We start from the raw sequence: 56,612 nt of genomic DNA on the forward strand, positions 1-56,612 counted from the left end.
TTTCGACTTTTCCAGCCTCGATGCGCTGAAACGCTCGATCGAGGCCAATGCGCCGGTCGAAGGGCTGACCCGCGCGCTGCCGGCCGTGGACGCGCAGGCGCTGGAGCATCTGTCGCGCGATGGCGACATCCGCGCTTTGGCCACCGGCAAGGAGCGCGTGGCGCTGCTGTGGGAAGCCTGCGCCCTGCCGGACTACCGCAAGATCGCGCCGGCCCATCATGCCGACCTCGTCGCCTCGATCTATATGGACCTTGCGCGTCACGGCCATGTCGATGAGAATTACATGGCCGAGCAGGTGCGGCGCGCCGACACGACGGACGGCGATATCGACACGCTCTCGCACCGGATCGCGCAGATCCGCACCTGGACTTTCGTCTCCAACCGCCCCGGCTGGCTGGCCGATCAGCTACACTGGCAGGAAAAGACGCGCGAAATCGAAGACAGATTGTCGGATGCGCTGCATGAGCGGTTGACGAAACGCTTCGTAGACCGCAGGACTTCCGTCCTCATGCGGCGCCTTAGAGAAAATACCATGCCTGAAGCCGAAATCAGCCCTACCGGAACCGTCCTCGTCGAAGGCCATCATGTCGGCGAGCTGCAGGGGTTCCGCTTCACCGCCGACCAGAGCGCCGGCGGCGAGGACGCCAAGGCGGTGCGCACCGCCGCCCAGAAGGCGCTCGCGGCCGAGTTCGAGGCGCGCGCCGAACGCTTTGCCGCTTGCGCCAATGGCGACCTGGCTTTGGGCTCGGACGGCGTCCTGCGCTGGATCGGCGCGCCGATCGGTACGCTGGTCGCCGGCGACGAGGCGCTGAAGCCGCGCCTGGTCCTGCTTGCCGACGAGCAGCTGACCGGGCCTGCCCGCGACAAGGTCGCGGCGCGCGCCGAGCGTTTCGTCAATTTCCAGATCGAGTCGCTTTTGAAGCCGCTGGTCGACTTGAAGAATGCCGACCAACTCACCGGCATCGCGCGCGGCATCGCCTTCCAGCTGGTCGAGCATTTCGGCCTGATCAATCGCCGCGACATCGCGGAGGAGATGAAGTCTCTCGACCAGGAAGGCCGCGCGGCACTTCGCCGCCTCGGCGTGCGCTTCGGCGCCTACCATGTCTTCGTGCCGGCGCTGATCAAGCCGGCGCCTGCCGGCCTGGTGACCTTGCTCTGGGCGCTGAAGAATGACGGCAAGGACAAGCCGGGCTTCGGCGACGTGGTGCATGCGCTGGCCTCCGGCCGCACTTCCGTGGTCATCGACCCGGCCTTCGACAAGACCTTCTACAAGCTCGCCGGCTACCGCAATCTCGGCCGCCGCGCCGTGCGCGTCGACATCCTGGAAAGGCTCGCCGACCTCATCCGCCCGGCGACCAACTGGAAGCCTGGCCTCGGCCAGCGTCCGGACGGCGCCTATGACGGCCACGCCTTCATGGTGACGCCGCCGATGATGTCGATCCTCGGCGCCACCGCCGACGACATGGAGGAGATCCTCAAGGGTCTCGGCTATCGCTCCGAGGCGAAGCCGGCCGCCGAGGTGAAAGCGAAGCTCGACGCGCAGGACGACGCCGCCCGTGAAGCGGCCGCGGCCAAGCTCGCCGCCGAAGAAGCCGCTCGCGCCGCGCAGGCGACGGAGGCGTCCGCCCCCGAGGCCACCACCGTGGCAACGTCCGGCGAGAGCCCGGAGACGGACAGCACCGAAATCCATGCCGCGGAAACCCCGGCCGAGAGCGCGGCGGAGCCTGTCGACGAAACAATCGGACAGGAAACTCTGGCCGCGGAAGCCACGGAAACCGCGGCGGCAAGCGAACCGGCGGCGCAAGGCGATGAGCCGGCCGGCGAGGCCGTGACGGAGGAAGGAGTGCCCTTGGCTGAGGCCGAGTCCTCGCGGACCGAAACCCCGGCCGAGAGCGCGGCGGAGCCTGTCGACGAAACAATCGGACGGGAGACACTGACCGCGGAAGCTACGGAAACCGCAGCGGCAAGCGAACCGGCAGCGCAAAGCGATGAGCCGGCCGGCGAGGCCGTGACGGAGGAAGGCGAGCCTTCGGCTCAGGCCGAGTCCTCGCAGACCGAAACCCCGGCCACGAGCGAGACCCCCGCATCGACTGAAATGACGACGGAAGCCGAGACCGCGGCCGAGGCTGAAGAGCCGAAGCCTGTCCTTCTGTGGCGCCAGGCGCGCTTCGATCATCAGCGTCCGCGCCATCGCCACGACAACCGTCGCGACAATCGTCCGCGTGGTGGCCAGCCCGCGCGCGATGGCCAGCCTGGCGCCGCTGCCGGCCAGCCCGGCGATCGCCCCGCCCAGGAAGGCCGCCGCGAGCAGCGCGACGGCGCCGGCAAGCCGCGCTTCGACCGTTCGAAGTTCAAGCCACGGCCGGAAACCGGCGACAGGCGCGAAGGTGGCGAACGGCGCGAAGGCAGGCCGCAAGGCGAGCGGCCGGATCGCCACGAGGGGGGCCGCCGCGAGGGCCGGCCCGAATGGAAGGGCAACAGGCAGGACGGCAAGGGCAACGCCCAGGGCGGCAAGCCGGCCTTCCAGGGCAAGCCGCGCGAGGAGCGCCCGCAGCGCTTCGATCCGGATTCGCCCTTCGCCAAGCTCGCCGCCTTGCGCGACCAGCTGAAGAAATAGGTTCGAGCATGATCCCGAAAAGTGGGACCCGGTTTTCGGGCGAGATCATGCTCCATCAAAGAGCCAGCATGATCCCGAACCGAAGGACCGCGCCAGCGAAAAGTGGGAACCGGTTTTCGGATAAGATCACGCTCCAACAAAGCTAGCGCCGATGGTTGGAGAGGGCCGCCAGCGCATCGACAAATGGCTGTTCTTTTCGCGCGCGGTGAAATCGCGGTCCCTGGCGGCGAAGATCGTCGTCGCCGGGCGCGTCCGCATCAATCGCGACAAAGCAGCGCAGGCCTCCGATCTGGTCAAGCCCGGCGACGTTCTCACCATCACGCTCGAGGGCCGTATCCTGGTCTGGAAGGTGCTGAATTGCGGCACGCGACGCGGTCCGGCCGACGAGGCGCGGCTGCTTTACGAGGACATGTCGCCGGCGCCGACACCCAAGGGCGAGGCGGTTCCGGATGCCATTCCAGGTCTGCGCGAGGCGGGCAGCGGGCGCCCGACCAAACGCGAGCGGCGGCAGACCGACCGCCTGCTCGGAGAAGATTGAATCGGGCCAGCCGGACCGCCAGCGGCGAGACCGCTGGAATTCTATTCCCCGGGGCCGGCAGTGCCCGAATGCGCTGCCCTTGCAAGCAGCCGGCAAAGGCGTTACCTCAACCTGAAAAAGCCGAGCAAATCGGGACGTTCCGGAGCCTGCAATGACCTATGTCGTGACCGACAATTGCATCAAATGCAAATACATGGACTGCATCGAGGTCTGTCCGGTCGACTGTTTCTACGAGGGCGAGAACATGCTCGTCATCCATCCCGACGAGTGCATCGACTGCGGCGTGTGCGAGCCCGAATGTCCTGCCGACGCGATCAAGCCGGACACCGAGGGCGGCCTCGACAAATGGTTGCAGGTCAATTCCGAATACGCCGAGAAGTGGCCCAATATCACCGCCAAGAAAGAGCCGCCCGCGGACGCCAAAACCTTCGATGGCGAGGCCGGGAAGTTCGAGAAATATTTCTCGCCGGAGCCCGGTGAAGGCGATTGATGCTGGCGCCGGCGACGCCGGCATGACGCGACGTAACGCGACCGATACGATTGCTGTCTTGACAGGCAGCGACCCCGTTTGGCGTTAGCGAACGCAGCAAAACCTTGATTCTTCCGACTTTTTGTGTTACATCAACGAAACATGCCGGTGACACAACGTCGATTTATGGCGCTAACGCCCCAAATCACTGAAAGGTGAGCTTTTAGATCCGGACCAGAGCGATCTGGGGCAGGCGGTCGCATTCGTGCGGTATGCCGGTCCCTGCTTTTCCGGTGGTTCATCCTGTTGCGCGGCTAATGGTCGGCTATCGCCGACCCCATCGGTTCGAGCCGGCATGATGCCGGCTGCACAACTAAGGAGTTCAGGGCGTAATGGCAACGATCACCCCGCAGAAGAAGTCCAACGCGGCCCGCCACGGGTTCAAGACCGGCGAGTTCATCGTCTATCCGGCGCATGGCGTCGGCCAGATCGTGGCGATCGACGAGCAGGAAGTTGCGGGTCACAAGCTGGAACTGTTCGTCATCGATTTCCAGAAGGACAAGATGCGGCTCAAGGTACCGGTCGCCAAGGCGACCTCGATCGGCATGCGCAAGCTGTCGGAAGAGGACTATGTCGACCGCGCGCTGAAGGTCGTGCAGGGCCGCGCCCGCATCAAGCGCACCATGTGGTCGCGCCGCGCCCAAGAATATGATGCCAAGATCAATTCCGGCGACCTGATCTCGATCTCGGAAGTGGTGCGCGATCTCTACCGCGCCGACAACCAGCCGGAGCAATCCTATTCCGAGCGTCAGCTCTATGAAGCCGCGCTCGACCGTATGGCCCGCGAGATCGCCGCGGTGAACCGCATGTCGGAGACCGAGGCGGTTCGCCTCATCGAGGTCAACCTCAACAAGGGTCCGAAGCGCGGCGCCAAGGCCGACAACGAAGAATCCGAACAGGAAGAAGCTGCCTGAGCTTTTTCGCTCATTGAACTACGAAGAACCCGGCCTCGCGTCGGGTTTTTTGTTTGGGCTTAAAGCATGTCTCCCGAAGTGGACCCGGTTTCGGGACAAAGACACGCTTAAAATCAAAACTTAAAGCAGGTCGCGTGAATCCTTTTTCACGCGACCTGCTTTAATGCATGTCGCGCAAAAGTGTGCAGCGGTTTTGCGATAACGACATGCATGAAAACAAAGCCTTGAAGAAGCGGCGGCCCCCGCTCTTTACCTGGACCTCCGGTCCGATCTCCCCACAAAAGGGGAGGTAAAGGACTCAGCCGCCAGACTCCTTCTGCGCTTCTTCCTGCCGCAGCGAAGCGATAAACCGCTTGGTTCGCTCGCGCTCCGGATTGTCGAACACGACCGAGGCCGGGCCTTTCTCGACGATCGAGCCGGCATCGAGAAAGACGACCTCCTGCGCGATCTTGGAGGCGAGCCTCAGATCGTGCGTCGCCATCACCATGGTTGTGCCTTCGCGGGCAAGCTGCCCAAGCACGTCGACCACTTCCTGCGCCAGTTCCGGATCGAGCGCCGAGGTCGGCTCGTCGCAAAGCAGCACGCGCGGCGACGGCGCCAGCGCCCGGGCGATCGCCACGCGCTGCTGCTGGCCGCCGGACAGCGTCGCCGGCCAGGCATCGGCCTTGTGCGCCATGCCGACCTTTTCGAGCAGCGCCATGGCCCGCTCGCGCGCCCTTGGCTCCGGCCATTTCAGCACCGTCACCAGCCCTTCCATGACATTCTCGATCGCGGTGCGATGCGGGAAGAGCTGGAAATTCTGGAACACCATGCCGGTCTGCAGGCGAATGCGCTGGATGTCCTTGGCCGGCACCTTGATGCCCGGATGGAATTCCAGCCTCTCCTCGCCGATGCGCAAAGCGCCGGACGTCGGGATCTCCAACAGGTTGATGCAGCGCAAGAGCGTGCTTTTGCCGCCGCCCGAAGGGCCGACCAGCGCCGTCACGCTGCCCTCGTCCAGGCTGACGGTGACGCCTTTCAGCACCAGATTGTCGCCGAAGCGCTTTTCGATGTTGGTGAGGCCGATCATGCGTTGGCCTCCAGGAACCCGCCATAGCGGTTGAGTCGCACCTCCAGCCGCGCCTGCAGCGCCGACAGCACCGAGCTCAATGCGAGATAGAGCGCCGCGGCCTCGACATAGAGGATCAGCGGCTCATAGGTGGTGGCCACGATGCGCTGCGCCGCCTGGAACATCTCGGGCACCGTGATCGCCGCCGCCAGCGAGGTATCCTTGACCAGCGAGATGAAGGTGTTGGAAAGCGGCGGCACCGCGACGCGGCCGGCTTGCGGCAGGATCGTGCGCCGCATCGCCTGGCTCCAGGTCATGCCGATCGAGTAGGATGCCTCCCATTGGCCTTTCGGCACCGAGCCGATGACGGCGCGGATGATCTCCGACGTATAGGCGCCGATGTTGAGCGTGAAGCCGATAAGCGCGGCGGGAAAGGCATCGAGCAGGATGCCGACCGACGGCAGGCCGTAGAAGATCAGGAACAACTGAACGAGCAGCGGCGTGCCGCGAAAGATCCAGACATAGAAGCGAACCAGCGCAACCAGCGGCTTTGGACCGAACAGCCGGATCAGCGCGGTCGCCAGTCCGGCGATGAGCCCGAGCGCGAAGGACAGGAGCGTCAGCGGCACGGTGAAGATCAGCGCCGCCCACAACAGCGTCGGCAACGATTCCAGCATCAATTGCAGCCAGTGCGGCACGGAGCGCTTCTCCCTTCCAGATACGGCGGCGCGTTCCTCCGTATGGACTGACTATCATGCAAAAGCCGACGGGCCGTCAAAGACGGCGGCGCATGAATATCGTGCAAAGAATAACGGGCCGTCTTTGACGGCCCGCCGGTTTCCGAACAGAGGACGATTGCCTTACTTCGAAACGTCCTGGCCGAAATATTTGTCGGCGATCTTCTGGTAGGTGCCGTCGGCCTTGATGTCGGCCAGCGCCTTGTTGATGGCCGCGACCAGCTCCGGATCGCCCTTGCGCACGATTACGCCGGAATAGTCGGCATTCTCTTCCTGCGCGGCGATCTTCACATTGGCGTCCGGCTTGTGCTTCTTGAAGTCGAGGAAGGACAGGCTGTCGTTGATGGTGGCGTCGGCGCGGCCGGTGAGCAGAAGCTGGATCGACTGGTCGAAACCGTCAGTGCCGACGAGCTCGGCGCCATTGGACTCGGCGAGCTTGCCGAAGTTGGAGGTCAGCGACTGCGCCGACTTCTTGCCCTTGAGGTCGGCGAAGGTCTTGATGTCGGTGTTGTCGCCGCGCACGATCAGCACCGCTTTCGAGGCGATGTAGGGATCGGAGAAGTCGTACTTGGCCTTGCGCGCATCGGTGATGCCGACCTCGTTGATGACGGCGTCGTAGCGATTGGCGTCGAGGCCGGCGATCAGCCCGTCCCACTTGCCTTCGAGGAACTCGACCTTGACGCCGAGCTTGTCGGCGATGGCCTTGGCGATCTCGACATCGAAGCCGACCAGGGCGTTGGATTCGTCATGATAGGTGAAGGGCGCGTAGGTGCCTTCGGTGCCGACCTTGATGACGCCCGCCTGCTTGATCTGGTCGAGATTGGCGCCGGCATGCCCGGCCGTGACCGCCAGAACCTGCAACGTTCCGGCGACAAGGAGCGATTTGAGCCATTTCATTTTTCTGTGATCCCGTTTTGACCGGTGCCCCGGCGCGATTGTAAGAGCCGGAAACTGACAGATAGAAGGCCGCGAAATAAGGAACCAGATTTCAAAAATCGGCTCTGCCAGAAATCTGATTCTCAAAATTGCCTGATAACCGCCAAGCGACTCTTTCGGGCCGATAACAAAACGTTCCCGCTGGCAATATTTGCCCCCTCGGACGGCGGAACCATCGATGCGCCTGACACGTTGCATGGCTGTTGTAGGGCGCGGCGGCATCTTTTCAACCGCTGTAAGCTCACTCACCACCAAAAGGAGCCGGCATGATCGAGGACGCGGCAGGACGGACGCTGGTCCGGGCGGCAATGAAGGCTCCTTATCTCGAGCGCGACGAGGAGCACGTCCTCGCCTTGCGCTGGAAGGAAGAGAACGACCAGCACGCGTTGCACAGGATCACCGTCGCCCATATGCGCCTGGTCATCTCGATGGCCTCGAAATTCCGCCACTACGGCCTGCCGCTCGGCGACCTTATCCAGGAGGGCCATGTCGGCCTGCTCGAGGCTGCCGCCCGTTTCGAGCCCGCGCGCGAAGTGCGCTTCTCGACCTATGCCACCTGGTGGATCCGCGCTTCCATGCAGGATTACATCCTGCGCAACTGGTCGATCGTGCGCGGCGGCACGAGTTCGGCGCAGAAGGCGCTATTCTTCAACCTGCGGCGTCTGCGCGCCCGCCTCGCCAACGGCGCCGAGCCGCTCTCCAATGCCACGCTCTATCGCGAGGTCTCGGCCGCGCTCGGCGTTCCGGAAGCCGACGTGGCGATGATGGATTCACGCCTGTCCTCGCCCGACAGTTCGCTCAACGCGCCTTTGGCCGACGAGAACGGCGCCGCCGAGCGGATGGATTTCCTGGTCTCCGAAGACCCGCTCCCCGACGAGATCGTCGGCGATCGGATCGACATCCAGCGCCGGGCTGTCTGGCTGAAGAGCGCGCTCGGCGCGCTCAACGCCCGCGAGCTTCGCATCATCGAGGAGCGCAGGCTGAGCGACGACGGCGCCACGCTGGAAGCGCTCGGCGAACAACTCGGCATCTCCAAGGAACGCGTCCGCCAGATCGAGGCCCGCGCCATGGAAAAGCTGAAGCTGGCCCTTGTGAAGCAGAATCCGGAATTTTTGGCGGAAGCGGCCTGAAATTAATGTAATTAAAAAATCAAAGATAAGAAATTTATTAAATAAGAATATATTCGCCGTCGAGGCGATTTTTCCTCGATAACGCATATTGATTGTGAGCTCTTTAACAGACCGCTGCGCCGCAATCGGCTTTTTTGACGCCTCCAGATCATAACATATGGGGATCTGCCATGCTGCGATGCTGCGCGCTCCTTGCAGCCCTGTTCCTCGTGGGCCTCACGACATTCGAAGCGCACGCCGATCGAAGGGTTGCGCTTGTCATCGGCAATTCCGGGTATCGCGAAATCCCGGCGCTCAAGAATCCCGACAAGGACGCGGAAGACGTCTCCAATACGTTCCGGCTGGCCGGCTTCGAGGTGTTCGCCGCCAAGGACCTGACCAGGCTTCAGTTCGAAGAGCGGTTCCGCAACTATCTGGCGGCGGCCGACGGCGCCGATCTCGCGGTCGTCTACTATTCGGGACACGGCTTTCAGATCGGCGGCGAGAATTTCCTGATTCCGGTCGATGCGTCGCTGAAAGATGCGGCCGACATGGAGGTCCAGGCCATCAAGGTCGACGACATATTGCGGCAACTGCGCTCGAGATCGAAGATCCAGATGATCATCCTCGACGCCTGCCGCAACAATCCCTTCCCGCGCAAGGACTATTGGCTGCGCGACCAGTTGATCGTCGCCGGCGACAGCGGACTTGCGCAGATAACACGTTCGCAGAACACGCTGATTGCCTATGCAACCGAGCCGGGAGCGGTCGCCTATGACGGTTCCGGCGATCTCAGCCCGTTCTCGTCGTCCTTCTCCCGCCGCGCGCTGGCGCCGGACCAGGAGATACGCTCGGTCATGGCGGCCGTGCGCCGCGACGTGGTCAAGGCCACCAACGGCAAGCAGGTTCCGTGGGAGAATTCCTCGCTGATCGACGATGTCGTGCTGATGCGCGGGGCGGAGCAACCAGCGCCGCCGCCTCCCGACGCGCAGCAGAACGAGCAGGTGGCCGAGCGCGGAATCCAGGTTACCGATGCCGCCGAGGCGATTGGAAGTCGCGATATCCGCGTCCCGGTCGGCGTCGGCCCGGTTCCGCTGAAACTGGATCTTCCGGCCAAGGATGCCTCGATCAGCCTCAAGCTTGCGAGCTACCCGGCGACCGGAACGCTGTCCTTGCCCAGTCGCGTCCTGTCGCCGCAATCGAGCCTGATGGCCGCCGAGATCGACAATCTGCGTTACGAACCGCAGATCGGCTCGGCCGCTTCCGTCGAAGTCGGCTTCGAGATCCGCGTCGGCAACGCCGCGAAGCGGGCGACGATGAAACTGTCGCCGGGCGTCGACCCTTGCGACCAGGCCGCTGGCGAGCCGCTCGACCTGCAGGGCGTCGTCCCGGGACGGTTGCCGAACGAGATCGGCGGCGGGGCTCTCGAGACCTGCGAGGCGGCGGTGAAGTCCTACCCCGACATTGCGCGCTTCCGTTACGAGCTGGGGCGGGCGCTGCTGGCGGCGGGCAGGATCGACGAGGCCAGGCAGGCCATCCAGGAAGCCGCGGACAAGGGACACATCCGCGCCCTGTTCGCGCTCGGCTCCATCGCCTCGTCCGGAACAGGGACGGCTGTCGATGCATCGAAGGCGAACGGCCTCTATTCGAAGGCGTCGGACAACGGAGACCCCTACGCCCTGGCCGCCTGGGGACGCGCTTTGTTCAATGGCATCGGCGTCGAGCGCGACACCGGCAAGGGCCTGGACCTGCTGCTCCAGGCAGCGGCGATGGGGCATGTCGACGCCATGAAGGAGCTTGCCGTGATCTTCACGGAAGGCCGCAACGGCGTGCCCGCCGACCCGGCCCGCGCCCTGGCTTTCCTCAAAGCCGGCATGGAGCGGCAAGACGTCTATTCGATGGGCATTCTCGGTCTTTCCGCGCACCCCGCGCGCACCACCCCCGCGGTCATGGCGTGCAAGGCCCCGAAGGTCATCACGAAGATAAAAGTGGTCCGCGTGCCCGTGTCGAAACCGAAGACCGTCACACCGACAATTCCGGGAGCACCAAAGGTCAAGCCGGTGCCAACGGAAACCGGGAGGTCATCCTGGACTGGTGGCAGTAGCCACGCTGCCCCCACAGGCGGTGGCAATACCGGCGACGGCGAAGGTGACGGCGGCGACACCGGTAGTGACGGCTTGTGAAGGACAACGGCTCCCGGCCGGGGGCGATTGTTCAAATAGCCGACGGCGCCTGGTTGGTGCGAATTCGCGAGTCCCTACCTGTCGGTGACGATCTTGACCTTGTCGCCCGACGACACTGTCGCGCCCGGCGACATGGCGTTGAGCACGCGGAACAGGTCGAGCTTGCGGTCGACACCGACCATCTGCGCGGCGAGCGAGCCCATGGTCTGGCCAGCCTGGACAGTGACGACCCTGATATGCAGCGGCTTCAGCGCCGCCTTCTCGGCCGGACTCAGCACGCGGAAGGAGCCGCTGACCGAGCGCGCCACCGGGTCCAGCGAAGTGCTGGCCGAGGGCGCGGCCGTCAGCAGCCTGTAGACTTGGCCGCCGGCGCGGATCACTGCGATGTCGAACTGCCAGCCTTGCGCGCTGGCATGCGCCGTCGCCGCATCGTTGCCGTTGATCGTCTCCTGGCGCACGCTGGCGTTTTCCAACCCCGCCACCCAGCCGCTGCGGATGTAATCGGTGAGCGAGACCGACTTGTCGATCGCCACGCCGTCGAAGCGGATGGCGATGTCGCCAGGCCCGGTCGCGGTGACGGCGGCCGCCGAATTGTCGATGACGAAACCCTCCGGCACGGTGAAGGACACCCCGAGTTTGGGATGCATGAAGGTCTGGCCGCGCACATAGCCTTCTTCCGGCGTGTCGCCGTAAAGCAGGCCGTCGATGCCGGCCAGAAATGCGTCGCGGTCGCGCGTGCCGACGCCGGGCGGGCCGAAATTGCGGGCGAGGCGCTGCGCCAGCTCGATGCGCTGCGGCGTGTTGGGGTGCGTCGCCAGGAAGTCGAGGCTGGCGTCGGTGGCGCCGCTGACCGAGCGGAAATCCGTATAGGCCGACATCGACTGCAGGAAGCGACCCGCCGCATAGGGATCATAGCCCGCCTCGCCGATCGACTTGATGCCGATGGCGTCGGCCTGCAGTTCCTGGTTGCGCGAGAATTGCGCAAGCCTGAGCTTGCCGCGAATAAGCGCCGCCTTGGCGGTCGGGCTGTCGCCGAGCACATCGGAAACCACCTTGGTCGCCAGGCCTTCCTCGGCTTCGAGCTGCTGCCGCTGCAGGCCGTGATTCGCGGTGACGTGGCCCATCTCATGCGCGATGACGGCGGCAAGCTCGGACGAATCGTTGGCCAGCGCCAGCAAGCCGCGCGTCACATAGAGATAGCCGCCCGGCAACGCGAAGGCGTTGACGTTGGGCGAGTTGAGGATGGTGATGCGATAGGTCTGGGTAGGGTTCGCCGACACCACCGTCAGATTGCCGACGACCTTGGCCACCATGCGTTCGAGCCTGGGGTCGGAATATTCGCCGCCATAGGTGGCGAGAATCCGCGGATGCTGCGCCTTCGCCATTTCGGCGAGCTTGGCGTTGGCGACGACATTGTCGACGGTGATCGGCTTGTCGGAAGGCTGGAAGCCGCTTTCCTGCACGTCCGGCGGCGTGAACATCTGGCAGCTGGCCAGCACGGCAACGCTCGCCAGCGCGAGAAATCGTGCCAGCGGCCTCATCCAAACCTTCTCAGCGCCGGTCGACAGATCGGCTTCCTTTCGAACTCTTTCGGCAAATCGCGGCCCAGCCGGACCAGCATGGCCGGACCTAGCCACACTCCCCCGGACAAGGCAAGCAAACGCCGGATCGCCCGTTGCCGGTTTGGCCGTAAATTATGTCCGCTTCCAGGCAATATGTTGTGATCCGGCAACGGTGCCGCCTCGATCGCCGATATAGCGCCGGAAGGCGTCCGGTCCAGACCGATCGAAGAAATCATCCGCCGGCCCGGTTGCCGCGATCGTGCCTTCGTCGAGAAAAGCCACGTCCTGGCCGATGCGGCGCGCATCTTCCGGCTGATGCGTGACGAACAGCACCGTCATTTCGCGCTCGGCATGGATGCCGGCCATAAGGTCGAGCATGTCGTCGCGCAGCGCCGGGCCGAGCGACGCGAAAGGTTCGTCGAGCAGCAAGACTGGCCGGTCGCGCAGCAGCACCCGCGCCAGCGCCACGCGCTGCCGCTCGCCGCCGGAAAGCTCGCGCGGCAGCCGCCTTTCCTTGCCCGCAAGACCGACCCGCGCCAGCGCCTCGGCGACGGCGGCGCGATCGGCATCGCCGAGTTTGAGCGACGGCGAGCGGCCGAGCCCGACATTGGCTTCGACCGAAAGATGCGCGAACAAATTGTTTTCCTGGAACACCATCGACACCGGCCGCGCCGAAGGCGGCGTGTTGCCGAGATCGGCGCCGCCGATCAGCACCTTGCCCGCATCGGGCGTTTCGAAGCCGGCTATCAGATTGAGCAGCGTCGACTTGCCGGAGCCGCTCGGCCCCATGATGGCGGTGATCCTGCCGGCCGCGAATTCGGCGTCGAAACTGAAGGAGGATTCGCCATAGCTGAACGAGACGCCCTCCAGCGCGACGGCGAGGCCCTTTTGCGCGGCGCCATCGATGCTCGTCGTCATGACTTTCCTTCCCGCCCCAGCCAGTCGGCGGCGACCACCAACATCAGACAGACGAGGCCGAGCAGCAAGGCAAGTCCCGCTGCGTCGGCTGTCCGGTAGCTGCCCATGCGCGCCAAAAGCAGATAGGGCAAGGTCTGCACGGAATCGCTGCCGAACAGCGCGATCACGCCGAGATCGCCGAGCGACAGCGCCATGGCGAAGGCAAAGCCGGTGGCCAGGGGCCGCCTGAGCGACGGCCAGTCGATCAGGCCGAGCCGGGTCCAGCCGGATATGCCGAGCGCCAGGCAAAGCCGCTCGTGGCGCTCGCTCGCCGCGTCATAGGCCGGGCGAATGGCGCGGATGGCGAAGGGCATCGCCATCACCGCGTTGACGGCGACGACCATGGCCGGCGCGACGGCGAAGACATCGGTGACGTGGCGCAGCGCCAGGAACCAGCCGGCGCCAAGCACGATTGGCGGCACGACCAGCACGAAGCCGGCGCCGGTGTCGGCGGCATGTTCGAGCAGGCCCATGGCGCCGCCTGCCCGGCGCCGCAGGGCCAGCGCGCGCCGCGCCGCGATCAGCGCCAGCGACAATGTCACGCTGAGCAACGCCGCAAGCAGGGCGAGGCCCGCGCTGGTGAGCGTCGCGCGACGCACCGCCGCTTCACCCGCCAATCGGCCGAGGTCGGCCTGAAGGCCTGAAAGCACGGTCGCCACCATCGGCCCGGCGACGAACAGCAGGGCCAGCGCGATGAGGCCGGCGTTCAGCACGCTTTCGGTCCGTCCCGCCGAAAGGTAGCGGCGTGGCGCCACCGGCAGATTGGCATCGCCAACCGTGTTGGCGCCGAGCCGCGTGAGCGCGACGACCACGACGAAGGTGAGCGCGATCTGCAGCAGCGTCAGCACCACGGCGCGCGCGGGATCGAAATCGAAGCGCAGCGCCTGGTAGATGGCGACCTCCAGCGTCGTCGCGGCCGGACCGCCGCCCAGCGTAAGCACGATGGTGAAGGAGGTTATGCAGAGCATGAAGACCAGCCCGGCGATCCCCGGCAGGGCCGCGCGCAGCACCGGCCATTCGATCAGCCGGAAGGCCGGCCAGGCGCCCATGCCGAGCTGACTCGCCAGCCGCCACTGGTCGGCGGGAACGGTGCCCAGCGCCTCGAGGAAGAGGCGCGTGGCCAGGGGCAGGTTGAAGAAGACATGCGCGACAAGGATGCCGGAGAGGCCGTAGATCCCCGGCCAATTCCCACCGCCAAGTTCGGCGAAGACGCCGGCAAGATACCCCGCCCGTCCATAGAGCGCCAATATGCCGAGCGCGGCGACGATCGCCGGCAAGGCCAGCGGCACGGTGAACAGCTGCAAGATCAGGCGACGCCCGGGAAAGGTCGGATGTCTCGACAAAGCGCGCGCGACCAGCAGCGCCGGCGCGACCGACAGCAGCGTCGACAGAGCCGCCTGCCACAGCGTGAAGCGTGCGACGCGCAGGAGGTAGCCGTCGAAGGCGGCGGCAGCGCCGGAGAGATCCTGCGCGCCTTCGAGGACAAGGCCGGCGAAGGCGCCGCCAATGAGGAAGCCGATGGCGGCAAGGGCGATGACGCCAGCGTTGATGCGGGAGTCAGGGTGCGCGGCGGCTTGCACGTCGCACCTTGGTGGAATTCGGCAAATGCCGCGTTCCTTCGCGCCCCCCTCTGTCCTGCCGGACATCTCCCCCTCTAGGGGGGAGATTAGCAACTTCGACGCCGCGCTCGATCCTGCAACGCCGGAGATTGGCGAAGGCCGGCGTGACAGCCAATCTCCCCCCTAGAGGGGGAGATGTCCGGCAGGACAGAGGGGGGCGCCGTAGAGCGATCATCGCGGAAGGATAATAACCGAGACGTCCTACTTGCTCATCACCGCAAGCCACTCATCCACCCAGGCCTTGCGGTTGGCAGCCACTTCCTGCGGGCTGAACAGCAAGGTCTTGGTCGGCTTGACCAATTTGTCGAAGGCCGGGTTGAGTGGCTTGTCGGTCTTGCCGGCCGGGAACATCCAGTTGGTCTCCGGAATGACGTCCTGGAATTTCGGCCCGGTCATGAAGGCGATGAACTTTTGCGCCAGCGGGTTCTTGGCGCCCGTCGTGGTGATGCCGGCAACCTCGATTTGCAGGTACTCGCCTTCCTCGAAAGAGGCCGCCTGGTAGCGCTCGGTGTTCTCGGCCACCATGTGATAGGCCGGCGAGGTGGTGTAGGAGAGCACCATCGGCGCCTCGCCCTTGGTGAACAGGCCATAGGCCTCGCTCCAGCCCGGCGTCACCGTCAGCACCTTCGTCTTGAGCTTTGCCCAGGCCTCCGGCGCCTTGTCGCCATAGACGGACTTCACCCACAAGAGCAGGCCTAGGCCGGGCGTCGAGGTGCGCGGATCCTGGATGACGATCTTGTCCGTGCCGGCGCCCTCCACCAGGTCCTTCAGGCTCTTGGGCGGTGTCTTCAGTTTTTGTGTGTCATAGACGACGGCGAAATAGCCATAATCGAAGGGGACAAAAGTGTCGTCGCTCCAGCCGCCAGGCACGTTGATGCCGGAGACTTCGCCATGCGGCGCGAACAGGCCGCTCGCCTTGGCATCCGCCGTCAGGTTGGTGTCGAGGCCGAGCACGATGTCGGCCTTGGTGCCGGCGCCTTCCAGCTTGACGCGGTTGAGCAGGGCGACGCCGTCCGCGACCGAGACGAATTCGAGATCGCAGCCGCATTCGGCCTCGAATTCCTTCTTCACCGCCGGGCCGGGCCCCCAGTCGGCGGTGAAGCTCTCATAGGTATAGACGGTGAGCTTGTCCTTTGCCTCTGCAGGCGCGACGCTCGCCAGAAGCGAGACGAGACCGGTTGCCAGAACTAGACGGGACAGTATCGAGCGCATCGGCGCCTCCTTCGTTCGAGTGACAAGGATTGAGGCGCCGGATGGTCCGAAACGTCTAATCCCTCCGCCGGTACAAACCGGATCAGGTTCAGCGGGTTGGCTTGATCGCCTCTCAGCCGGATCACGTCCGGCACCCCGTTAGAGCGTTTCGACAGATAGGCCCCGCCGAAGCGGCGCGCAAGCGGAAGTTTGCCGGGCAGCTGATGTTCGGACAGCAGGCGCGCAACCGAAGCGCGGGCCGTCCGGCTTCCGTTTCGCTTGGAGGGCTGGTAAGGGCCACGGCCATGGGCACATTCACCATCCTGCTTGGCGGCGAGCTTATTCGCACGCCCCGGCTCGAACGCCAGATCGAAGCTTCGCGCATCATCGCCGCCGATGCCGGCATCGGCCATGCCCGCATGCTTGGACTGGTGCCGGAGCTGTGGGTCGGCGATTTCGACTCGGTGCCTGCCAATCTGTCGGATGATCTCGCCGCCGTTCCGCGAAACGTCTTCCCGGCCGAGAAGGACATGACCGATGGCGAGCTCGCCATAGCGGAAGCGCTTAAGCGTGGCGCCACCAGCCTGGTGCTGGCCGGCGCCTTCGGCGGCAAGCGCGCCGACCATGCTTTCTTGCACCTGGCGCTTGCGCTTCGGCTGGCAGAGGCCGGCACCGAGGTCTTGCTGACCAGCGGCGCGCAGGAAGGCGTTCCCATCCTGCCTGGCAAGGCCAGCTTCGACTATGACGACGGCACCTTGTTTTCGGTGCTCGGCTTCTCCGAGCTCGCCGGCCTGACGGTGACCGGCGCGAAATGGCCGCTCGACCGCGTCGAGGTGGCGTTCGGCTCCTCGCTCACTATATCAAACGAGGTCAAAGGGCGGCTCGGCATCGCGCTGGAGCGCGGCCGGGCGCTGCTTCTGGCCCACCCCTATCCTCTTCCAGAAAGCTGACATGGCGCCGCCACTCCTCAATCTCGACGGCATTAAACTGACCTTCGGCGGCACCCCGCTGCTCGACGGCGCGGCGCTCAGCGCATCCGCAGGCGAGAAGATCGCGCTGGTCGGCCGCAACGGCTCCGGCAAGTCGACGCTGCTCAAGATCGCCGCCGGCATGATCGAGCCGCAGGACGGCGAGGTGTTTCGCCAGCCTTCGGCGACCGTCCGCTATCTGCCGCAGATGCCGGATATGGACGGCTTCGCCGACGTGCGCGCCTATGTCGAGGCGGGCCTCGGCCCGGCCGACGATCCGCATCGCGCCACCTATCTGATGGAGCATCTCGGCCTTACCGGCGAGGAGCGTCCGAACGACCTTTCCGGCGGCGAGGCGCGCCGCGCCGCGCTTGCCCGCGTCATGGCGCCGGAGCCCGATATCCTCCTGCTCGACGAGCCGACCAACCATCTCGACCTGTCGGTCATCGAATGGCTGGAAGAGGAACTCGCCCGCACCTCCTCCGCCGTCATCCTGATCTCGCATGACCGCCGCTTCCTCGAGCGCGTCACGCGCGCCACCGTCTGGCTCGATCGCGGCCAGACGCGGCGGCTGGACAAGGGCTTTGCCCATTTCGAGGAATGGCGCGACCAAGTGCTGGAAGAAGAAGAGCGCGAGCAGCACAAGCTCGGCCGCCAGATCGTGCGCGAGGAGCACTGGCTGCGCTATGGCGTGACCGCCAGGCGCAAGCGCAACATGCGTCGCCTCGGCGAGTTGCAGACCATGCGCCAGCGCTTCCGCAGCCATCGCGGCGCCGAAGGCACTGCCACCATGGTGGCGAGCGATGCAGCCGAATCCGGCAAGCTGGTGATCGAGGCCAAGGGCATCGACAAGAGCTTTGGCGAGCTCACCGTGGTCAAGGGTTTCTCGACCCGCATCCAGCGCGGCGACCGCGTCGGCCTGGTCGGCCCGAACGGCGCCGGCAAGACGACATTGTTGAAGATGCTGACCGGCGAGCTGGCGCCGGATGCCGGCACCGTGCGGCTCGGCGTCAATCTGGAGATCGCGACGCTCGACCAGAAGCGCGAGGCCGTCGACCCGGCCGAGACGCTGGCGCATTACCTCACCGACGGGCGCGGTGAGAACCTTGTTGTCAATGGCGAGCAGCGCCATGTCGTCTCCTACATGAAGGATTTCCTGTTCAAGCCGGAGCAGGCGCGCACGCCGGTGCGCGAGCTTTCCGGCGGCGAGCGCGCGCGCCTGCTTCTGGCCCGCGTGCTGGCGCGGCCGGCGAATTTGCTGGTGCTCGACGAGCCGACCAACGATCTCGACATGGAGACGCTGGAGTTGCTGCAGGAACTGGTCGCGGGCTTTGCCGCAACCGTGATCCTGGTCAGCCACGACCGCGACTTCCTCGACCGCACCGTCACCAGCGTGATCGCGCCGGACGGCAACGGCCGCTGGATCGAATATGCCGGCGGCTATTCCGACATGCTGGCGCAGCGCGGTGGCTCGAAGCTGGAAGACCGCAAGGCGAGGTCGAAGGCCGAGGCGAGCGAGGCTGGATCGAAAGCCGAACAGGCAGCACCCAAAGGCCCCGCCAAAAAGCTCTCGTTCAAGCAGAAATTCGCATTGGACTCGCTGCCCAAGAAGATCGAGGCGGTGACGGCCTCGATCTCGCGGCTGGAGAACAACATCGCCGACCCGTCCTTCTACGAGCGCGACCCGGCCTCGTTCCAGAAGACCATTGCCGCGCTCGACAAGGAGCGCACGACGCTGGCCGCGCTTGAGGAAGAGTGGCTGGAACTGGAGATGCTACGGGAAGAGATGGAGGGATGAGCAGCTTGCTTGCACGCAGATATGCGCTTATTCTATGCGCATGAAGAGGTAGGCCATGCTCCATTCAACTGCAAAACCGCAACGCAAATCGGTCAACACCTCGATTGATTCCAGATTGATCGAGGAGGCCAAGGCATTGGGCATCAACATGTCCCGCGCTGCCGAGCAAGGGATCGCTAAGGCAATTTCTGCCGAGAAAACGCGTCGCTGGCAGGAAGAGAACAAGGAAGCGCTCGAAAGCTCCAACGAATATGTCAAACGCAACGGTCTGCCTTTAGCCAAGCACCGGCTGTTTTGATGGCCCGTTATGATTTCTATCGGAACGCAGGAAGCGACGGTTATCTCCTTGATGTCCAGTCCGACATACTGGAACACCTCGACACCAACGTCGTCGTTCCGCTTCTGCCGCCCAACATCGCACCGTTGCCGGCGCGCAGGCTAAATCCGATCTTCAGAATCGATGGCAAAGACCACGTGATGGTCACTCAATTCATTTCGGCTGTAATGGCTTCGGAATTGCGGGCGGCAGAAGGAAACCTCGCAAGACATCACGATGAGATCGTCGCCGCTCTCGACATGCTGTTTCAGGGCTTCTGAGCGGTAGCTCAAGACCGCCGCTGTTCCTCACCCCGACGTCTTCGCCGCCCAGGCCTTCAGCGCCTCGTCGAAAACCTTCTCGCCCGGGATGCCCTTTTCCATGGTGAGCAGCGCGCGGCGTCCGGTCTTGTAGACCACGGGCACGTCGATCCAGTCCTGGCCGCGAAGCAGCGTCAGGTTGGCGTCCTCGTCCGCCTTGGTGTCGTTGAGCGCGACGAGGAAGAAGCCGTCGGCGATCTTGGCCGGAATGCCGATCAGCGGGCTGCCGGCGTCCTGTTCGGAGCTCTTCATGGCGATGCGCAGGATGTTGTCGACGCCGCCGCCGTCAAACCCTTCCGGCGTCAGGAAGATCATCTCGACGATGTGGCTGGCCGGCAGCGTCTGGTCGGTGTTGCGCCGGATCGTCATGCGCAACTGGATATTCTTGCCGGGGATCGTCGCCTCGGCGCGGATCGCCGGTTCGGGCGGCAGATCGCCGCCGGGCGATTCCTGCACCAGCGACCAGACGATGCTGCCGGGCTCGGCCGTGCCCTGCTGCGTGCTGGTGCGCTCCTCATAGAAGATCGCCTTCTGTCCTACCGGCACGGTCGCAGTCGTCGGCGCTGGCGCGGGCGGCGTCGTGCCTGCGGCCGGCGGCGTTGCTCCAGCCGCCGGTGGCGTGGTGCCAGCCGCGGGCTGCGTTGCCGCATCAGCCGCGGGCGGTGTTGTTCCGGCCGCTGGCGGCGTCGGATTGGCGGCGTCGGTCGGAGCCGGCGTTGCGGCAGGCGCCTCGGGCGTTTGCGTGGCCGGAACAGGCGGTGTCGTCACCGGAGCGGCCGGCGGCCGCGAGGTCAGCGCCGCGACGGATTCGCCTTCGCCGATCGTGGCCTGTCCGCCGGCCGGACCGGGATCGGTCTCCTTGCCCTCGGGTGTCAGGCGTTGTGTGAATTTGGTCGCGTCGGCCGGCTCGCTGGCGCTGGGCGCAGCCGGCGCGGCCGCCGTCTCCGTCGCCGGCTTGGCCGGAGCCGGCTTGACCAGCGGCTCGGTCGAGACCGTCTTGCTGCCGCCGCCAAGGCCGAAGAGCGAGCCGAACGCATTCTTGTTCAGCCATATGCCGTAGCCGCCGCCGGCGAGCACCAACAGCGCGATGAGAGCGGCGATCAAGCCGCCATAGCTGCGCTTGCGTTCCTGCCGCTGTGGCCGCAGGCGCTGGAAGGTATCGGCCGCCGGCTGCTCGTCATTGGCAAAGACATCGCCGCCGTCATCGGCATCGTCCATGCCCGTCAGGCCTACATCGTCCTCGCGCGGCGACGGCATCGGCGGCGGCGCCTTCTGCCAGGCTGGTTCGGCCTTTGGCGCGGTCTGCCAGTTCGGCTCCGTCCTTGCCGTGTTCTGCCACGCCGGCTCGGCTTTCACGGGGTTCTGCCGCGCGGGCTCCGCCTTCGGCGCACTTTGCCAGCTTGGTTCCGTCCTGGCGGGCGCGGGCGCCGGCCTGAACGGTTCGGATTTGAACGGATCCGGCTTGGCAGGCTCAGGCGCCGCCGGCTGGCGGGAATGGCTCGGCTGGTTCTTGTTGCGGTCGATGGAGGAGAAAATATGCTCCAGCTCCGCCAGCGGATCCTCGGCCGGAACGGGTTTGGCATATTCGCGCTCGACGCTGGAGATGGCATCTTCCAGCGAGCGCTTCTGCTTGCTGACGACATCGGGCGCAAGCGGCGGGGAATACTCGGCGAGCTTCTTCGCCAGCACCGCGCGGGCACCGTCGTATATCTGTTTGCGCACCTCGAACGAAGGGTCCACCTTCTTGTCGATCTGCTTTTTCAGAACACTAACGAAATCCGCCATGCGTCAGGTGACCTGCATTCTTTTCCCGCCAGCCGCAAATCAGCCATAGCGCCGGGAAGGGCTGTGAAACTAGTCTTGAAACGGGTCGGTCACAAGTATTGTGTCGTCCCGCTCGGGGCTGGTGGAGAGCAGCGCCACCGGGGCGCCGATCAGTTCCTCGATATGGCGGACATATTTGACGGCCTGCGCCGGCAGATCGTTCCAGCTTCTGGCGCCGGCCGTGGTTCCCTTCCAGCCTTCGAGCGTCTCGTAGATGGGCTCGACCCGCGCTTGCGCGCCTTGGCTGGCCGGCAGGTAATCGATCGTCTCGCCATCGAGCCTGTAGCCCGTGCAGACCTTGATCTCGTCCAGCCCGTCGAGCACGTCGAGCTTGGTGAGAGCGATACCCTTGATGCCGTTGACGGCGACGGCCTGGCGCACCAGCACGGCGTCGAACCAGCCGCAGCGGCGCTTGCGGCCGGTGACCACGCCGAACTCATGGCCGCGCGTGCCGAGGAACTCGCCGATCTCGTTCTTCTGCTCGGTCGGGAACGGTCCCTCGCCGACGCGCGTCGTGTAGGCCTTGGTGATGCCGAGCACATAACCGATGACGCCGGGGCCCACGCCCGAGCCGGCAGCCGCCTGCCCGGCCACGGTGTTGGACGAGGTGACGAAGGGATAGGTACCGTGGTCGATGTCGAGCAGCGTGCCCTGCGCGCCCTCGAACAGGATGCGCTCGCCGGCGCGACGCTTGTCGTCGAGCACCTTCCAGACGCGGTCCATGTAGGGCAGGATCTCGGCGGCCACCGAGGTCAGCTCCTGCATGATCGCCTCATGCGTCGCTTCCGCATGGCCGAGCCCGCGGCGCAGCGCGTTGTGGTGCGTCAGCAGCCTGTCGACCTTCAAGGGAAGCGTTTCCAAATCCGCCAAATCCATCACCCGCACCGCGCGCCGTCCCACCTTGTCCTCATAGGCGGGGCCGATGCCGCGGCGGGTCGTGCCTATCTTGGTTCCGGAATTTGAGGCGGCGTCTTCGCGGAATCCGTCCAGCTCCCGGTGCAGCGACAGGATAAGCGCGGTGTTTTCGGCTATTTTCAGGCGCTCCGGCGTGACCTCCACGCCCTGCTCCTTGAGCTTCTTGGCTTCGGCGACGAAGGCATGCGGATCGAACACCACGCCATTGCCGATGATCGAAAGCTTGCCTTCCCGCACCACGCCCGAGGGCAGCAGCGACAGCTTGTAGACCTTGCCGTCGACGACCAGCGTATGGCCGGCATTGTGGCCGCCCTGGAAGCGCACGACCACATCGGCCCGTTCCGACAGCCAGTCGACGATCTTGCCCTTGCCTTCGTCGCCCCATTGCGAGCCGACGACCACCACATTGGCCATGTTCTTTTCCCTTGAAATGCCGCGCGGGCGGCCTGAAACGACAGGCCTCTATAGCGTCTAGCGCAGGCGGGCGCGACCCTTTCTTTGCCGCCGAAACCATCGTTGGAGCATGACCCCGAACCGAAGGTCAGCGAACCCAAAAAGCGGGAACCGGCTTTCGCAAGTGACCATGCCCCACACAGGAGTTGGATCAAAATGACGCCGCCGGCGAAACGTCAACCTGATCCAGGCACAACAAATTCCGGCTTTCGCATCATTTACTTGCCACCGCCTCCACTCTAGGCCGGGCTGAACCCTCGAACACCGAGGCCGGAACCTCCATGCACCGAGCCGCCTATCTGTTCCTTCTGTCGACCATGCTCCTGTGGGGCGGCAATTCGGTGGCGGGCAAGCTTGCCGTCGGCCATGTCTCGCCGATGACGCTGGTGTTCCTGCGCTGGGTGATGGCGGTGCTGATCCTGGCGCCCATAGGCTGGCGGACGCTGCGCGAGGATTGGCCCGAAGTGCGCAGGCACTGGAGGTTGCTTGCCGGCCTCGGCGCCTGCGGCTTCACCATCTTCAACGTCATCTTCTACACGGCGCTCAACTACACGACCGCCATCAACGTCTCGATCGAGCAGGCAGCCATCCCGATCGTCATCATCCTTGCCAATTTCGTGCTGTTCAGGCTGCGCGTGCAGCCTCTGCAGGTCGTCGGCGTCGTCCTCACCATCGTCGGCGTCGAGCTGACCGCCAGTCATGGCGACCTCGGCCAGCTCTTGAAGTTCGATCTCAACTTCGGCGACGCCATCATGCTTGTCGCGGTGCTTTGCTACAGCCTCTATTCGGTGGGGCTGCGCCTCAAGCCGGCAATCCGCTGGCAGAGTTTCATGCTGGCGCTGTCGATCGCCGCGCTGCTGATCTCCCTGCCCTTCTTCGTCTGGGAGGTCGCATCCGGCCGCGTCATCGTGCCGGATGCGCGAGGATGGGCACTCACGCTCTACACGGCGCTCGGCGCTTCGGTCGTCTCGCAGGTCCTCTACATCAAGGGCAACGAATTGATCGGCGCCAACCGCGCCGGCCTGTTCATCAATCTGGTGCCGATCTTCGGCACGTTGCTTTCGGTGCTGATCGTCGGCGAGCAGTTTCAGGCTTATCAGGCCTTCGCGCTGGCACTTGTCCTCGGCGGCATTGCGCTTGCCGAGTACAGCGGCAGCCGAGCAGCGCTGCAGGCAGGGTGAATATCTCAACTTCCCGGCAAGCGGCCATCGGGTGACGGCCATCTCATGAATGCCCCGCCTGCTGATGCAAGCGGGGCGTTTTCACGTCCGGACATTACTCGCCGCCGACGTCGAAGCGCAGCCGCTTCGCCGAGTCGATCGACTTGTGCGCGCGTACCTGCTCCAGCACACTTTCCGGGAAGGGCGCATCGAGATAAAGCAGCGCGATCGCATCGCCGCCCGGTCGGTTGCGGCCGAGCTGGAAGTTGGCGATGTTGACGCCGTTCTCGCCACACACGGTGCCAAGCAGGCCGATGATGCCGGGCGCGTCGGCATTGGTGGTGTAGAGCATGTGCTGGCCGACCTCGGCGTCGAGATTGATGCCCTTGATCTGGATGAAGCGCGGCTTGTGGTCGGAGAAGCAGGTGCCGGCGATCGAACGCGTCATATGCTCGGTCTTGACCGTCAGCTTGATATAGCCGTCGAACACGCCCGACTTGTCGCGCTTGACCTCGGCGACGATGATGCCGCGCTCCTTCACCATGATCGGCGCCGACACCATGTTGACATCGGAGACCTGCGGCCGGATCAGGCCGGCAAGGGCGGCGCTCACCAGCGCGCGCGTGTTCATCGTCGCGGTCGAGCCGTCGAACAGGATCTCGACCTCCTTGATCGGATCCTCGGTGACCTGGCCGACAAAGGCGCCGAGCACTTCGGCGAGCTTGACGAAAGGCTTCAGCCGTGGCGCTTCCTCGGCGCTGATCGAAGGCATGTTGATGGCGTTGGAGACCGCGCCCTTGATCAGGTAGTCGCTCATCTGCTCGGCGACCTGCAGCGCGACATTTTCTTGCGCCTCGGTGGTCGAGGCGCCGAGATGTGGGGTCGCCACGACATTATCCATGCCGAACAGCGCGTTTTGCTCGGCCGGCTCGACCTCGAACACGTCGATGCCGGCGCCCGCCACCTTGCCGCTCTTCAGCGCCGCGACCAGGTCCGCCTCGACGACCAGCCCGCCGCGGGCGCAATTGATGATGCGCACGCCGTCTTTCATCTTGGCGATCGCGGCCGCATCGATGATGTTGCGCGTCTTGTCGGTCAGCGGCGTGTGCAAGGTGATGAAGTCGGCGCGGGCGAAGAGCTCGTCGAGCTCGACCTTCTGGACGCCGAGCTCCTCGGCGCGGCTGTCCGACAGGAACGGGTCGAAGGCGATCACATGCATCTTCAGGCCGACGCCGCGCGTGGCGACGATCGAGCCGATATTGCCGCAGCCGATCACGCCCAGCGTCTTGCTGGTGATCTCGACACCCATGAAGCGGTTCTTTTCCCACTTGCCGGAATGGGTCGAGGCATTGGCTTCCGGTATCTGTCGCGCCAGCGCGAAGATCATCGCCACCGCATGCTCGGCCGTGGTGATCGAATTGCCGAAGGGCGTGTTCATCACGATGATGCCCTTGCGGCTGGCGGCCGGGATGTCGACATTGTCGACGCCGATGCCGGCGCGTCCGACGACCTTGAGCCTGCCGGCGGCATTGATCAGTTTCTCGGTGACCTTGGTCGCCGAGCGGATGGCGAGGCCGTCATACTGGCCGATCACCTCAAGCAGCTTTTCCTTGTCCTTGCCGAGGTCGGGCAAGTAGTCGACCTCGATGCCGCGATCCTTGAAGATCTGCACAGCGGTGGTGGAAAGTTTATCCGAAACGAGAACGCGGGGCGCCATCACGGCCTCCTTGAAGGGGATTGGATGTGTCGGAAAATGGTGGCGGCCGGAGGCCGCCACGGATTTCAGGCCGCTGCCTTGAGCGACGCCTTTTGCGTGGCGAAGGCCCAGTCGAGCCAGGGCAGCAACGCTTCGAGATCGGCGGTCTCGACGGTGGCGCCGCACCAGATGCGCAGGCCGGGCGGCGCGTCGCGGTAGGAGCCGATGTCGTAGGCGACGCCCTCCTTGTCGAGCGAAGACACGATACCCTTGGCGAAGGCCGCCTGCCCGTCCGCATCGAGCGCCGCCACTTGCGCGTCGGTGAACGAAAGGCACACGGACGTGTTCGAGCGCGTCGCCGGATCGACGGCGAGGTGGCCGAGCCACGCCGACTTGTCGGCGAACCGGTTGAGCACCGCGGCATTGGCGTCCGCGCGGGCAATCAGCGCCTCGAGCCCGCCGATCGACTTCGCCCAGTGGAGCGCGTCGAGATAATCCTCGACGCACAGCATCGACGGCGTGTTGATGGTCTCGCCCTTGAAGATGCCCTCGATCAGCTTGCCGCCCGAGGTCAGGCGGAAGATCTTCGGCAGCGGCCGGGCCGGCTTGTAGGTCTCCAGCCGGGCGACGGCGCGCGGGCTGAGGATCAGCATGCCATGCGCGCCCTCGCCGCCCAGCACCTTCTGCCAGGAAAAGGTGACCACATCGAGCTTTTCGAAATCGAGCCGCTGCGCGAAGGCGGCCGACGTCGCGTCGCAGATGGTCAGGCCCTTGCGGTTCGTAGGAATGAAATCGCCATTCGGCACGCGCACGCCCGAGGTCGTGCCGTTCCAGGTGAAGACGACGTCGCGGTCGAAGTCGACCTGGGTCAGGTCGGGCAGTTCGCCGTAGCCGGCCTCGATCTTGCGCATGTCGGCGAGCTTCAGCTGCTTGACGACATCGGTCACCCAGCCGGAGCCGAAACTCTCCCAGGCGACCATGTCGACGCCGCGCTCGCCGAGCAGCGACCACAGCGCCATCTCGACCGCGCCGGTATCCGACGCCGGCACGATGCCGATGCGGTAGTCCGCGGGAACCTTGAGGATTTCGCGCGTCAGCTCGATTGCCTGCTCGAGCTTGCTTTTGCCGATCTTGGCGCGGTGAGAGCGCCCGAGCGCGGCAGCTTTGAGCGCCTCGACCGACCAGCCGGGGCGTTTTGCACAAGGACCTGAAGAGAAATTGGGGTTGGCCGGACGGAGTCCGGGCTTGGTAAGCGTCGTCATCGTGGTCTATCCTTCCAGATAGTGGCCCCTCGTTGGGGAGGGGTGGCCCACGGACGGCGATATGCGCTTAGACCTTCGGCGTCAAGAACAAAGTTTTTGTCGCTGTCAGTATTCCCTTCGACTGATGCTCGATCCGAAACGAAAACGGCGGGGCCTTCAGGACCCGCCGTCGAAACCTCTGCGCCTACTCCGCTCACCAGAGATCGTAACGCAGCCCAAGCTTGATCTGGTGGTTGCTGATGCCTTTGTGGACTGGGAAGGAATTCAGGCTTGCGGCCGTAACATATTCGGCATCGGGCGCGGAGAAATACTGATACCCAAGATCGATCAAGACATTCTTCGAGACCTGGTAGGCAAGGCCCGCATTCAATGTGTAGGCCAAGGAATATTTCGTTTTGCTGCTGCGCTGAGAGAAGTCGTCGCTTGCGTCACCGTTGTCGGTGAAATAGTCCGCCGAAAGGCTGTATTTGCTTTGAACGATGCCGATACCAGCGCCAATATAGGGCGTGACGCCGACATATGTTCCAAGGTCGACATAGCCGTTCAATATGCCTGAGAAGGCATAGTTCTTGAGGCTTCCAGCTCCCACGGTCGCCGTTGCCGGCGCCACCACGGTGGCAGTGTCGTCATAGCTGAAGCTGGCTTTGTTGCCGGGCAGGTATCCGAGGTTGAGATCGGCGCGGAGATAGTCATTGAAATGATACCCGAAGCCGACGCTCGCGAAATAGGCGTCCTCGCTCTCGCTGAAGCTTGCGCTGGCGATCGCTGACGGGAAGGTGAAATCCCCGTTTTTGAAGCTCTTCTGCGGCAGATAGGCGGCATCGCCGCGCAGGTACCAGCCCGAGCCGACCTCGACCGGCTGGTAGTCCGGCGCCTGGTCGGCATAGACCGGCGGATCGTAGTCCGCCGCCAGCGCCGGCGTCATCGGCAACAGGATGGTTGCGGCAAGCGCTGACGCGATACGCGGTCTGGATATCATGGTCCCCGGCTCCCGAAATTGGCGCCAGCCGCGAACGCGGGCGCCGTTTCAAGGAGCCATTGTTAACCATAGTGGTTAAGTGGTGGTTAAGGATAACAGCCGGTTACCGAATTGATTTCGATCGGATTTTAGCGGTCATAGGAAAGCGAAAGCCGCCCGGCTGGCGCCGGGCGGCTGACGAATTTCGGGATAATGAAGACGATTACTTGGTGTAGATCGGTTCCGGTTCCGGCTGGTAGGCCACCGGGGCGGCGCAGCCATTGTTGCCGCCGAACTGGTAGCGCAGGCCGCCGCGCACTTCATGGGTATTGATGCCGCGATCGAAGCCCGGTCCGGCGCTGCTCGCATCCCAGTCGAACATGCGCCCGCCCTGGATGTGGGTGAAGCGGTAGCCCGCGTCGAGGATCACCCGGTCGGTCAGGCAGTAGGACGCGCCGGCCATGAGAGCATAGGCGAAGCGCCAATTGGAAGAGCCGGGATTGGTCTCGGTGGTGTTCGGATCATGGACCGTGTCCCACTTGACGTGCGCACCGCCGATGCCGGCGCCGACATAGGGCGTGACGCCGTGCCAGGTGCCGATATCGACATAGGCATTGGCCAAGAGCAGCAGGGCGCTCATGCTCGACACTTCGGTCGAGGTCGAGACGAGGTCCGAGGTCTGGCCATTGAAGTCCGACTTGAACCAGTAGTCCGCGGTCACGTCCGTGCGGAAGTAATCGTTGATCTTGTAGCCGACGCCGCCGCCGAGCGAGAAGCCGCCCTTGAGCTTGCCAAAATCGAAGCTGTTGCTGCCGGGCGTGACCGAGCAGTTACAGGGGTCGACGGCGTAGGTCATGTAGTCGATGCCGCGCACGGTCGACTTGTGATAGTCGATGTCGCCGCGGATGTACCAGCCGCCGACATCGATCGGCTGCTGTTCGACGACCGGCGGCGGCGCCTCTTCGATTTGCGGCTCGGGGAGGTCGGCCGCGAAGAGCGGTCCGGCCAAGCCCGCGAACAGCGCGGCAAGCAATGCCATTCTTGCTGTTTTGAACATTCTGTCACCCCTAAGAAGCCTCGGGACGACATCGCCCGAAGATGATTGACCTCGGGTGTGGATAATGAATTGCAAAGGTTAAAAGCCGTTTAACCGTACCGATTAACCACGAATCTATACAATTTTAGAGGGAACCCCGTTGTCCGAATGACCCGCCCGGCGACGAAAAAGCCCGCCTGGCGGCGGGCTTGAAGACCTTGTTGAAACCCGGCGGCCGGCTTCAGGCGGCGCTGCGGGTTTCCTGCAGGATGCCGACAATATCGTTGACGACCGCTTCGACCAGTTGCGGATCGTCGCCCTCGGCCATGACCCGGATGAGCGGCTCGGTGCCGGAGGGCCGGATGACGAGGCGGCCGGATGTGCCGAGCCGGTTGCGCCCTTCCTCGATCGCCGCCTTGACCGGCGCTTCCTCCAGCGGCTTGCCGCCCGAGATGCGGACATTCTTCAGGAGCTGCGGCACCGGCTCGAATTTCTTCGACAGCTCGCTGACCGGGCGGTTCTGCCGCTTGATGCAGGCCAGCACCTGCAGCGCCGAGACGAGGCCGTCGCCGGTGGTCGAGAAATCGGAAAGCACGATATGGCCGGACTGCTCGCCGCCCACATTCAAGCCGTGCGCGCGCATATGCTCGACCACATAGCGGTCGCCGACCTTGGTCCGGTGCAGCTGCAGCTTCATGTCGCCGAGGAAGCGTTCCAGGCCGAGATTGGACATCACGGTGGAGACGACGCCGCCGCCGGCCAACCTTCCGCTCTGGTGCCAGGATTCGGCGATCAGCGCCATGATCTGGTCGCCGTCGACGATCGCGCCGTTCTCGTCGACGATGACGACGCGGTCGGCGTCGCCGTCGAGCGCGATGCCGATGTCGGCGCGCACCTCGTGCACCTTTTTCTGCAGGCCGGCCGGATGGGTCGAGCCGCATTCCTTGTTGATGTTGAAGCCGTTCGGCTCGACATTGATCGCCACCACCTCGGCGCCGAGTTCCCACAGCGCCTCGGGCGCCACCTTGTAGGATGCGCCGTTCGCGCAGTCGACGACGATCCTCAGGCCCGAAAGCGACATCGAGCGCGGCAGCGTGCGCTTGGCGAATTCGATATAGCGATCATGCACGCCGTCGACGCGCTTGGCCCGGCCGAGCCCGTCGGAATCGGCGAGCGCCAGCTCGATGTCCTTGTCGAGCATGCCTTCGATGCGCTCCTCGATCTCGTCGGAGAGCTTGTACCCGTCGGGACCGAAGAGCTTGATGCCGTTATCGTAGTAGGGATTGTGCGAGGCCGAGATCATCACGCCGATGTCGGCGCGCAATGAGCGCACCAGCATGGCGACGGCAGGCGTCGGTATGGGGCCGAGCAGGAAGACGTCCATGCCGGCGGCGCACAGGCCCGCCACCATCGCGTTCTCGATCATGTAGCCGGAAAGCCGCGTGTCCTTGCCGAGCACGACGCGGTGACGATGATTGCCGCGCTGGAAGGAGAGCCCGGCGGCCATGCCGACGCGCATGGCGACCTCGGCCGTCATCGGAAATTTGTTGGCGCGTCCGCGGATACCGTCGGTGCCGAAATACTGACCTGCCATGTGCCTTACAGTCCCCGTCGGTTCTTCAGCCGCCCGTATTGCCACAATTGGGGCCGCATCCGATCATCAAATTTCGTGATTATATATTACCAATCCTTAGAAAAACATTGTCGCGGGCGGCGCAAGTGATTCGGCAGCCTATCACCACCTTTGACTTGCCGGCGCTACACCTGCCCGTGCGAGGCTCTTCGGCGCCCTATCCACCGGCAAAGCTTGACTGGCGGCGAACCGGCAAGCAATTCATCACCTTATCGGGAGCAACACACTTTGTGACGGCGGCCATGCCGGAAGCATCTGGCGCAACCGGACATTGAGAGTTATTGATTTGGCATAGGGACACTTATTGGCGGCAGCAAGGGAGAAAACGCCATGCTTATTCATAGACTTGCAGCTTTGACGGGTATCACCGTCGCAACCTTGTTCCTGGCGGCGCCGGCCAACGCGCTGACCATGGCCGAGTGCAGCACCAAGTATAACGCGGCCAAGGATGCGGGAACGCTCGCTGGCCAGACCTGGAACCAGTACCGCAAGGCGCAGTGCGGCAGCGACGCTTCCGCCGCCACCGACACCAAGGCGGCGACAGACGCCAAGGCGGCGACCGATACGAAGGCCGCCGACACCAAGCCCGCCAAGAAGACGAAGGCGGCCGCCGCCGCTACCGACGACGCCGCCAAGGGCCTGAGCTCCAAGGAATGCAGCGCCAAATACCAGGCTGCGAAATCCGCCGGCACGCTGAACGGCATGAAGTGGAACGACTTCCGCAAGGCCGAGTGCGGCGCCGGCGCAACCGCCGCGGCGGCAACCGCGCCCGCCAAGACGGCCAAGACCTCGACCGCGGCTGCCGACGGCGGCAAGGGGCTGAGCATGACCGAATGCAGCACCAAGTACCAGGCTGCGAAAACGGCGAACACGCTCAAGGGCATGAAGTGGAACGACTTCCGCAAGGCCGAGTGCGGCGCCGGTGCCGACGATGACGACACCGTGCCGGCTCCGACGGAAGCCACCTACACCAACGAGCCGGCGAAGCCGTCCGTCGCCGCGCCGAAGGGCGTCAGCTTCCCGAAGGCGATTTCGCCGAAATTCGCCACCGAGACCCCGGCCAAGGGCCGCATGCACACCTGCCTCGAGCAGTACTACGCCAACAAGGATGCCAACACGCTGAACGGCCTGAAGTGGATCCAGAAGGGCGGCGGCTTCTACAGCCTGTGCAATGCCAAGCTGAAGAGCTGATCGCTTAGCCTCTTCCAGAGAAAGGCCCGCGCATCGCAAGATGCGCGGGCCTTTTTGTTGGGTGGCTCACAAAGGTCATACCCACGCTACAAGGAGGCTCGCCGTCGGCTACGCTTCCAATCTCCCCTTTGTGGAGGAGATGTCCGGCAGAGGGGGCGAAGGATCGCTACTTTGCGGTCGTCATTCTAAAGCGCGTCGCGCTGAAGCGGATTCAGGCGACGCGCTTTAAGGCGTTGCAACGGTTGAGAATTTTGCTTCGATGCGCCCTTCGGCTGCGGTCACGGCAAGCCGGTCAGACCCGAGGATGACGAAGAGAGGCCGGCGGGACAGCGCCCCTCTCTGCCCTGCCGGGCATCTCCCCCACAAGGGGGGAGATTGGCTGTCGCGCCGGGTTTCGCCAATCACCAGCCGCGCCAGCTAAACCTTTGGCGCTCCCAAAACGAAAACGCCGCGGTTTGATCCGCGGCGTTTGTTTGTATCGTCTACCGAACCTCAGCCCTGCGGCTGCGGTTCCATGCCGCCTTCGGGCTCGGGGCCCTTCTTGCGGCGGCCGCCGGTGCCGGCCTTCGGCACGGCCGAGCCGCGGCTAGGCGGAGTATCGTCGCCGAGGTCGCGGGCGGGCTTGTTGCCGGCGATCAGCTGCTTGATCTCGTCGCCCGACAGCGTCTCGTATTCGAGCAGCCCTTCGGCGAGCGCGATCCATTCCTTCTTCTTCTTGGTCAGGATGGTCTTCGCGGTCGAATAGGCGTCATCGATCAGCCGGCGCACTTCGGCGTCGATGATCTGGGCGGTCTCTTCCGAGATGTTCTGCGTGCGCGCCACCGAATGGCCGAGGAAGACCTCTTCCTGGTTGTCGCCATAGGCGACGTGGCCGAGCTTGTCGGAGAAGCCCCAGCGCGTGACCATGGCGCGTGCCAGCTTGGTCGCCTGCTCGATGTCGGAGGAGGCGCCGGAGGTGATGTTCTCCTTGCCGAACTTGAACTCCTCGGCGACGCGGCCGCCCATCATGATGGCGAGCCGCGACACCATGTACTTGTAGCTCATCGAATAGCGGTCGCCTTCCGGCAGCTGCATGACCATGCCGAGCGCGCGGCCACGCGGGATGATCGTCGCCTTGTGCAGCGGATCGGCGGACGGCACGTTGAGCGCCAGGATCGCGTGGCCGGCCTCGTGATAGGCGGTGAGCTCCTTCTCGGCCTGCGTCATGGCCGACGAGCGGCGCTCGGCGCCCATCATGATCTTGTCCTTGGCGTCCTCGAACTCGGCCATGGTGACGAGCCGCTTGTTGCGGCGCGCCGCCATCAGCGCGGATTCGTTGACGAGGTTCATCAGGTCGGCGCCGGAAAAGCCCGGCGTACCGCGCGCAACCACCTTGAGGTCGACATTGGGCGCCAGCGGCACGTTGCGGACATGCACCTTGAGGATCTTCTCGCGTCCGACGATGTCGGGGTTCGGCACCACGACCTGGCGGTCGAAACGGCCGGGCCTCAGCAGCGCCGGGTCGAGCACGTCGGGCCGGTTGGTGGCGGCGATAAGGATGATGCTTTCGTTGGATTCGAAACCGTCCATCTCGACCAGCAGTTGGTTCAGCGTCTGCTCGCGCTCGTCATTGCCGCCGCCGAGGCCGGCGCCGCGATGGCGGCCGACGGCATCGATTTCGTCGATGAAGATGATGCAGGGCGCGTTCTTCTTGGCCTGGTCGAACATGTCGCGCACACGCGATGCGCCGACGCCGACGAACATCTCGACGAAGTCCGAGCCGGAAATGGTGAAGAACGGCACGTTGGCTTCGCCGGCGACGGAGCGGGCGAGCAGCGTCTTGCCGGTGCCGGGCGGGCCGACCAAGAGCACGCCGCGCGGGATCTTGCCGCCGAGGCGCTGGAACTTCTGCGGATCGCGCAGGAATTCGACGATCTCTTCGAGGTCTTCCTTGGCCTCGTCGACGCCGGCGACGTCCTGGAAGGTGACGCGGCCATGCGCCTCGGTCAAAAGCTTGGCCTTCGACTTGCCGAAGCCCATGGCGCGGCCGGAGCCTGATTGCATCTGCCGCATGAAGAATATCCATACGCCGAGGATCAGGATCATCGGCAGCCACGAGATCAGATAGCCGAACAGCGAATTGGAGCCGTCGGTTTCGGGCTTGGCGGTGATGGTGACGTTCTTGTCCTGCAGCCTGGAGACCAGCGACGGGTCGCCGGGCGAGTAGGTCTGGAAGCCATTGGCGTTGTCCGTGTAGTTGCCGAAGATGCGGGCGCCGGCGATGGTCACGCTCTTGACCCGGCCGGACGCGACATCCTGCAGGAACTGCGAATAGGCGATATCCGTCGTGGCACCGCGCGTCTGGGGCGTCTGGAAAAGGTTGAACAGGGCGATGAGCAGGACCGCTATGATCGCCCAGAGCGCGAGGTTGCGATAATTCGGATTCATCTATTGTCCCGTTGGGGTTCCGCGTACGGACCCGCGATGATGGAGAAGCTTGGGCCTAACATAGGGAGAGCGCCTCCCCTTGCCAAGCAGAACAGCACGTATCGGTTAAGCTTTCGCCCACCCTCGGCCGCCATCATGGCCGTGGAATGGCGGCGCCGCCGGCGGCAGCGCGCCGACAAGGGCCGCGGCGGCGGCGGCGGGCGCGAGATCGAAGGACGGCAGGAAGCGGGCGAAAGGGGCTACCACTGGGACCATCGAGATCGCCCGCGGGCCGGCATCCCCGCCAGTGAAATCAAGGCGTTCGTCTCCGGACCACAGCGCGGGCTCCGCGGCAAGCGCGGCGCGCGAAAGGCTTGGTGGGATATCCTCGCTCAAAGGCGCTTTCCTGGCAGCGGCGGACCCCAGCGGCGCGATCACCAAGCCGCCCGGCCCGTCTTTCAAAGTGATGCGTCGCCGGTTGTCCCAAAGCTGGTTATCCGACGGCGGCAGGGCGGCGGGCAGGTTGCGGTTCTCGCGGCGCAGGAAAATGCCGGTTCGGCGCGCGTCGACCACCGTCCGCGACAATGTGGCGCAAAGCGGAGCCGACCGCAGGCGGAAAAGCAGCGCGGCGCAGCGCGCCTCGTCGGCGAGGAACGACACGCCGCCGACAGCGGCCAAAAGGATGCGCAGCGCATAGAGGGCGGCTTGGCCATCCTCATGCTCGGTAAACTCGCGGTCGAGGCGGATGAGGCCCGGAACCGGCCTGTCGGCAAACGCGTCGATGAGCACGGCGGCGCGGCGGCCGATGTCGTGGCGCTCGAGAGCCGCCTGCTGCGACCGTGCCAACGCTTCCGCGATCCGCCGTTCGCCATCACCCTGCCCGAGCTTTGCCCGCACGCGCGGCCGCTCGAACCGGATATCGACATTGGTAGGGTCCTCGATCCAGCCGATGTCGCGAGCCCGCAGCATCTCGCGCAACACCCCGCGCCTGGTGCCCAGCAGCGGCCGGACGATCCATGTCCGCCAGTCGTGCAGCGTTGCGGGCGCCATGCCGGCAAGGCCCCGGCCTTCCTCGTCGCGGGCCTGCCGCATCAGCACCGTCTCGGCCTGGTCGTCGGCGGTATGACCGGTCAGGATCAGCTTGATGCGTTCGGCGCCGGCCGCTTCGGCAAGCAGCCTGTAGCGCGCCTCGCGCGCGGCGGCCGGCAGACCGGTCGCGGGCTTGTCGCCGCGCCAGGGAAGAATGCGATGCGCGATGCCGCGCTCGGCGCAGAAGCGTTGAACGAACCGCGCCTCGGTGGCCGAGTCCGGCCTTAGGCCATGATCGACGGTCACCGCGAGCAGCCTGGCGCCCGATGCGGTCCGATCGAAGTAATCCTTGAGGAGAATAAGCAGGGCGGTCGAGTCGCTGCCGCCGGACACGGCCGCAACGGCGCCGGTCGAAAAGTCTAGGTCGAAGAAAAGGTGGTCTGAAAGGTGAGTTTTGGTATCGGGCGTCAGCACGCCGCCAGCGCCTTTTCCTGCTTGATGCGTTCCTTGAGCGCACCGGAAACGTCGGGATAGCGCTTGCCGATCTCGCTGAAGGTGGCGCAGGCCACGTCGTTCTGCTTCAGGCCGACCAGCGAAACGCCGAGCTTGAGCAGCATGTCGGGCGCCTTCTTGGCCTTCGGGTATTCCTTGCTGGCGGCGAGGAATATCTCGGCCGCGTCACGGTATTTCTGCTGGCCGAGCAGCGACTCGCCCAGCCAGTAATGCGCATCCGCCGCCTTGGCGTCCTTGGGGAAGCGCGAAATATGATCGCGAAAACCCTGCTCGGCGGTCGGGTAATCGCCCGACAGGATGAACTGGTAGGAGTTGCGGTAGAGCTCGTCGGGATCGTTGGTCGACGGCAGCGCGGCAACTTGCGTGTCGCCGGCCTTGTTCTTCTTGGCCGGCGTCTCGGCGGAAGGAGCGCTTGCGGTGGCCGCCGGGGCTTCCGCCGGCGCGCCGGCCTGCGAACCGGTCTCGGCATTGACCACATTGCCGTTCTTGTCGACGGTGATGGTGCCGAAATTCTTCGGCGGCGCGCCGGTGATCAGCTTGCCGGGATCGCCGGTCTGCGATTCCACGATGACGTCGCCAACGCTTTTGCCGCCGTTTTGCGCGCCGGTGTCGGCTGGCGCCTGCGTCGCCGGAGCCTGGGCGACGCCGTTGTCGGTTCCGGCGTCGCCGGTGCCGGATTGACCAGTGCCGGCATCGCCGAGATTGGTGTTGCCGTCGTTGCTGTCCCCGTCCTGGGGCGCGGCTTCCGATTTCTTCTGCCCGGCCGGCTTGGCGCCTCCTTGCGAACCGCCTTCGAGCTGCTGGAAACGGAACTCATTGTCTTCCTGCTGCTTGCGCATCTGTTCCTGCATCTGCAGGATCTGGAAATTGAGCTCCTCGATCTTGCCGTTCATCTGGCGAAGCTGGTCCTCCAGACCAGTCATGCCAGCGCCGCCATCCTGCTGCGCGATCTGCGCCTGTTCCGGCTTCTTCTTGTCGCCGAAGATGCCAAGCGTCGGCAGACGGAAGGTGAACCCGCTGTCGGAGGCCCGCCCAGCACTGTCGGCCGAGGCGGCAAGGCTTGGGAGGCTTGATACGAGCAGCAGCGCAAGTGTGCCGCTCAGGACCGTTCTGAAATGCATTCTGTCTCTCGCGGTGGGTGTTGGCCTGATGCGCCTTTCCAAATCAAACAGTGGGAGAAAGCGCCCTCGCGCTCATAGCAGGACGCGAGACTTCGGCCAAATTTTGTTTCAATCCGTTGCAAATGAAAAAGGCGGCCCTGAGGCCGCCTTTCATTTTGGGATGTTGTATTTTTGTCGCCTGGGACGCCTGGCGCCCTTGGCGAAAATCGATCAGGAGCCGGCGCCGGAAAGCGTGGTGACGGCGCGGCGGTTCTGCGACCAGCAGGAGATGTCGTCGCAGACCGCGACCGGACGCTCCTTGCCGTAGGAGATCGTCTTCAAGCGGCCGGCGGAGACGCCCTTGGAGACCAGGAAGTCGCGCGTGGCGGCGGCGCGGCGGGCGCCCAGCGCCAGATTGTACTCACGCGTGCCGCGCTCGTCGGCATGGCCTTCGATGACGATCGCGTACTGGCGGTACTGGTTGAGCCACTGCGCCTGGCGGGCCAGCGTGGTCTGCGCATCGGCGCGGATCGACGAGGAATCGGTATCGAAGAAGATGCGGTCGCCGATGTTGACGGTGAAGTCCTGCGCGGAACCCGGCGTAGCGGCACCGGCACCGTTGAGGCCGAGATCGGCCGCGCTGTTCGGGGTCTTCTTCGAGGCGCAACCGGTAATGGCGAGAGCCGCCACCAGCGCGATCATGGCCGGGTTTCGGGTAAGTGCTGCGATACGGCCCATGCCGCCTCTCCTTCGCATTCGAGTGATTTCGTTGATCACCCAGTAACCACGTTTGGGTTAACCGGCATTCAAGAAACACGGTTAATATTTGGTTTCGAGCCGCCGTCCGCGACTGCTTGGCCCCACGCTTTCCAAGGGGCGACATTGCGCGCGGACCCTAGGCGGAAATGCGGCCAAAACATGAAAAAAGAGGGAATTGGGGAACTGGAGAATTGAAGAACTGGAGAAACAGGTCACTTCAGCGACCCTCTGAGATTCACCAGCTGGTTGTAGGATCGCAGCCACTCGTCAAACTGGGCCTTCGAAATGTGCCCGAGGTCGAAGGCGTAGGAGGCCCATGTCTCGACTTCGCTGGCGCGTCCAACGTAGCGTTCCTGCTTCTCCAGTTCTTCAATTCCCCGCCCCTCACTCCAAAAGCGGCGACCACGCCGGGTCCGACGCATAGTTCGCGGTCGGAATCTGCTGTTCATTGCGGCCGGTGAGATCGACCGAGACCAGCTTGGGACCGCCGGCGGTGTCGCGGAAGAACATCAGCACGCGACCATTCGGCGCCCAGGTCGGACCCTCCTGCTGGAAGCCGGAGGACAGGATGCGCTCGCCCGAGCCATCGGTCTTCATGACGCCGATCTGGAATTCGCCGCCGCTCTGCTTGGTGAAGGCGATGAGGTCGCCGCGCGGCGACCAGACGGGCGTCGAATAGACGCCGTCGCCGAAGGAGATGCGGTGCGGATTGGAGCCGTCCGCGCCCATGACGTAAATCTGCGAACGGCCGCTGCCGCCGCCGCGGTCGGAGGTGAAGACGATCTGCGAGCCGTCCGGCGAATAGGAAGGAGAAGTGTCGATCGCGGTCGAATCGGTGAGCCGCGTCGTCGAACGGCTCCTCAGATCCATGGCGAAGATGTTGGAATTGCCGTCGTCGCGCAGCAGGCTCATGATCACCTTCTGGCCGTCGGGCGAAAAGCGCGGCGCGAACGTCATGCCGGGGAAGTTGCCCACCAGCTCGCGCTGTCCAGTCTCGATCTGCAGCAGATAGACCTTCGGCTGCCCGCTTTCATAGGACATGTAGGTGATTTCCTGCCGGTTCGGCGAGAAGCGCGGCGTCAGAACGATCGCGCGGCCGTCCGACAGGTAGCGTACATTGGCGCCGTCCTGGTCCATGATGGCGAGCCGCTTCTTGCGGGCGTTCTTGGCGCCGGACTCGTCGACGAAGACGACGCGGGTGTCGAAATAACCCTTTTCGCCGGTGATCTTCTCATAGATCGCATCGGCGATGATGTGCGCGACACGGCGTTGGTTGGCGTCGTTGGCGAAAAACTGCTCGCCGGCCAACTGCTGGTTGCCGAAAATATCCCACAGCCGGTACTGGGCGCGAATGCGGCCATCCGCCTCCTTGCTCACGCTGCCGGTCACCAGCGCCTGCGCATTGATGACCTTCCAGTCGTCGAAACGAGGCTGGGCATCCGGATTCGTGATCTTTTCGACAAAGGCGGCCTTGTCGATCGGCGCGAACAGTCCTGACCGCTTCAGGTCGGCTGCGACGATCTCCGATATCTGCGGTCCAAGCCCTCCCTGAAAGTCAGGGATGGCGATCGGCATCGGCTCGACATTGCCTTTGTTGACGTTGAGCTCGAGGGTTGCTCGGGCAGGCAAGGTGACCGCAGCATTTATGCCCATCGCCATCGCGGCGACCATCAGGAGCGGCTTGAGGATGGATTGCATGTCTTCTCGCTTCTCTTGCTGATTTCTCGGACGCTCAGGCTAAAGACCGAGCATCGCTCTCGGGTCGAAGTTGACGCGAACGTCGGACCATATGTCCTGCTTCCCGGCTGGAACCTGCAGTCCGGCGACGTCGCATTTCTGCACGGCGCGAACCGCGCTGGCGTCGAACTGAGGGTTGCCGCTGGACTTCTCAACGGTCGGGCGGCCCTCCAGCTTGCCGGAGGCGTTCAGGTTGAAACGGATGACCACGGTGAAGTTCTCGGAACCTTCGAGGCCCACCGGAAGGGTCCAGCAACCACCGAGTTGATCCTCCAACGCCCCCTGCTCCGACTTGGAGAGCTTCTGGCCCTGGTCCTTTTCGCCGCCGAGCGAGGCCTGCTGGGTCGAGCGCTTGGCGCCGCCGCCGGACGGCTTCTGCTTATCGAGCAGGGCCGTTATCTCGTCGGCATTGAACTGCTTCTCGTCTGACTTCGGCTTCGAGGAAGCCTCCTTGACCGGCTTTTCCGCATCCTTGCGATCCGGCGCCTTGGCGCTCTCGGCCTGGGCCGGCTGCGGCTTCGGCCGCGCTTCCGGCGCCGGCGCCGAATCCGGAAGCTTTGCCTCTTCCGTCGGCTGATCCTGCGAGATCGCCTCGGCGACGGCGTCGGGCTTGACCTCTTCCTTTTGGATGGCCGCGGTCTTGTCCGGCTGCGGCGCGGGCGTCGGTTCCTTGGCCGGCGTCGGCTTCGGTTCCGTCTGCTTGACCGGCTCGGGCTTGACTTCTTCCTTCGGCGTCGGCGTCGGGGCTACCTCGGTCGCCGGGGTCGGCTTCGGCTTCTCCTGCGGCTTCGGCACGTCCTCGACCGCGGGCTTCTCGGTCGGCGTCGGCGCGGGCGGCGGCGCCGCTGTCTTCTCGACCGGCTTGGGCTTGGCTTCGTCCGTCACCGGCTTGTCGGTATCGACGGTGTTCTCGCCGACCTTCTGGGCGTCGGGCACGACATCGGGACGCTTGGTCGGCAGCGGCGCCGGCTTGTCATGCATGACCGCCTTCTTGTCGCCCTGCAGCGTCTGTGCCACGGCTTCCATCGGCACGATGTCGACCGCCACCGACTCCACGTCGCTGGCAGGCATGGCCGGCGGCGACGACAGAGTGAACAGCCCGAAGGCCAGCGCCACCGCATGCAATATCACCGAAGAGGTGAGGCCGGTCCGCATTTGGCGTCTACTGATCCTGTTCCTGCAGCGACACCAGGCCGATATTCTTGTAGCCGGCCGCCGAAATGCGAGCCATGACCTTCATCGCCGTGCCATAGTCGGTCGACTTGTCGCCGCGGATGAAGATGCGCTCGTCATAGCCGGTCTTGGAAATCGCCTGCAGCTTGGCCACCAGTTCCTCGATCGGAATCTCGGTCTCCTGCAGGAAAATCTTGCCCGCGGCGTCGATCGAAACGGTGATCGGCTGGGTGTCGACATTCATCGCCTTGGCCTGCGTGTCCGGCAGGTCGATCGGAACCCCGACGGTGAGCAGCGGCGCCGCGACCATGAAGATGATCAACAGCACCAGCATCACGTCGACCATCGGCGTGACGTTGATTTCGGATATCAGGGCATGGTGACGGCCACGCCGCCTATGGCCGCGTCCGCCTCGCCCCATGCCACCTGCGCCTGCAGACATCCCCATGATCGTTCCTCAGGTCTTCTGCGCTACTTTTTCATCGATTTGGCGCGAGAGTATGGCGGAGAACTCGTCCGCGAACCCTTCCATGCGCACGCCGAGTTTGTTCGCGTCCGATGACAGCTTGTTGTAGGCGATGACCGCGGGAATGGCCGCGAGCAGGCCGATCGCGGTCGCCAGCAGAGCCTCGGCGATACCCGGCGCCACAACCGAGAGGCTGGTGTTCTTCGAGGCGGCGATCGCCTGGAACGACGTCATGATGCCGATGACGGTGCCGAACAGCCCGATGAAGGGTGCGGCCGAGCCGGTGGTGGCGAGGAAGCCGAGGCGACCCTCCAGCTTCTCCATTTCGCGCGTCAGCGCCAGGTCCATCGCCTTGTCGATGCGGGTCTGCAGCGCCAGCGCCGATTTCGCGCCCTTTTCGAAACTCTTCTTCCATTCGCGCATGGCGGCGACGAAGATCGCGCCCATGCCGGTGGTCTTGCGGTCGGCCAGCGTCCGATAGAGTTCTTCAAGCGATTGCCCGGACCAGAAGATCTGCTCGAAGCGGTTCAATGCCAACTTCATCCGGCCATAGGCGACGAGCTTGTCGATGATGATGGCCCAGGTCCAGATCGAGGCGCAGAGCAGGCCGATCATGACCAGCTTGACCACCCAGCCGGCTTGCATGAACAGCGCCCAGATCGATAAATGCGCTGCCGGATCGGCGAGTGCGATGTTTTCCATGACTTAAGTCCTTAAGATTATCCGGGCATCGCTGGCGGCTGGCCCATGGCATCCCTTTGGTCCGATCGCGCGAAGCGTGAAGCTTGCGGGCTACGCCCCGAATGCACCGTTTCGCGGCCTTTTCGAGGCAAATATTGGTGAAAGGAAGGCGCACGGATTGCGCCAATCTTCGCCAATTCCTTCATGAACCGTTATGGTTAAGGATGGGTTAGGACGTAAGGCGCGGCGCATTGCCGCGCATGGCTGCAGCCGTCCGGCCACAGGAGCCGTCTGGTTATCGGCTTCGAGATTGTGCCGGCAACCGAAGGGTCAGGCCTTGGCCTTTGGCATAAAGGCGGCGACCCACTCCTTCGGGAAACGCTTTGGCCGGCCGCTTTCGCCGACGATCGCCGCTTCGACCCTGGCCTCGACCAGCACATCGCCGCCGCGCTTCAATTGCTGGCCCATGAAGATGCGGGCGCCGGAAATGTCGTCGGTGCGGGTGTCGATGGTCAGGATATCGTCCATGCGCGCGGGCGAACGGAAGTCGATCTCCATGCGCCGCACCACCCAGACGATGCGCTCGCCATGCTTGCCGTCCAGGAGTTCGGTGTGGTGGACGCCGGTCAGCCGCAGATAGTCGGAGCGGCCGCGTTCGAGGAATTCGAGATAGCGCGCATGATAGACGACGCCGGAGAAATCGGTGTCGGCATAGTAGACTCGGGCCATCAGCCGATGGCCGAAATCCGTCAGCGCGCCGGAAAGCCCGGCACTCAGCGCCGCCGATTCACCATGATCGTCCATCGCGCTTTCCTTTTCAGGCCCGAACAGGCACCTAAAGCCCTCGGACTTCAGGCACTTTTCTATGCGTATCGTTATCCCAAAACCGCTGCACACTTTTGGGCGACACGCACTGTTTTCGCGCGGAAACGGGATGGCATTGTTGGGCACGATGATCAAGACCTTGATGGCGGCGCTGCTTGCGTTTGCCGCTTTGGGGTTGCCCGCCGGAGCGGCGACGTTCTCGATGAAACGCGGCCTCAATCTCGACCAGTGGGTGACCTGGCCGACCGAGGACAGATGGGGCGACCGCCAGGCCATCCTGCCCTATCCGGAGTGGCGCAAATTCCTCAACGAGGACGACCTCAAGGCACTCAAGGATGCAGGCTTCGACTTCCTGCGCATGCCGGTCGATCCCGCGCCCTTTCTCTCGGACCAGACCGCGGCCCTGCGCGACGACCTCTATGGCAGCGTGCTGGACTCGGCGCGCATGGTCAACCGCGCCGGCCTCAAGGTGATCGTCGACCTGCATCTGATCCCCGCCGGCGGCAATCGCAAGATCGGCATGAGCGAGGTCATGCACGATCCGGCCGTCTTCGATGCCTATACCGAGCTGGTGCGCAAGATGGCGCGGACGCTGGCCAAGGAGGATCCGAAGCTTGTCGCGCTGGAATTGATGAACGAGCCGCTGGTCGATTGCGACGCGAGCGGCACCAATCTTTGGCCCGACCTGCAGAAGCGCTTGTTCGCCGCCGCGCGCGCCGCCGCCACCCGGCTCACCCTGGTGCTGAGCGGCGGCTGCTATTCGAACGCGGAATCGCTGGCCAGAATCGATCCCAGGACGATCGCCGATGACAACGTCATCTGGACCTTCCATTCCTACGATCCGTTTCTTCTGACGCATCAGGGCGCAAGCTGGGCCGGCGACTTCATCCCCTATGTCAGCGGCCTGCCTTACCCGCTGACGGCCGTTCCGAAGGCGCAGTTGGACATGGCGCTGGACACGATCCGCGACCGGATCAAGGCCGAGGCGCCCTGGGCGCGGCGGAGCGGCCTCCTCGCCTATCTCGACGAGCAGGTGGCGACGATGGACAGCCCCGAAAAGCTGCTTGGCGTGATGGACGCGCCGTTCGCGACGGTCGACGCCTGGGCGAAGGCAAACGGCGTCAAGCCGCAGGATATCACGCTCGGCGAATTCGGCATGATCCGCCAGGAATACGGCAACGGCTTCGTCATGCCGGCCGCCTACCGCGCGGCCTATGTGCGCGACATGATTGCCCGCGCCGAGGCGCACGGCTTTTCCTGGTCGGTCTGGAGCTATGGCGGCGCCTTCGGCATCGTCGACGCGTTCGACGGCGAGAAGGCGGAGCCGGACGTGATGAACGCCATCCGAGCGCTTCGGTAAGCTGAGCTGCGCTGAAGCGGATTCAGGCGACGCGCCTTAAGCCTTTGTTTTCATGCATACCGCTGCACACTTTTGCGCGATATGCATTAGCCGAGATCGATCTGCAGGATCTCCGGCCGCACTCCGAAGCGTATCGGCGCGATGCTGAAGCCCAGTCCGCCCGAGACAATCAGGTTGCGATCGTTCTCGACGACATGGCCGTAGGCGTAACGGTTGCCGTAGGCGGAAGGCACCACCGGCGAATAGCCGAACAGCCGCACCTGTCCGCCATGCGTATGACCGGACAGCGTCAGCGAAACCCTCCAGGGCACTTTCGGAAAAATATCCGGCTCATGCGCGAGCAGGATGATGGGAGCAGTGTCGCCAACCTTGGCCAGCGTGCCGGGAAGGTCGTCGAGACCGGTGAGCCCCCTGCGGCCCTTGGCCTTGTCCGGCAACAGGGCGATCTGGTCGGCCAGGCCGGCTATCCAGAAGCCCTGGCCGTCCTTTTCCAGGCGTACGACGTCGTTCTCCAGCACCGGAATGCCGACGGCCTCCAGCGCCTTTCGCGAAATCGTCGGCCCTGCCCCGGCCGCTTGCGCCGAGCGATCATCCCACCAGTCGTGATTGCCGAGGATAGACCACACGCCGAGCGGCGCCTTGAGCCCTGCCAGCGCGGGCGCCCATTCCGACGCGTTTACCCAGCCGGTCACCAGCCGGGTCCCGGCGGGGTAGTCGCCAAGTATGACGATGACGTCCGGCTGCAGCGCATTGGCCTCTTCGGCAAGTGCTGCGATCCGTTCCGGCGTCATCCAGGGCCGGCAGGCGTGGATGTCGGCCAGCGCCACGACACGCAACTTGAGTCCGGCTGGCCAGTGCGGCGGCGTCAGCGTGTAGCGCTTCACATGGGTCAGCAGCATCGGCTCGATGCCGACGGCATAAGCGCCAAGCGACACCAGGCTGAAGGCCGAGCCGCCGACAAGGCGCAGGAAACCACGTCTGGTGATCATGGATCGGCCCAAGCCCCTTGGGATTCTATCAGGAAGCTGCCTTAAAGGGGGCAATTACGCCCTCAGCTAGGCCGAGGCGAGCAGATTCTGCGCAGACGGGCCGTTACGCGGCCAAACGGCGAACAAATATGCGTTACTCTTCCTGGAACAGGCTGATCTGCTGCTGGACGATATCCTTCGGCGGGTCGAGCCCGAGATGGCGCCAGGCATTGGCGGTCAGAACGCGGCCGCGCGGCGTGCGCTGGATGAAGCCCTGCTGGATCAGATAGGGCTCGATGATGTCCTCGATCGCGTCGCGCGGCTCGGAGAGCCCGGCCGCGATCGTCTCGATGCCGACCGGTCCGCCGCCGAAATTGCGCGCGATCATCGACAGATAGCGGCGGTCGAGCGCGTCGAGGCCAAGCGCGTCGACCTCCAGCCTTGTCAGCGCCTCGTCGGCGATCTTCCTGTCGACATGGCCGTCCCCCGCGACGCTGGCGAAATCGCGCACCCGGCGCAGCAGGCGGCCGGCGATGCGCGGCGTGCCGCGCGCGCGGCGCGCGATCTCCAGCGCGCCATCGTCGCCAAGCGGCATCGACAGGATGCGGGCGCCGCGCCGCACGATCTGCTCCAGCTCCTCGACCGTATAGAAATTGAGCCGGACGGGAATGCCGAAACGATCGCGCAGCGGATTGGTCAGGAGCCCAAGCCGGGTCGTCGCCGCGACCAGCGTGAAACGGGCAAGGTCGATCTTGACCGAGCGCGCCGCCGGCCCCTCGCCGATGATCAGGTCGAGCTGGAAATCCTCCATCGCCGGATAGAGGATTTCCTCGACCGCCGGATTGAGCCGATGGATCTCGTCGATGAAGAGCACGTCGCGCTCCTCCAGATTGGTGAGCAGCGCCGCCAGATCGCCCGCCTTGGCGATAACCGGACCCGAGGTCGAGCGGAAATTGACGCCGAGCTCACGCGCCATGATCTGCGCCAGGGTCGTCTTGCCGAGCCCCGGCGGACCGACGAACAGCACATGGTCGAGCGCCTCGCCGCGGCCCTTGGCGGCATCGATGAAGACCTTGAGATTGGCGCGCACTGCCGCCTGGCCGACGAACTCGTCGAGCGACTGCGGCCGCAAGGTCTGGTCGGCATCCTCACCGCGCTTGTCGGGGGCAATGAGGCGGGGCGAAAGGCTCATGCCGCCTTCCTTGCATAGGACCGACAACGGAACAAGCGCCGCCTCACCGCGCCAGTTCCTTAAGGCCGAAGCGGATCAGCTTGGATGCATCCGCGCCCTCGCCGGCCGATTTCAGCGCTGCCGCAACCGCGTTCGCCGCGATGTCGCGCGAATAGCCGAGATTGACCAGCGCCGAGACCGCATCCGTAATCGGTGCCGCCGCGACGCCTTCGCCGAGCTCCTGCTTGAGGCCGATCGTGCCGCTGGCCGCGCCCGCATAGGCAGGCGCCTTGGTGCGCAATTCGGTGACGATGCGCTCCGCCACCTTCTTGCCGACGCCTGGCGCTCTGGAGACCATGGCGATGTCGCGCAGCGCGATCGCATTGGCGAGCTCGGCCGGTGCCAGCGTCGACAGGATGGCCAGCGCCACCTTGGCACCGACGCCCTGCACATTGTTCATCAAAAGCCGGAACCACTCGCGCTCCAGCGCCGACTGAAAGCCGTAGAGCCGGATCATGTCCTCTCGCACATAGGTCTCGATGAACAGCACCACCGCCTCGCCGGGCGACGGCAGCGACGCCAGCGTGCGCGCCGAGCAATGCGCGACATAGCCGACGCCGTGCACGTCGACGAGGCAGGAGTCCTCGTCGATCTCGTCCAGCGTGCCCTTGAGCTTGCCGATCATGATTGTCCCCTCACGCCAGCGCTGCCATCCGGTAGGCGACGCTTTGGCGGTGATGCGCATGGCAGATGGCGATGGCAAGGGCGTCGGCAGCATCGTCGGTGTCGAAGATCGCCTTCGGCATCAGCACCTTGACCATCATATGGATTTGCTTCTTCTCGCCGTGGCCGACGCCGATAACCGCCTTCTTGATGGCATTGGGGGCATATTCAGCGACCACCAGCCCGGCACGCGCCGGCACCAGCATGGCGATACCGCGCGCCTGGCCGAGCTTCAGCGTCGCCGTGGCGTCCTTGTTGACGAAAGTCTGCTCGACCGCTGCCTCATGCGGCATGGCTTGGTGCAGCACCTCGGCCAAACCGTCATGCAGCTGGCAGAGTCTTGTCGCCAACGACTCCTTTTCGTCGGACCGCACCGTGCCGGACGCGACGAAGCGCAGCGAATTGCCCACGCTGTCGACAATACCCCAACCGGTGCGCCTCAGCCCCGGATCGATACCGATGATGCGAATCGCTTCCCCCATGCGCCAAGTCTAGCCGTGGCGGCAAGCGATGCCAGCGAAATGTGAACAAACCAGAAACAATCGCGATCTTAAGAACGCATTCGAAATCCCATCAAGCTGGCGTTCACAGGCTGGCCGGCCCGAAATCCGGATCTAATTTAGTTCGTCACGCGACGGATGGTTTTCGACAGCCGCGTGAGAAATGCCGGCCTCGACGACGCGACGAGCTTCCATGCCAGGACTGCATTTCCCATGCGCCGCGGCAGGAGCCCGATGCAGAGGAACCAGGCTGCCAGCGCAGCCCGCCGCCGCCAGGATGCGTTCATTTCCAGACTGGCGGCGGCGCCCGCTTTTGCCAGTCCCAGCCGGGAGTCGGTCGCGACCGGATGCCGGGGCTCGTCGACGCAAAGCGAGGCCAGTCGCTCTTCCAGATGAACCGGATCGCGAAGGCCGGCATCCGGCGGCACGGTCAGACCGATCTCGGCCGCCCGGTCGGACAAGGCTTCAAGGCGCCGGAAGTCATGCGCCACGCGCCAGCGCGCCCGCTCGGCAAGCTTTTCGGCAAAGACCGAATGGTTGGAACCGTGGATGCGGTAAGCACCAAGGCAGGTGTCGATGGATTTCACCTCCCCGTGCAGCGGCGCAAGCGTTGCGAGATAGCCATCGGCGCCTTGCCGGAAATCGCTTTCGGGCATGGGCATTATCGGGTCCAGCGCCTCACGGTCGAACGCCAGCCCGCTCGTCACCGTCGTACGGTAGCGCCCCTTGCGCAACAATTCCGGGACGACGTCGCCCGAGTCGAACGGCTGTTCCGGGGGCGGAAAGACATCCTTGATATGTTGGTCCTCGTCGACGAGATGCAATCTGAATTGCGCCTGGGCGACATCCGCGTCCCACTCGTCCAGGACCTCGGAGACGGCGTTCGGATAGAGATAATCGTCGGCGTCGAGGAAAAGAACGATCTCCCCGGTGCTCGCCTCGAACCCCGTATTGAACGCAGCGGCATGTCCGCCATTCCTGCGCCTGAGGCACGAGCGGATCTTGTCGCCGTAGGATTCGATGACGGCCACCGACGCGTCCGTCGATGCGTCGTCGACGACCACGACCTCGACATTTCGGTGGTCCTGCTCCAACGCGCTGTCGATGGCGCGTCCAAGAAACTGTTCGTAGTTGTAATTGGGGATGATGATCGATACCGGGATGCGGTCCAATGGCGAATGCACGGATCAAGCCTCGCAATCTGCTTTGGTCACAGTGACGGTGATTTTCTTGCAAAACCGGCTCGGGTCGACCCGGCTGCGGCGAACGGCTCCAACTAGGAGCCCATCGCTTCAAGACAAGGGCAATATTTCTCGCGAAGGCCGGCATGGCCTTCGATGCAACGACGGTTACCCGCAGTATCGAAGAGCAGTCGGGGTCGCAGGCGCTCGACTTGCGGCCACGATCGCGGCTCGCCAGATCGCGCCTCGATTGAACGATGTGGGTTCCCGCTTCCCGCGCCGCTATCGCGGCGTTTGCTGCAAACGCGGTTTCAGCCGCGCGCGAAAGCCGTATTCAAGAGACTGATCTGGTCGGAAACCGGGTTGGCCCGCCGGCTGGGGGCGTGCGTCTCGTTGATGACGCCGCCATAGATTTCCTCGTCCATGCGCCGCACCAGCGCCTGCAGGCGCAGCGAGCGCGTCACGAGGTCCAGAAAATCCTTGGGCAGCTCTTTCCAGCCGAGCGCCTCGTCATGCGCGGAGGCGGTGTCGAGTCGCACCTTGGATTTCTCCGAGGCCACCTGGTCGCGCGTCATCTCGCCGGAATTCGCCGCCCGCTGCAAAAGCAGCCAGGAGGCGACCTGCATGAGCCTTGTGGTCAGCCGCATCGACTCGGCCGCATAGAGTGCCGCCGCCGTGCGCGACAATTTCTTGGCTTCGAGCCTGCCCTTGCCATCGAGATATTCGGCGGCCTGCTCGACCAGCCCCATGCCTTCCTGGTAGAGCGGCTTGAAGGATTGGGAGAAAACCCGGCGCTCCGCCAATTTGATGGTTTTCGCGCTGCCCTTCGAAGGCTCGTTCATCGATACGCCCCTGCACTGCCGTCGGCCGATTCGGCAATTCTTGCCGACGTGGCCCGCACCCTAAATGACTGAGGCTTGAAAATGCGCTTCGATGCCCATGAAGGCAAGCGCATGTTTAACAAACGGTTAACGCAGGCCTCGTTCCAGCCATCCGCAAGCGGATGGCACCCGGCTTGCCGCCCGCGGACAAAAAAAGAGCCGCGGATAAGGCGGCTCTCAGGAGTTTAACAGGGAGGCGTCAAACAAAGTGGCTCCAACCACTCGGTAAGAATCCAGCAAAACTGGATGCGCATAGTAAACGCCCGTAAAGCTTAATGAACCCTTAACGCAGCGACGATTTTTTAAGCGACCGCGCTTTTCTGTGCCGGAACAGGACAGCCGGCCTCGCCGCGCGGGATCGCCCGAAAACCGGATTTCGGATGCTGTCATCGCGGCCTTCGAAACATGTTGGCTGCCGCCGCGACATCGTTCCGAAACACGCGCCACGCAAAAGCCCGCTCCTCTGAAGCGGCGCGCAAATCCGCGCCGCTCGAAATCATGCGGGATATCCGGGAGCAGATCATGGATTGGTATTCGATCGTCAAATTCCTTCACATCGTTTCGGCCGTTTTGTGGGTCGGCGGCGGCTTCGTGCTGTTCCTGCTCGGCGTGCTGGCCGAGCGTGCCGGCAACATCGAGGACAAGCTGCAGGCTATGCGCGCCAGCGGGCAGCTCGGCGGCAGGTTCTTCGCGCCGATGTCGATGCTGACGCTGGTCTTCGGCCTCATCATGTGCGGCTTCTGGGTCGGCTTTACCGACCTGTGGATCGCCATCGGCCTCGTCGGCTATGCCACGACCTTCTCGATCGGCATGCTCGTCTTCAAGCCGACCGGCGAGCGCATGGGTGTCATGATCGCCGAGCAGGGCGTGACGCCGGCCGTTCTTGCCATCGGCCAGCGCATGATGAACTGGGCGCGCCTCGATTATGCGGTGATGCTGGTGATCATCGCCGACATGGTGCTGAAGCCCACTTTGCACGACATCGGCATTCTTGCTGGCATGGTCATGGTGGTTGCGCTGGGCGCCGCGCTCGCCTTCGGCGGCGGCCGCCAGATGGTGCCGAGCGCCGCCTGAAACTTGTGGTGGGGTGGCCTGATGGCCCCCTCAGGCCCACCCCACCACAAGCCGGCAAGACCATCCCACAGCAACTTGACGGCGACCACCGCGACGGTGGCGTAGGTGAACGGGTAGAAGATTTCCGGCCGCATGCGGCGCACCAGCCACGCCCCGGCGATGGTGGAAAGCGGCGCCAGGGGCATCAGCACCGCCGACGCTGTGAGGTTGGTGGTGTCGAACTGGCCGAGCGCGAAATAGGGGATGAGCTTCAGCGCGTTGGTGGCGGCAAAGAAGATCGCCGCCGTGCCCGACAGCACTTTCGGGTCGAGCCGGATCGGCAGCGCATAGACCTGGAAGGGCGGGCCGCCGACATGGGCGACGAAGCTGGTGAAACCGGCGACCGTGCCCCAAAAGGCGGCGGCAATGCGGTTCGGTTCCGCCGCATGGTCGGCGCCGTGGCGGAACTGCAGGTAAATCCAGCGCAGCACGAACACCAGCGCGACCGCGCCGACGATCAGCCGCACCATCTCCTGTGTGACCAAAGCCGCTGTCAGCCAGCCGAGCCCGATGCCGATGACGGCGCCAGGCATCATGTCGACCAGCATCTTGCGGTCGTAGACGCCCCACCAGGTCCACACGGAAACCACATCCATCAGGCACAGGATCGGCAGCAGGATGGCGGCCGCCTGAACCGGCGGGATGGTCAGCGCCATCAACGGCACGCCGACGAAACCGACGGCGCCGCCGAAGCCGCCTTTCGACAGGCCGACAAGGATCACCGCCGGAATGGCGGCGGCATAGAACCACGGGTCGCTGAGCAGGCCTGACATCGGCAAGGGAAGGTTGGAGAAGGCGGGAATTCAGCCATAGCGCAGAACAGCGCCGCCCGGATAGTCATTAATGCCGGCATCCGCTATTGCCGGCCTGATATCGACGACCTGCCGCACGGCCAAGGTTCGTCGTTCGGCCGGCTCGCTGTCTCGAGGTATGGAAATGAGCGCCATCAGCATTCGCAAGGCGCGCGAAGCGGACATTGCTGCGATCGTCGCGATGCTTGCCGACGACGCGCTCGGTCAGGCCCGCGAAGACGCCGGCCCGCCGCTGTCGCGGGCCTATCTGGACGCCTTCGCGGCGATAGACGGCGATCCGAACCAGTTCCTCGCGGTGATGACCGACGGCGACGATGTCATCGGCACGCTGCAGATCGCCTTTATCGCCGGACTGTCGCTGCGCGGTGCCCGGCGCGGCCTGATCGAGGCGGTGCGCGTCGCGGCGGAGCGGCGTGGCGAGGGCTTGGGACAGCGCCTCTTCGAATGGGCGATCGACAAATGCCGCGAGCGCGGCTGCCGCGTCGTCCAGCTGACGACCAACAAGAGCCGGCTCGAGGCGCATCGCTTCTATGAGCGCCTGGGCTTCAAGGCCAGCCATATCGGCTACAAGCTGGAGCTTTATCGCGGCTCAGCGTTTCACGGAAGCGCCGGCCCCCTCTAGCCTTTCGTATAGTCAGGCCCAAAACGCGTCGGCAGGCCGTCGGCGAGTTTCAACCAAGGGAGCTTTTCCTCGAAAGCGACATGTAGCGTAGGCACAAATTTTTCCGGCTCCGCCATCGCCGCCGCAAAGAAATGCATGACACCAGACATGTTCTTTGAGCGGAAGGAAAGCGGCGAGCCACAGTGATCGCAAAATGTTCTTTCCACGCCGGGAGAAGAGTTGAATACCTTCGGTGGTTTGTCCAGCCATCGCCATTGGCCGTCCAGTACGCCAATGTAGGCGGTCATCGGCGCAGAACATTGCCGCCGACAACTTTCACAATGGCAAACCACGCAGGCCTGTGCCGAGCCATCGACTTCAAAGGCAACAGCACCACATAAGCAATGGCCGCGCATGCGAAACCTCCTTGAGGCAGCGAGCACAGCTTAGTGCCGGGGGCGTGCGGGAGTCGCCAAGGAATGCGCCGAACTTGCGCCAGATCCCGACATTCGGCGCTGGCGAATGTGGCCGGGTGCGCGAGGTTAGCTTCAAGCTGAGTTCATCACCGCCGCGCCTGGACCAGCAGGAACATCGGCCGCTCGAGTTCTTCGGCCAGTTCCGGCCGGGCGGCGATCTACTCGTCCGACGGGCAAAATTCCTCGACATGCCCGATGCTGAATCCGGCCTGGATCAGCAAATTGAGCGTCGTGCCGATGGTGCGGTGGTGTTTGACCACGCCCTTGGTGAACCAGTCTGTGGTGCGCGGTCCCTCGACCAGATACCGGTCGACCGGCCATGTCTTCCTGCCTGCGGCATCGACGGACCAGCCCGGGTTGGTCGGCGCCATGTAGATCGGATGTTCCGTCGAGAAGACGAAGGTTCCGCCGGGAACCAGAGCCTGGTGGACGGTCGCGAACAAGCCCGCGGCATCGCCGACATAATGCAAGGCAAGCGAGCTGTAGGCGAGGTCGAAACGGGCCTTTGGCAGACTGAGCTCGTCGAGGTCGGCGCGCCGGTAGGTGACGGCATCGTCGGAGCCGGCGGCGCGTGCCCGCGCAAGCATCTTTTCCGACAGGTCGAGGCCGAGGACTTCGCTCGCGCCATGCGAGCGCGCCCAGCGGCAGAACCAGCCGAACCCGCAACCGAGATCGACGATGCTCAGCCCATGGACGTCGGGCAACATGGCGCGCAGCGCCGGCCATTCGGGCGCGCCGTCCAGGCCCTCGACCGAGCGGCCGAGACGGCTATAGCCGTCGAAGAAATCCGGACGGTCGTAGATGTTTTGCGCCATGTGCCTGTCCTGCTTTTGCCTGCATATCTAGCGGGCGTCCCCTCGGCTTCCAACGCCATCCTCGGAACCCGAATGGGCGACGCAAGCCACAGGTTAAGCATTTTGGCCCTGGCGCCGCGCGGCTGCTGTTCAAGCTGCCCCCTTTGCTCTATGCCGCAATGCAACCATCTTCGCCCGGCATAGGCGAAACCGGGATCGAAGGCCAATGAACGATTTAACTCCGCCCAACCGCTGCCGCATCGTGCTGATCGCGCCCCCGCTCGTGCCGGCGGAGCAGATCTGCGCGGCGTTCGAGGGCGGTGACGTCGCCTCGCTGATCCTGCCCGACAACGGCATGGACGATGCCTCCTTCCAGGCCTTCGCCGAAAGGATCGTGCCGATCGCTCAAAGTGCCGGCGTCGCCGTCATCATCGCCGGCGACAGCCGCATCGCCGGGCGCGTCCAGGCCGACGGCATCCATGTCGAAGTGAAGTCGGCGGAACTGGCCGAGGCGATCGAGCGCCTGGCCGGCAAGATGATGGTCGGCGTCGGCGGCGCCAAGACGCGCGACGAGGCGCTGGAGCTCGGCGAGGAGCGGCCCGACTATATGTTCTTCGGCCGTTTCGGCTATGACAACAAGCCGGAGCCGCACCACCGCAACCTCACCCTCGGCAAATGGTGGGCGGAGATGATTTCGATCCCCTGCGTCGTCATGGCTGGCTCCGAGCTTGCTTCCGTCGAGACGGTGGCCGCGACCGGCGCCGAGTTCGTGGCGCTGTCCAGCGCCGTCTTTGCCGACGGGCGCGACCCGCGGGCGGCGATCGCCGCCGCCAACGCCCTGCTCGATGAAACCGCGCCGCGTTTCGAGGACTGACATGCGCCTGCGTGTCCTTTCTCTGGTTGTCCTGGCCGGCTTGTTTGCGCAGGCGGCGATGGCGGCTGAGACCATCCCGCTGCCACAGCAGCGGCCGGATGCCGGCACTCCGGACTCCGGCACACCGAATACGGTCAAGCCGAATACGGCAACGCCGGATGCCGGCGAGCCGGATGCGAGCAGGTTCGGCACCGCCACGCACATCGACAAGCCGATCCAAAACACCTTGCCGCAACCGGCCACCATGACGCCGCCATCGGCCGACGCCGTCAATCCCGACCGCTTCGGCGCCAAGCAGCCGGACGCCGCCTACGGCGCCTTCCAGCGCGGGCTGTACAAGACCGCCTACAACCTCGCCATGGACCGGGCCAAGAACGGCGATCCGGCGGCCGAGACGCTGGTGGCCGAAATCCTGTCGCGCGGACTTGGCGTGCCGCTCAATCCGGCCGAGGCCGGCAAATGGTATGCGCTGGCCGCCGAACAGGGCGTGCCGGAGGCACAGTTCCAATATGCGCTGATGCTGCTCGACGGCCGTTATGTGAAGAAGGACGAAAAGGGCGCCTTCGCGCTGATGCAGGCCTCGGCCGAGGCCGGCAACCGGCTTGCGCAGTTCAATTTCGCCCAGTTGCTCGTCCAGCAGGATCCGGGCGATGACGGCCTGGTGAAGGCCGCCGTCTACTACGAGCGCGCCGCCGCCACCGGCCTTGCCGATGCGCAATATGCGATGGCGCAGCTCTACGCCAACGGCGTCGGCGGCAAGCCGCATGACGACGCCCAGGCGCGTCGTCTGCTGGCGCAGGCCGCGAGGCAGAACTACGACACCGCGCAGATCGATCTCGCCGCCTGGATGATCGAGGGACGCGGCGGCGGGCGCGACCTGAAATCGGGCTTTGCCTGGATGAAGCGGGCGGCGGAGGGCGGCAATGTCGCCGCCCAGAACCGCCTCGCCAAGCTCTATATGGGCGGCATCGGCACCGATCCGGACCTGATCCTTGCCGGCGCCTGGTACATCGTCGCCCGCCGCGCCGGCCTGATCGACCCGCGGATGGACGATTTCCTGCAGGGCCTCGACGACGACCAGACCAAGCAGGCGCTGCAAAAGGCAAATCGCCTGCGTTGACGCATGGCGCCACGGAGCCCTGTCCGGGCTCGCTTGGGTCCCCTCCCTTGCCTCCCTCCCTTGCTACTGCGTGTAATTTGTGGTCTTGGAGGCGCCAAAGCGCGACCCGCGCCAGAAAAATCTCATTCCGGATCAGTTCATCATGGCCAAGATCAGTGGCAACGAAATCCGTCCCGGCTATGTCATCGAGCACGATGGCGGGCTGTGGGTGGCGGTCAAGACCAACACCGTCAAGCCTGGCAAGGGCGGCGCCTACAATCAGGTCGAGCTGAAGAACCTGATCAACGGCACCAAGCTCAACGAGCGCTTCCGCTCGGCCGAGACCGTCGAGCAGATCCGGCTCGATCTGAAGGATTTTTCGTTCCTCTACGAGCAGGGCGACGCCCTGGTCTTCATGGATACCGAAAGCTACGAGCAGCTCGAACTGGCCAAGGACTTCGTTGGCGAGCGCGCCGCCTTCCTGCAGGACGGCATGATGGTGACGGTGCAGCTTTACGAGGAGCGGCCGATCGGCATTTCGCTGCCCGACCAGGTAACGCTGACCATTACCGAGGCCGACCCGGTGGTTAGGGGCCAGACGGCTGCCTCCTCCTACAAGCCGGCGGTGCTGGAGAACGGCATCCGCGTGCTGGTGCCGCCCTTCATCTCGGCCGGCGAGCGCATCATCGTCGACACCAACGAAATCACCTACATGCGCCGCGCGGATTAACGGCAAAAAAGCAGGAAGAAAAAATGGCGCGTTCCGCTCTCCTCAACGTCATGGTCCAGGCCGCGATGAAGGCCGGCCGCTCGCTGTCGCGCGACTTCGGCGAGGTGCAGAACCTGCAGGTCTCGATGAAAGGCCCGGGCGACTATGTCAGCCAGGCCGACCGCAAGGCCGAAGAGATCGTCTTCGCCGAGCTTTCCAAGGCGCGGCCGGGCTATGCGTTCCTGATGGAGGAACGCGGCGCGGTCGAAGGCGAGGACGCCCAGCACCGCTGGATTGTCGACCCGCTCGACGGCACCACCAACTTCCTGCACGGCATTCCGGTCTTCTCGGTGTCGATCGCGCTCGAGCGCCAGGGCCAGATCGTCGCCGGCGTCGTCTACAATCCGGCGATGGACGAACTCTACACGGCCGAGCGCGGCGGCGGCGCCTTCATGAACGACCGTCGGCTGCGCGTTGCCGGGCGCTCCAAGCTGACCGACGCGGTGATCGGCTGCGGCGTGCCGCATCTCGGCCGCGGCCAGCACGGCAATTTCCTGATCGAGCTGCGCAACGTCATGGCCGAAGTCTCCGGCGTACGCCGCCTTGGCTCCGCCGCGCTCGATCTCGCCTATGTCGCGGCCGGCCGCATGGACGGCTTCTGGGAAACCGGCCTGTCGTCCTGGGACATCGCCGCGGGCATCCTTCTGGTGCGCGAAGCCGGCGGCTTCGTCTCCGATATGGATGGCGGACAGGACATGCTGGACAGCGGCGAGGTCGTCGCCGGCAATGAGGTCATCCAGCGCGCGCTTCTCAAGACCGTGAAGAAGCCGCTGTCGTCGCGCTGAGAGGCGGCGCGCGCGAAGCGCCCTTACTGCGAAAGTCGGAATCGATTTTCGGGAAGGATCGTGTGCAAATCAAAGTGCTGCCGTGTCCTTTGCGCGTCGAAAGGACGCGCCGCTCCGCAGTCGCAAAACCGCAACCGAAACTTGAAATACTGGTCCGCGACTGCCCAGATCAAGGGACAGCAGGACCATTTTATGAACGATGTGCGGCCAGATACCCAGCTTGACATCCCCTTTGTGGGGCGCTGGCATTATTCGCGCGCCGAGATAATCGCCGACGGCATCGTGCATGCAGTGGGCATCGTGCTGGCGATCGCTGCCGGCTCGACTTTCCTGGCGCTTGCCGCTT

50 protein-coding genes, 2 pseudogenes and 1 riboswitch (2 of these 53 only partly in view) are annotated in these 56,612 nt (G+C 64.5%); of the genes and pseudogenes, 20 read left to right on the top strand and 32 right to left on the bottom strand.

Annotation, left to right across the window (positions count from 1 at the left end):
• From FJ414_RS18665 to FJ414_RS18680, 4 genes are all read left to right on the top strand, one after another.
• Window positions 1–2,617, top strand: the 3' portion of a protein-coding gene (locus FJ414_RS18665; protein ID WP_140645878.1) for a helicase-related protein. The gene continues 947 nt to the left of window position 1, outside the view; the window shows 2,617 of its 3,564 coding nt (coding positions 948–3,564); the start codon falls outside the window, past its left edge; the stop codon is at window positions 2,615–2,617.
• Between the two features lie 151 nt (window positions 2,618–2,768).
• The gene (locus FJ414_RS18670) at window positions 2,769–3,155 is read left to right on the top strand and encodes an RNA-binding S4 domain-containing protein (RefSeq protein ID WP_140645826.1); all 387 of its coding nucleotides are present in this window, start codon (window positions 2,769–2,771) and stop codon (window positions 3,153–3,155) included.
• A 151-nt stretch (window positions 3,156–3,306) separates the two neighbouring features.
• The gene (gene fdxA, locus FJ414_RS18675) at window positions 3,307–3,645 is read left to right on the top strand and encodes a ferredoxin FdxA (RefSeq protein WP_140645827.1); all 339 of its coding nucleotides are present in this window, start codon (window positions 3,307–3,309) and stop codon (window positions 3,643–3,645) included.
• 371 nt (window positions 3,646–4,016) lie between these two features.
• Window positions 4,017–4,598, top strand: a complete 582-nt coding sequence (locus FJ414_RS18680; protein WP_140645828.1) for a CarD family transcriptional regulator — start codon at window positions 4,017–4,019, stop codon at window positions 4,596–4,598.
• Between the two features lie 298 nt (window positions 4,599–4,896).
• On the opposite strand, the gene FJ414_RS18685 is transcribed toward FJ414_RS18680, so the two are convergent.
• From FJ414_RS18685 to FJ414_RS18695, 3 genes are all read right to left on the bottom strand, one after another.
• A complete protein-coding gene (locus FJ414_RS18685) occupies window positions 4,897–5,667 on the bottom strand; it encodes an amino acid ABC transporter ATP-binding protein (protein WP_140645829.1) in 771 nt (256 codons plus the stop codon).
• Window positions 5,664–6,344 (bottom strand): ABC transporter permease subunit, encoded by a 681-nt coding sequence (locus FJ414_RS18690; protein ID WP_140645830.1) that lies wholly within the window; start codon window positions 6,342–6,344, stop codon window positions 5,664–5,666. The genes FJ414_RS18685 and FJ414_RS18690 overlap by 4 nt, the downstream gene beginning before the upstream one ends.
• Window positions 6,345–6,506: 162 nt before the next feature.
• The gene (locus tag FJ414_RS18695) at window positions 6,507–7,280 is read right to left on the bottom strand and encodes an amino acid ABC transporter substrate-binding protein (protein WP_140645831.1); all 774 of its coding nucleotides are present in this window, start codon (window positions 7,278–7,280) and stop codon (window positions 6,507–6,509) included.
• Window positions 7,281–7,585: 305 nt separating this feature from the next.
• Here FJ414_RS18695 and FJ414_RS18700 point away from each other — a divergent pair, with 305 nt between their 5' ends.
• Window positions 7,586–8,449 (top strand): RNA polymerase factor sigma-32, encoded by an 864-nt coding sequence (locus FJ414_RS18700; RefSeq protein WP_140645832.1) that lies wholly within the window; start codon window positions 7,586–7,588, stop codon window positions 8,447–8,449.
• 170 nt (window positions 8,450–8,619) lie between these two features.
• Complete coding sequence (locus FJ414_RS18705; RefSeq protein WP_140645833.1) at window positions 8,620–10,611, top strand: caspase family protein; 1,992 nt, start codon at window positions 8,620–8,622, stop codon at window positions 10,609–10,611.
• Window positions 10,612–10,685: 74 nt separating this feature from the next.
• Here FJ414_RS18705 and FJ414_RS18710 read toward each other — a convergent pair whose 3' ends face one another.
• The 4 genes from FJ414_RS18710 to thiB all read right to left on the bottom strand — a co-directional run bounded on the left by FJ414_RS18710 (window position 10,686) and on the right by thiB (window position 15,961).
• Window positions 10,686–12,152 (bottom strand): M48 family metalloprotease, encoded by a 1,467-nt coding sequence (locus FJ414_RS18710; RefSeq protein ID WP_140645834.1) that lies wholly within the window; start codon window positions 12,150–12,152, stop codon window positions 10,686–10,688.
• A gap of 153 nt (window positions 12,153–12,305) precedes the next feature.
• Entirely contained in the window at window positions 12,306–13,091 is a 786-nt protein-coding gene (gene thiQ / locus FJ414_RS18715) for a thiamine ABC transporter ATP-binding protein (protein ID WP_140645835.1), read from the bottom strand.
• Entirely contained in the window at window positions 13,088–14,710 is a 1,623-nt protein-coding gene (gene thiP / locus FJ414_RS18720; RefSeq protein ID WP_246672441.1) for a thiamine/thiamine pyrophosphate ABC transporter permease, read from the bottom strand. The genes thiQ and thiP overlap by 4 nt, the downstream gene beginning before the upstream one ends.
• A 240-nt stretch (window positions 14,711–14,950) precedes the next feature.
• The gene (gene thiB, locus FJ414_RS18730) at window positions 14,951–15,961 is read right to left on the bottom strand and encodes a thiamine ABC transporter substrate binding subunit (RefSeq protein WP_140645837.1); all 1,011 of its coding nucleotides are present in this window, start codon (window positions 15,959–15,961) and stop codon (window positions 14,951–14,953) included.
• Between the two features lie 42 nt (window positions 15,962–16,003).
• A riboswitch (TPP riboswitch) is annotated at window positions 16,004–16,109 on the bottom strand.
• Window positions 16,110–16,245: 136 nt separating this feature from the next.
• On the opposite strand from thiB, the gene FJ414_RS18735 reads away from it, so the two are divergent.
• The 4 genes from FJ414_RS18735 to FJ414_RS18750 are packed head-to-tail and all read left to right on the top strand — an operon-like array spanning window position 16,246 to window position 19,303.
• Window positions 16,246–16,890 (top strand): thiamine diphosphokinase, encoded by a 645-nt coding sequence (locus FJ414_RS18735; protein WP_140645838.1) that lies wholly within the window; start codon window positions 16,246–16,248, stop codon window positions 16,888–16,890.
• 1 nt (window position 16,891) lies between these two features.
• Window positions 16,892–18,706, top strand: a complete 1,815-nt coding sequence (locus FJ414_RS18740) for an ABC-F family ATP-binding cassette domain-containing protein (RefSeq protein WP_140645839.1) — start codon at window positions 16,892–16,894, stop codon at window positions 18,704–18,706.
• 55 nt (window positions 18,707–18,761) lie between these two features.
• Window positions 18,762–19,004 (top strand): type II toxin-antitoxin system CcdA family antitoxin, encoded by a 243-nt coding sequence (locus tag FJ414_RS18745; RefSeq protein ID WP_140645840.1) that lies wholly within the window; start codon window positions 18,762–18,764, stop codon window positions 19,002–19,004.
• Window positions 19,004–19,303 (top strand): CcdB family protein, encoded by a 300-nt coding sequence (locus FJ414_RS18750; RefSeq protein WP_140645841.1) that lies wholly within the window; start codon window positions 19,004–19,006, stop codon window positions 19,301–19,303. Before FJ414_RS18745 ends, FJ414_RS18750 begins: the two co-directional genes overlap by 1 nt.
• Before the next feature lie 27 nt (window positions 19,304–19,330).
• Here the strand turns inward: FJ414_RS18750 and FJ414_RS18755 are convergent, their stop codons facing one another.
• Both FJ414_RS18755 and FJ414_RS18760 read right to left on the bottom strand, forming a co-directional pair.
• Window positions 19,331–21,127 carry a hypothetical protein gene (locus FJ414_RS18755; protein WP_140645842.1) on the bottom strand — a complete coding sequence of 599 codons (1,797 nt, stop codon included), beginning with the start codon at window positions 21,125–21,127 and terminating at the stop codon, window positions 19,331–19,333.
• A gap of 69 nt (window positions 21,128–21,196) precedes the next feature.
• Window positions 21,197–22,495 (bottom strand): adenylosuccinate synthase, encoded by a 1,299-nt coding sequence (locus FJ414_RS18760; RefSeq protein ID WP_140645843.1) that lies wholly within the window; start codon window positions 22,493–22,495, stop codon window positions 21,197–21,199.
• Window positions 22,496–22,815: 320 nt separating this feature from the next.
• Between FJ414_RS18760 and FJ414_RS18765 the strand changes: the two genes are divergently transcribed.
• A complete protein-coding gene (locus tag FJ414_RS18765) occupies window positions 22,816–23,715 on the top strand; it encodes a DMT family transporter (protein WP_140645844.1) in 900 nt (299 codons plus the stop codon).
• 94 nt (window positions 23,716–23,809) lie between these two features.
• On the opposite strand, the gene serA is transcribed toward FJ414_RS18765, so the two are convergent.
• The 5 genes from serA to glmM form a co-directional block, all read right to left on the bottom strand.
• Complete coding sequence (gene serA / locus FJ414_RS18770; RefSeq protein ID WP_140645845.1) at window positions 23,810–25,411, bottom strand: phosphoglycerate dehydrogenase; 1,602 nt, start codon at window positions 25,409–25,411, stop codon at window positions 23,810–23,812.
• A 65-nt stretch (window positions 25,412–25,476) separates the two neighbouring features.
• On the bottom strand, window positions 25,477–26,652 hold the full coding sequence (locus FJ414_RS18775) for a phosphoserine transaminase (RefSeq protein WP_140645846.1): 1,176 nt from the start codon (window positions 26,650–26,652) through the stop codon (window positions 25,477–25,479).
• Between the two features lie 193 nt (window positions 26,653–26,845).
• The gene (locus tag FJ414_RS18780) at window positions 26,846–27,631 is read right to left on the bottom strand and encodes an outer membrane protein (RefSeq protein WP_140645847.1); all 786 of its coding nucleotides are present in this window, start codon (window positions 27,629–27,631) and stop codon (window positions 26,846–26,848) included.
• A gap of 202 nt (window positions 27,632–27,833) precedes the next feature.
• The gene (locus tag FJ414_RS18785) at window positions 27,834–28,667 is read right to left on the bottom strand and encodes an outer membrane protein (RefSeq protein WP_140645848.1); all 834 of its coding nucleotides are present in this window, start codon (window positions 28,665–28,667) and stop codon (window positions 27,834–27,836) included.
• Between the two features lie 220 nt (window positions 28,668–28,887).
• Window positions 28,888–30,240, bottom strand: coding sequence for a phosphoglucosamine mutase (gene glmM, locus FJ414_RS18790; protein WP_126064006.1), 1,353 nt, complete (start codon window positions 30,238–30,240; stop codon window positions 28,888–28,890).
• 369 nt (window positions 30,241–30,609) lie between these two features.
• Between glmM and FJ414_RS18795 the strand changes: the two genes are divergently transcribed.
• Entirely contained in the window at window positions 30,610–31,470 is an 861-nt protein-coding gene (locus FJ414_RS18795) for a hypothetical protein (protein WP_140645849.1), read from the top strand.
• Window positions 31,471–31,962: 492 nt separating this feature from the next.
• Here FJ414_RS18795 and ftsH read toward each other — a convergent pair whose 3' ends face one another.
• The 9 genes from ftsH to ybgC all read right to left on the bottom strand — a co-directional run bounded on the left by ftsH (window position 31,963) and on the right by ybgC (window position 42,138).
• A complete protein-coding gene (ftsH, locus tag FJ414_RS18800) occupies window positions 31,963–33,897 on the bottom strand; it encodes an ATP-dependent zinc metalloprotease FtsH (RefSeq protein WP_140645850.1) in 1,935 nt (644 codons plus the stop codon).
• A gap of 105 nt (window positions 33,898–34,002) precedes the next feature.
• On the bottom strand, window positions 34,003–35,379 hold the full coding sequence (gene tilS / locus FJ414_RS18805; RefSeq protein ID WP_246672442.1) for a tRNA lysidine(34) synthetase TilS: 1,377 nt from the start codon (window positions 35,377–35,379) through the stop codon (window positions 34,003–34,005).
• The gene (ybgF, locus tag FJ414_RS18810; protein WP_140645851.1) at window positions 35,373–36,539 is read right to left on the bottom strand and encodes a tol-pal system protein YbgF; all 1,167 of its coding nucleotides are present in this window, start codon (window positions 36,537–36,539) and stop codon (window positions 35,373–35,375) included. The genes tilS and ybgF overlap by 7 nt, the downstream gene beginning before the upstream one ends.
• Before the next feature lie 210 nt (window positions 36,540–36,749).
• On the bottom strand, window positions 36,750–37,256 hold the full coding sequence (pal, locus tag FJ414_RS18815; RefSeq protein WP_126080754.1) for a peptidoglycan-associated lipoprotein Pal: 507 nt from the start codon (window positions 37,254–37,256) through the stop codon (window positions 36,750–36,752).
• Window positions 37,257–37,661: 405 nt separating this feature from the next.
• Window positions 37,662–38,948, bottom strand: coding sequence for a Tol-Pal system beta propeller repeat protein TolB (gene tolB, locus FJ414_RS18825; RefSeq protein WP_226892221.1), 1,287 nt, complete (start codon window positions 38,946–38,948; stop codon window positions 37,662–37,664).
• Window positions 38,949–39,014: 66 nt separating this feature from the next.
• Window positions 39,015–40,169: a TonB family protein gene (locus tag FJ414_RS18830; protein WP_140645853.1), complete on the bottom strand. Its 1,155-nt coding sequence runs from the start codon at window positions 40,167–40,169 to the stop codon at window positions 39,015–39,017.
• A gap of 7 nt (window positions 40,170–40,176) precedes the next feature.
• Window positions 40,177–40,635 carry a protein TolR gene (gene tolR / locus FJ414_RS18835; RefSeq protein ID WP_140645854.1) on the bottom strand — a complete coding sequence of 153 codons (459 nt, stop codon included), beginning with the start codon at window positions 40,633–40,635 and terminating at the stop codon, window positions 40,177–40,179.
• A gap of 9 nt (window positions 40,636–40,644) precedes the next feature.
• Window positions 40,645–41,355, bottom strand: coding sequence for a protein TolQ (tolQ, locus tag FJ414_RS18840; RefSeq protein ID WP_140645855.1), 711 nt, complete (start codon window positions 41,353–41,355; stop codon window positions 40,645–40,647).
• Window positions 41,356–41,664: 309 nt separating this feature from the next.
• Complete coding sequence (ybgC, locus tag FJ414_RS18845; RefSeq protein ID WP_140645856.1) at window positions 41,665–42,138, bottom strand: tol-pal system-associated acyl-CoA thioesterase; 474 nt, start codon at window positions 42,136–42,138, stop codon at window positions 41,665–41,667.
• Window positions 42,139–42,268: 130 nt separating this feature from the next.
• Between ybgC and FJ414_RS18850 the strand changes: the two genes are divergently transcribed.
• Window positions 42,269–43,519: a cellulase family glycosylhydrolase gene (locus tag FJ414_RS18850; protein ID WP_140645857.1), complete on the top strand. Its 1,251-nt coding sequence runs from the start codon at window positions 42,269–42,271 to the stop codon at window positions 43,517–43,519.
• Window positions 43,520–43,605: 86 nt separating this feature from the next.
• On the opposite strand, the gene FJ414_RS18855 is transcribed toward FJ414_RS18850, so the two are convergent.
• The 6 genes from FJ414_RS18855 to FJ414_RS18880 form a co-directional block, all read right to left on the bottom strand.
• Entirely contained in the window at window positions 43,606–44,508 is a 903-nt protein-coding gene (locus FJ414_RS18855) for a metallophosphoesterase (protein WP_140645858.1), read from the bottom strand.
• A gap of 133 nt (window positions 44,509–44,641) precedes the next feature.
• Window positions 44,642–45,679, bottom strand: coding sequence for a Holliday junction branch migration DNA helicase RuvB (ruvB, locus tag FJ414_RS18860; protein WP_140645859.1), 1,038 nt, complete (start codon window positions 45,677–45,679; stop codon window positions 44,642–44,644).
• A gap of 43 nt (window positions 45,680–45,722) precedes the next feature.
• Entirely contained in the window at window positions 45,723–46,343 is a 621-nt protein-coding gene (gene ruvA / locus FJ414_RS18865; protein ID WP_140645860.1) for a Holliday junction branch migration protein RuvA, read from the bottom strand.
• A gap of 10 nt (window positions 46,344–46,353) precedes the next feature.
• Window positions 46,354–46,863, bottom strand: a complete 510-nt coding sequence (gene ruvC / locus FJ414_RS18870; RefSeq protein ID WP_140645861.1) for a crossover junction endodeoxyribonuclease RuvC — start codon at window positions 46,861–46,863, stop codon at window positions 46,354–46,356.
• 137 nt (window positions 46,864–47,000) lie between these two features.
• Window positions 47,001–48,065, bottom strand: coding sequence for a glycosyltransferase family 2 protein (locus tag FJ414_RS18875; RefSeq protein WP_140645862.1), 1,065 nt, complete (start codon window positions 48,063–48,065; stop codon window positions 47,001–47,003).
• A gap of 308 nt (window positions 48,066–48,373) precedes the next feature.
• Window positions 48,374–48,904 (bottom strand): DUF1465 family protein, encoded by a 531-nt coding sequence (locus tag FJ414_RS18880; protein ID WP_140645863.1) that lies wholly within the window; start codon window positions 48,902–48,904, stop codon window positions 48,374–48,376.
• Window positions 48,905–49,465: 561 nt separating this feature from the next.
• On the opposite strand from FJ414_RS18880, the gene FJ414_RS18885 reads away from it, so the two are divergent.
• Complete coding sequence (locus FJ414_RS18885) at window positions 49,466–50,017, top strand: DUF2269 family protein (RefSeq protein ID WP_140645864.1); 552 nt, start codon at window positions 49,466–49,468, stop codon at window positions 50,015–50,017.
• A 47-nt stretch (window positions 50,018–50,064) separates the two neighbouring features.
• On the opposite strand, the pseudogene FJ414_RS18890 reads toward FJ414_RS18885, so the two are convergent.
• A pseudogene (locus tag FJ414_RS18890) lies at window positions 50,065–50,829 on the bottom strand (sulfite exporter TauE/SafE family protein); the annotation flags it as partial.
• A gap of 163 nt (window positions 50,830–50,992) precedes the next feature.
• Here FJ414_RS18890 and FJ414_RS18895 point away from each other — a divergent pair.
• On the top strand, window positions 50,993–51,490 hold the full coding sequence (locus FJ414_RS18895; protein ID WP_140645865.1) for a GNAT family N-acetyltransferase: 498 nt from the start codon (window positions 50,993–50,995) through the stop codon (window positions 51,488–51,490).
• On the opposite strand, the gene FJ414_RS18900 is transcribed toward FJ414_RS18895, so the two are convergent.
• Window positions 51,487–51,885, bottom strand: coding sequence for a GFA family protein (locus FJ414_RS18900; RefSeq protein ID WP_140645866.1), 399 nt, complete (start codon window positions 51,883–51,885; stop codon window positions 51,487–51,489). The genes FJ414_RS18895 and FJ414_RS18900 overlap by 4 nt on opposite strands.
• Window positions 51,886–52,031: 146 nt before the next feature.
• Window positions 52,032–52,760: pseudogene (locus FJ414_RS18905) on the bottom strand (class I SAM-dependent methyltransferase).
• Window positions 52,761–52,965: 205 nt separating this feature from the next.
• Here FJ414_RS18905 and FJ414_RS18910 point away from each other — a divergent pair.
• The 5 genes from FJ414_RS18910 to FJ414_RS18930 all read left to right on the top strand — a co-directional run.
• Complete coding sequence (locus FJ414_RS18910) at window positions 52,966–53,613, top strand: thiamine phosphate synthase (protein WP_140645867.1); 648 nt, start codon at window positions 52,966–52,968, stop codon at window positions 53,611–53,613.
• 1 nt (window position 53,614) lies between these two features.
• A complete protein-coding gene (locus tag FJ414_RS18915) occupies window positions 53,615–54,733 on the top strand; it encodes a tetratricopeptide repeat protein (protein WP_246672443.1) in 1,119 nt (372 codons plus the stop codon).
• 142 nt (window positions 54,734–54,875) lie between these two features.
• A complete protein-coding gene (gene efp, locus FJ414_RS18920) occupies window positions 54,876–55,442 on the top strand; it encodes an elongation factor P (protein WP_140645868.1) in 567 nt (188 codons plus the stop codon).
• Between the two features lie 23 nt (window positions 55,443–55,465).
• Entirely contained in the window at window positions 55,466–56,266 is an 801-nt protein-coding gene (locus tag FJ414_RS18925) for an inositol monophosphatase family protein (protein WP_140645869.1), read from the top strand.
• A gap of 192 nt (window positions 56,267–56,458) precedes the next feature.
• Window positions 56,459–56,612, top strand: the start of a protein-coding gene (locus FJ414_RS18930; RefSeq protein ID WP_140645870.1) for a hemolysin III family protein. 539 nt of this gene lie beyond the right edge of the window; the window shows 154 of its 693 coding nt (coding positions 1–154); it begins with the start codon at window positions 56,459–56,461; its stop codon lies beyond the right edge, outside the window.

Origin of the sequence: Mesorhizobium sp. B3-1-6, from assembly GCF_006439555.1 — a bacterium.
Taxonomy (GTDB): Bacteria; Pseudomonadota; Alphaproteobacteria; order Rhizobiales; family Rhizobiaceae; genus Mesorhizobium.

Coding starts and splice junctions, on each gene's coding strand:
- FJ414_RS18670 (WP_140645826.1), top strand. CDS start 2,769: ATGGTTGGAGAGGGCCGCCAGCGCATCGACAAATGGCTGTTCTTTTCG.
- fdxA (WP_140645827.1), top strand. CDS start 3,307: ATGACCTATGTCGTGACCGACAATTGCATCAAATGCAAATACATGGAC.
- FJ414_RS18680 (WP_140645828.1), top strand. CDS start 4,017: ATGGCAACGATCACCCCGCAGAAGAAGTCCAACGCGGCCCGCCACGGG.
- FJ414_RS18685 (WP_140645829.1), bottom strand. CDS start 5,667: ATGATCGGCCTCACCAACATCGAAAAGCGCTTCGGCGACAATCTGGTG.
- FJ414_RS18695 (WP_140645831.1), bottom strand. CDS start 7,280: ATGAAATGGCTCAAATCGCTCCTTGTCGCCGGAACGTTGCAGGTTCTG.
- FJ414_RS18700 (WP_140645832.1), top strand. CDS start 7,586: ATGATCGAGGACGCGGCAGGACGGACGCTGGTCCGGGCGGCAATGAAG.
- FJ414_RS18705 (WP_140645833.1), top strand. CDS start 8,620: ATGCTGCGATGCTGCGCGCTCCTTGCAGCCCTGTTCCTCGTGGGCCTC.
- FJ414_RS18710 (WP_140645834.1), bottom strand. CDS start 12,152: ATGAGGCCGCTGGCACGATTTCTCGCGCTGGCGAGCGTTGCCGTGCTG.
- thiQ (WP_140645835.1), bottom strand. CDS start 13,091: ATGACGACGAGCATCGATGGCGCCGCGCAAAAGGGCCTCGCCGTCGCG.
- thiB (WP_140645837.1), bottom strand. CDS start 15,961: ATGCGCTCGATACTGTCCCGTCTAGTTCTGGCAACCGGTCTCGTCTCG.
- FJ414_RS18735 (WP_140645838.1), top strand. CDS start 16,246: ATGGGCACATTCACCATCCTGCTTGGCGGCGAGCTTATTCGCACGCCC.
- FJ414_RS18740 (WP_140645839.1), top strand. CDS start 16,892: ATGGCGCCGCCACTCCTCAATCTCGACGGCATTAAACTGACCTTCGGC.
- FJ414_RS18745 (WP_140645840.1), top strand. CDS start 18,762: ATGCTCCATTCAACTGCAAAACCGCAACGCAAATCGGTCAACACCTCG.
- FJ414_RS18750 (WP_140645841.1), top strand. CDS start 19,004: ATGGCCCGTTATGATTTCTATCGGAACGCAGGAAGCGACGGTTATCTC.
- FJ414_RS18755 (WP_140645842.1), bottom strand. CDS start 21,127: ATGGCGGATTTCGTTAGTGTTCTGAAAAAGCAGATCGACAAGAAGGTG.
- FJ414_RS18760 (WP_140645843.1), bottom strand. CDS start 22,495: ATGGCCAATGTGGTGGTCGTCGGCTCGCAATGGGGCGACGAAGGCAAG.
- FJ414_RS18765 (WP_140645844.1), top strand. CDS start 22,816: ATGCACCGAGCCGCCTATCTGTTCCTTCTGTCGACCATGCTCCTGTGG.
- serA (WP_140645845.1), bottom strand. CDS start 25,411: ATGGCGCCCCGCGTTCTCGTTTCGGATAAACTTTCCACCACCGCTGTG.
- FJ414_RS18775 (WP_140645846.1), bottom strand. CDS start 26,652: ATGACGACGCTTACCAAGCCCGGACTCCGTCCGGCCAACCCCAATTTC.
- FJ414_RS18780 (WP_140645847.1), bottom strand. CDS start 27,631: ATGATATCCAGACCGCGTATCGCGTCAGCGCTTGCCGCAACCATCCTG.
- FJ414_RS18785 (WP_140645848.1), bottom strand. CDS start 28,667: ATGTTCAAAACAGCAAGAATGGCATTGCTTGCCGCGCTGTTCGCGGGC.
- glmM (WP_126064006.1), bottom strand. CDS start 30,240: ATGGCAGGTCAGTATTTCGGCACCGACGGTATCCGCGGACGCGCCAAC.
- FJ414_RS18795 (WP_140645849.1), top strand. CDS start 30,610: ATGCTTATTCATAGACTTGCAGCTTTGACGGGTATCACCGTCGCAACC.
- ftsH (WP_140645850.1), bottom strand. CDS start 33,897: ATGAATCCGAATTATCGCAACCTCGCGCTCTGGGCGATCATAGCGGTC.
- ybgF (WP_140645851.1), bottom strand. CDS start 36,539: ATGCATTTCAGAACGGTCCTGAGCGGCACACTTGCGCTGCTGCTCGTA.
- pal (WP_126080754.1), bottom strand. CDS start 37,256: ATGGGCCGTATCGCAGCACTTACCCGAAACCCGGCCATGATCGCGCTG.
- tolB (WP_226892221.1), bottom strand. CDS start 38,948: ATGGTCGCCGCGATGGCGATGGGCATAAATGCTGCGGTCACCTTGCCT.
- FJ414_RS18830 (WP_140645853.1), bottom strand. CDS start 40,169: ATGCGGACCGGCCTCACCTCTTCGGTGATATTGCATGCGGTGGCGCTG.
- tolR (WP_140645854.1), bottom strand. CDS start 40,635: ATGGGGATGTCTGCAGGCGCAGGTGGCATGGGGCGAGGCGGACGCGGC.
- tolQ (WP_140645855.1), bottom strand. CDS start 41,355: ATGGAAAACATCGCACTCGCCGATCCGGCAGCGCATTTATCGATCTGG.
- ybgC (WP_140645856.1), bottom strand. CDS start 42,138: ATGGACGATCATGGTGAATCGGCGGCGCTGAGTGCCGGGCTTTCCGGC.
- FJ414_RS18850 (WP_140645857.1), top strand. CDS start 42,269: ATGGCATTGTTGGGCACGATGATCAAGACCTTGATGGCGGCGCTGCTT.
- FJ414_RS18855 (WP_140645858.1), bottom strand. CDS start 44,508: ATGATCACCAGACGTGGTTTCCTGCGCCTTGTCGGCGGCTCGGCCTTC.
- ruvB (WP_140645859.1), bottom strand. CDS start 45,679: ATGAGCCTTTCGCCCCGCCTCATTGCCCCCGACAAGCGCGGTGAGGAT.
- ruvA (WP_140645860.1), bottom strand. CDS start 46,343: ATGATCGGCAAGCTCAAGGGCACGCTGGACGAGATCGACGAGGACTCC.
- ruvC (WP_140645861.1), bottom strand. CDS start 46,863: ATGGGGGAAGCGATTCGCATCATCGGTATCGATCCGGGGCTGAGGCGC.
- FJ414_RS18880 (WP_140645863.1), bottom strand. CDS start 48,904: ATGAACGAGCCTTCGAAGGGCAGCGCGAAAACCATCAAATTGGCGGAG.
- FJ414_RS18885 (WP_140645864.1), top strand. CDS start 49,466: ATGGATTGGTATTCGATCGTCAAATTCCTTCACATCGTTTCGGCCGTT.
- FJ414_RS18895 (WP_140645865.1), top strand. CDS start 50,993: ATGAGCGCCATCAGCATTCGCAAGGCGCGCGAAGCGGACATTGCTGCG.
- FJ414_RS18900 (WP_140645866.1), bottom strand. CDS start 51,885: ATGCGCGGCCATTGCTTATGTGGTGCTGTTGCCTTTGAAGTCGATGGC.
- FJ414_RS18910 (WP_140645867.1), top strand. CDS start 52,966: ATGAACGATTTAACTCCGCCCAACCGCTGCCGCATCGTGCTGATCGCG.
- FJ414_RS18915 (WP_246672443.1), top strand. CDS start 53,615: ATGCGCCTGCGTGTCCTTTCTCTGGTTGTCCTGGCCGGCTTGTTTGCG.
- efp (WP_140645868.1), top strand. CDS start 54,876: ATGGCCAAGATCAGTGGCAACGAAATCCGTCCCGGCTATGTCATCGAG.
- FJ414_RS18925 (WP_140645869.1), top strand. CDS start 55,466: ATGGCGCGTTCCGCTCTCCTCAACGTCATGGTCCAGGCCGCGATGAAG.